Below are 54,325 nucleotides of genomic sequence, written 5' to 3' on the forward strand. Positions count from 1 at the left end.
GCTGCCCAGGCGGCGAACTCGCCGCACAAGCCGTACAGCTACCTGCCCGGCCCCGCCGAAGGACGCGAACGGTGCCGAGAGTGCGAGCAGGTGTGGCCGTGCCCGCAGGCGCCCACGAAGACGGCGATGAAGAAGGCAGCACGGCAGGCAGCTCGCGCGGTGCTGCCCAACGCCACCGAGACCCGGATCGTGGTCACCGGCAACTACCGCGCCTGGCGGCACTTCATCGGCATGCGCGCCACCGAGCACGCCGACGTCGAGATCCGCGAGCTGGCCGTGGAGTGCCTGCGCCAACTCCAGCGGGTCGCCCCGAACGTGTTCACCGACTTCGTCGTCACCCGGCTGCCCGACGGCAGCGAGGTGGCGACGAGCCCACACACGGAGGAGTCATGAACGCCATCACCGTCGGCTACACCACAGCCCGCAACACCCCCCACTACCCGTCCACCACCAAACCGCACCACTCCGCCTGCGGACGACGCCTCACCATCACCACCGAACGGACGATCGCCCGCACCAGCATCTGCCAAATCTGCCGCGCCACCGTCGGCGAACCCGTCACCATTGTCCCCGCCACCGGCATCTGCACCAGCTGCGGCGACCACGTAACCCTCAACGACGACGCTGCCATCGAACCCCACCAGGCCCTGCACCCGCGGACCAGCCGGTGGATTGCCTGCGACGGCAGCAACCAGCCGGCAGAGCATCGCCGGCAGCCCCGCTACCAGATGGCGGTGGCCGCCTGATGCTGCTCTCCGACCGCGACCTGCACGCAGCCATCGGCGACGGCTGTCTCAGGCTCGACCCGTTCGAGCCCGAGCTGATCCAGCCGGCCAGCATCGACGTCCGCCTCGACCGGCACTTCCGCACCTTCAACAACCACGAGTACACGCACATCAACCCGGCCGTCGCCCAAAACAACCTGACCAGCGAAGTTGAGGTACCGAACGAGGAAGCGTTCGTGCTTCACCCCGGCGAGTTCGTACTTGCCTCCACCCTCGAAACCATCACCCTGTCCACCGGCCTCGCCGGGCGCCTCGAAGGCAAGTCGTCGCTGGGACGTCTCGGGCTCATGACCCACTCGACCGCCGGATGGATCGACCCCGGCTTCACCGGCCACATCACCCTCGAGCTGTCCAACGTCGCCACCCTGCCAATCCTGCTCTGGCCGGGCATGCGCATCGGACAGCTCTGCGTCTTCCGCCTGTCGTCGCCGGCCGAGCACCCATACGGATCCGCCACGGCCGGCTCCCGCTATCAGGGCCAGCGCGGGCCGACCGCATCCCGATCCTGGCTCAACTGGCGCGTCTGGCCCACCGGAGGCCCGTCATGAGCGGCTGGACCCTGCGCGTCCTTTGGCCGGTAGAGGACCCCGACCTGTACGGCGACGACGCCATCCGACTCGCCGAAGACGACCTGCCCTACGTCGCCGCCCGCACCGGCGCCGTCGTCACCGGTGAGCCCGTCTTCGAGGTCATCGACTGCGACGCTGACCGACCCTGGCCCGGCACTCCGACCGCGGTCCGCTGCATCGTCGCCGCCGAACCCGTGCCGGCCCGCGCCGCCCTGCCGAGGGCAGCCTGATGACAGAACCAGAACAGAACCGGGGTGACGTACCACGCGCTTACTGCGACGGCCGTCCCGCCCACGTCGCCTCCTCTGACGTCCTCACCGAGACGAAACAAGCCGCCCCGTGGCAGCACTGGGCCGCCCAACAGGCCGAGCAGGGGTTCACGAGCGGGCCAAATCTGTTCGGTCGCCGCCTTAGCGTCAGCCCGCACCGCGCCGCACGGATCATCGCCGCCGCGAACACCGCCGACCACGGCCGCAACGCCCAGCTCACCGCCTAACCACCAATCAGGAGGACACCCACCATGCCACTGCCCACCATGACCGGCACCGGCCCTGCCTAGCCAATGCCGCGTGTAACCCGCCCTGCAGCCGAGCGCTTCTGGGAGAAGGTCGACAAGAACGGACCGCAGCCAGCAGCGTTCCGGCACCGCGGCGTGTGCTGGATCTGGACCGCAGGGCTGATCAGCGCGGGGTACGGGCTCTTTCATGTGACCAAAGAGAAGCCTGCCCTTGCTCACCGGTACGCCTACGAAACGTTCAAGGGGCCGATACCTGCTGGGCTGCACATCGATCACCTCTGCCGAAATCGACGGTGCGTCAACCCTGGCCACCTAGAGGCGGTAACTCCTGGCGAGAACACCCGCCGGGGACTGTCGGTCTCCACGTTCAACCGGCTCAAGACGCACTGCCCGGCCGGGCATCCGTATGACTTCAAGAACACCTACGTCAGCCGAAAAGGGTCACGAATCTGCCGGGCCTGCGCTCGGGAGCGTGACCGACAGCCACACCGCAACGCCGCATACCGGCGTGCACTCAAGCGAAAGGAAGGAGCCTGATGGCTGGAGAACCCCTGATCACGATCATCGGCAACGCGACCGGAGACGCCGAGTTGCGTTTCACTCCATCCGGTGCCGCAGTCGCCACGTTCAACGTTGCCGTCACCCCGCGAGTCAAGAAGGGCGACCAGTGGACCGACGGCGACACCACGTTCTTCCGCTGCTCCGTGTGGCGGGAGATGGCCGAGCAGGTGGCGGAGACCGTCACCAAAGGCATGCGGCTGATCGTCCACGGGCGGTTCAAAACCCGGCAGTGGGAGAAGGACGGCCAGACCCGCACCTCGGTCGAAATCGACGTGGACGAGGTCGGCCCGTCGCTGCGGTACGCGACCGCGAAGGTCCAGAAGATGGCGCGCTCGTCCGGCAGCGGCGGCTTCGGGAACAGCGGCAGCGGCCAGGCCGATGACCCGTGGGCAACGTCGGCGCCGTCCGGGCCGACCCGCGGCTCCTTCAACGATGACGAGGCCCCGTTCTAGTGCGCGCATGGGTCGAGGTGCCCGCCTCAACGAAGGACGGCCCTGTACAGGTGCTACTGGACGCCGACGACTACCTGCGGCTAGGTGCGCGAAGGCTGTCGGTTGGCTCGCACGGCTACGCCCAGATGTTTGACCAGAAGCGCATGCAGGTGGTCCACCGATGGGTGCTCGGCCTGAAGGCAGGCGACCGGATGATCGGCGACCACCGCAACGGAAACCGTCTCGACAACCGACGCAGCAACCTGCGAGTCGTCAACCCAAGCGGATCAAGCCAGAACGTCGCAGGTCGCGGCAAATCCCGGTTCCGCGGCGTTCACCCCACCCCCTACGGGCGGTGGACCGCACGCGTGAAGTTCCGAGGCAAGAACTACATCCTCGGCACCTTCGCGACCGAAGAGGCTGCCGCCAAGGCCGCTGACACCAAACGCCGCGAGTTGATGCCGTTCTACGTGCCGCCGGAAGAGCGTGCCGCATAGAAACCGGCCGCCTGACCCAAGGAGCCCACTATGGCCGACCAGACCACCGCCGCCACGGAGGCTGCAACCACAGACGCAGACCCCACCAACGTCCGCCAGCTCCGTAATACACTCGCCGACTGCGTGGTCAAGGCCACCGAGTACGGCGAGCAGGACGGCGGATTCGTCGCCACCTACCTTCTGCCCACGGGTCCGATTCACCGCGCCATGACGCTGCTCCAGGAACACCACGGCATCACCGTCCGCCCCGGATACGACGGACGCGACACCGCCAGCCTCGGTTCCATGCCGCCCCACGCGCAGGTGACTCCCGAACGGGTTGCCCAACTGTTCCATGAGACGTACGAGCGGCTGGCGCCCGAGTACGGCTACCGCACTCGGGAAGCCAGCGCCAAGCCGTGGGCCGAGGTGCCGGAGCAGAACCGGGCGCTGATGGTCGCGACGTGCGCAGAGGTGCTGGCCACCCTAGGCACCGCCGGCCCAGCCCGCGCCCAGGGCGGGGTGCTCGCCGAGATTGCCGCCGAACGCGCCCGCCAGGACGCGAAGTGGGGGCCGCAGAACCACCCCGACGGCACCGGCGACTACCCCGAACAGATCGACGCCGACACCGCCAAGATGGCCTGCCAGAACGCGGCCGAAGGCGGCTACCTCGACTGGCTTCACATCCTGCGCGAAGAAGTGGCCGAAGCGTTCGCCGCGACCGGGCCGGAACTGCGTACCGAGCTGGTCCAGGTCGCCGCGGTCGCCGTGGCATGGGTGGAGGCAATCGACCGGCGGATGGCCGACCAGACGCCGCAGCAGACCTGACCTGCACAGACGCGCGGCCGAGACGCTAACCCTCTCCGTCGTGCAGCATCCCCGGCGCGGCCCCTTCCAGGGTCGCGCCGAACCCGTTCCACCGACCGAATCGAGGACCAACGATGAAGGTCAAGCCCACACCCACCCGCCCCCGGCTCGGCCCCAACGACCGGCAGGACTGCCCCTCCGACGGCTGCCGCGTCTGGCACGCAGCCCACGGCATCTGGCACACGTGCGGCAAAGACGAGCCGGTCAGGCAGCGGGCCGACGGCGTCACACCCCGGCGGGCCGCATGAGCGTGGTCCGGGCATGCGGAAACGGCCAACGTCGCGGGGGCGCCGGCCGTGGACGAACGCAGCTACTCGGCGGAAGCCGCCTGGGCGCGCTTCGGAGGCTCGCGGCCCGTCTTGTCCTCCACGCCGTGAGCACGGGCGATACGCCGCACATGCTCCGGGGTGTAGCCAGCCTTGGCCCCGACGTGGGAGAGCTTTTCGCCGCGGCGGACAGCCTCAGCCACCTCCTTGGCCAACTCTTCCCGACGCCGCTTCACAGTCGCCTCAGCCCGGTCAAGGGCTGCTTTGGCGCGCACTACGGGATCGGTCACGTCCCAAGTGTCGCAGATGACGGTGTCGCGATCGACACCTCTCACCTTCATGGAACATCCGGATCGCGATCTCAACATTGGCACATCCATGTGCCATACTCTACCGCAGTGGCCACGCCCCCAACACGGCGGACGGCAGGAGCGACCAACGCCTGCCCTGCCACAAACCCGCCCCTCATCACCGCAGGAGCGCGTACATGACACACCGCATCACCAGAGCCGCGGCCGAACTCCCCGGCAAGCCCCACGCGCTCTACCGCTTCTACGACCGCACCGACGTTCTCCTGTACGTCGGTATCACCATGGACCTCCCCGGCCGCATGAGAACCCACAAACGGGAGAAGCCCTGGTGGTCCGACGTCGACCACATCGCGGTCGAGCACTACACCACCCGAAACGCGGCGCTCGAAGCCGAAGCTGAGGCAATCCGGGCCGAGAAGCCGATTCACAACGACAAGCACAACGAATGGGTGACCGCTCCCGCCTCCGTAGACGACTTCGCCAACAGGATCCTGCGATACATCAGCGGAGGCAATCAGGAGGTATACGACAGCCTTGTCCGGCACGCAGTCGACGTCTCGGACTACGACAACGCGGAAGAAGTCCCTCTGACGGAGGTCGCTCTCCAGGCAGTCGGACAGCTGGACTGGGAACGCCACGTCCTGACGCGGAGTGTCCACGATGTCTTGGACGTGGTTCCCGACCCCCTCGTGGACCGCATCCTGGAAGAAAAGCCCATCGAGAACAACTCATTCACGCGCCTGAACGCCGCGCTCAACACCGTGGCCAATGAGTTCGCGAAGCTGCTTCTCGACAGCCTGCCTGAAGCTCAGCGGATGGACTGGCTGCAAGGCGCGGCTCACCTCATCCCTCCGGACGCCTTCGACGGAGAGGGCGGGGACAGGGTCCGAACCCACCTTGCTGCCCGAAATGCGCGCTACTGGCGCCTTGAGGGCCGCATGCACCCAGACCTCTGCAAGGCGACGGGCCCTAACGGCGTTCCCTGTCCGGAGCTTTCCACTCATCACGTCTGGCTCGCCGAGTGCTTCCGCTGTGGTTCCGGCGAGCCATGCCGCGGTCACAACGCCTGGTGCCAAGAGCACTTCAACAACGCCCTGCACGGCACCTTGCAGCGCGCAGATGGAAGTCGGTACCTCGTCGAACGCCACGAGCCAATCAGTCGCGAGCCCATTCCGTTCTGACGCCACTCACCCCTTCACGACCAGATCTAGGAGCGCCGATGACGACCAGATGGGAGGTGGAGAGCGCCGTGAACGAGTCCGAGATCGAGCCAACGGGCCGGCACATCCTGCTGTTCCTCCTCACCAAGTCAACGGCCGGCACCGCCGAGATTCCGCCGAAGTACGTGCCCACGTACGTCGACATGCACGCCGGTACCGGCTACTCCCGCTCGACGCTCATTGAGTGGATGAAGGCGCTTACCGATGCCGGCTGGGTTGAGCGCACCCAGGCAGAGGGTGAAGTTCGCAAGGGGCTCACCCTCTGTATCGGCGCCTCGGTCGCGCCTCGCGCTCCCCGCAAGCGTGCCGGCAAGGCCAAGACCGCGTCTCAAGCCCCGTCGGTGAACACAGTGAGCACCGCCGATACCGCGTACCGCCGGGCGGTATCTGATGAGGGGCGAGAAGAGGGGTGCAGCGCTGCCAGAGACCGCCAGGCGGTACGTGAAGGCAGTGCAGAAGTACCGCCAGGCGGTACGCAAGGAACCGAGCCGCGTACCGCCTGGCGGTCGGACGCAGACCGCCAGGCGGTACGCCAGCGACCGCCAGGCGGTACGAACGCCGACCCCCCTCATAAGGAAGAAGTTCTTAACCAGTTAACCGTTAACCCCGCGGCCGTCGCCGTCGTCGCTGAGACCGAGGCTCCCGCCCCGTCGACCACCCGAGGGGATGGGTTCGACAACTTCGACCTGTCGACCGTCGACCCGTCGCTGATCAACCAGCGCCCTCCGGCTACCGCCGAAGCAGCCACCGGCCAAAGCCGAACCAGCGACCGGTGGACGACGAACACCGAGTCGATGCCGACGACCCCCACAGCAGCAGCCCAGCCCGGCCGGCAAGGCGGCCTGTTCTCCACCCGCTTGGTGAAGCTCTCCGAGCGCGAGGAAATCGCCCTTGCATGGCTGCGTGGCCGCCCCGACGAGTACCCGAACGCCACCGAGGCTGACGCCCGCGCCGTTGCCAAGCTGTTCCAGCAGCAGTACCCCGGCAAGCCCCTCGGCTACATGCGCGCCGTTGCCGAACGAGACGGCGGCGGCTTCGGACACTTCATCCAGCGGGTCCGCGACCAGCGATCCAAGGACGTCGAGAAGCAGATCAAAGAGCTGGAGAAGGTCGAGCCCGCGTGCGAGCACGGCACCCTTGCAGGCCGTGCCCCCCACCCGACGCACGGCACCCCGCTCTGCGCCGCCTGCCGCCGCGGCCTACCCGCAACGACCGCTGAGGCCACCACGCATCCGGTTGTCGCCGCCGTCCTTCGGGTCTACGGGGCCGTCTACAACGACACCCACCGGCTCAAGCTCATCGCTCCCGAACTTGTTGAAGCCGCCCAGGAAATCGAGGCCCTTCACGCCGCCGGAGCCACCACCGACCAGCTCACCGAACTTGCACACGCCGCCGGCACCCGCGGCATCACTCTCGTAGAAGCAGCAAAGGGACGCTGATGCACACCAACACCACCCCAGCCCAAGCCGCAGACCGTGCACCGGTCTTCGACCTCGCCGCCGAACGGGTCATCCTCGGCGCGCTCATGGCAGCCGTCGCCCCGGACAAACCGACCGGCGAACCAACCGTCTTCGACCGGGTCGCCGAGGCCATCGAACCGGAGACGTTTTACAACCCGCGCCACAGCGAGCTGTACCGCATCATCGTCGAACTCCACGGCAAGGGCCACCCAATCGAGCCAGTCGCGCTCGCCGGCTACCTCGCCGACGAAGGTGAACTTGCCCGCCTCGCCCCCGGCACCTTCCTGACCGACTGCTACGCCCTCGGCCTGGCCTCGGCCGGCAGCCTCAACCACTACGTGAACCGAGTCGCAGACCTCGCCCAACGACGCACAATCGAAGCGGGCGGCGTCCAGCTCGCCCAGGCGGCCACCACCCCAGGCCGCAGCATCGACGACCTCACCGCCCTCGCCGAATCCCTGATCGCGAAGGCCGCGCCGCGGCGGCGTTCGCTGGAGTTGGCGGAACTCGGCTCCCTGATTAACCCGGCCCTCGACGACATCGAGCACCGCGCCAAGCGCAAGGCCGGCATCCCGACCGGCTACACCGACCTCGACCGGCTCATTGGCGGCATGCAGCCCAAGCAGATGATCACGGTGGCCGGGGCGACCGGCATGGGCAAGTCCATCACCCTCGTCGACATCGCCCGCCACGTTGCCATCAAGCAGCGGCTCAAGGTCGCATTCTTCTCACTGGAGATGCGAACCAAGGACATCTTCGACCGGATCTTGTCCGCCGAAACCGGCGTCCTGCACACGCGGATCCGCGACGGGCTACTCGACGACAACGACTGGCAGCGGGTGACCCGCCAGATCGGGCCGATGGCCAACGCCCCCCTCTACCTGTCGGACAAGTCGCCGATGCGGGTCGCCGACATGGCCCGCATCTGCCGCAAGATGCAGCGCACGCTCGGCCTCGACCTGGTCGTCATCGACCACATGCACCTCGTCAAGCCCAGCAACGACCGGATCGTCGAACTGCCGGCCGTTATTGCGAACGTCAGCCCCGACATCAAGCGCGAGATCGCGATGGCCCTCGACGTTCCGACGCTCGTTGCCGCCCAGTTCAACCGCAACCCGTCGAATCGGCTCAGCAAGATTCCGGAGTTGGGCGACCTCAAGGGCTCGTCGGCAATCGAGCAGGACAGCGACGTCGTGATCCTGGCGCACCGCGAGGACTACTACGACAAGGACTCGCCCCGCTGCGGCGAAGCCGACTTCGTGGTTGCCAAGTGCCGCATCGGCGAGCGCGGGATTGTCACCGTCGCGGCCCAGCTCCACCTGTCCCGGTTCGTCGACATGGCCATCAACTGAGGAGGGACCCCGTGACCACGTTCGAGAACGGCGTCCCGACCTACGCCGACAACTGCCCGAAGTGCAGCAAAGGCCCCTACCGGCCCGCCCTGCTACTGGAAAACGCCAAGGGAAACGGGGTCGTCGGCGCCTACATGTGCGTCTGCGGCCACCGCTGGCGGACGTGGCGCGCCTGGTGGAACGGCGAGCGGCATGCGACCGACGGTAGGGCGGCAGCGTGATGGAGGCGTGCGCGGTGTGGCTGGCGGATGACTACCTGCTCCGTCACGGCTACACGATCACGACCCGTCCGGACGGCCGCCGTACCGCCACCTGCGACGGGCTCACGTACCTGCTCGGCCCGGTGTGCGGTCACGGCCCAGACGTGTGCCCGCCCCACCGCGCCACCCACCCCAAGCCCACCACCCGAGCTGCCTGACCGCCGAGGAGGCACCGTGACCACCACCCAACCCGCCACCACCGCTTCCCCGGCCCGCGCGCTTCCGGTCGCGGTCGCCTGGACCGCCGGATTCGTGGCCTGCATCGTCGGCGCCAACCTGGCCACCGACCACTTCGGCCTCGTCCACGTCGGCCCGCTCGCCGTAACCGCCGGCACGTTCGCCGTCGGCCTATCCTTCGTTGCCCGCGACGGGCTGCACGAGGCCGTCAACCGCCGGATCGTTCTTGCCGCGATCGTGGTCGGTGCCGCTGTCTCGGGGCTGATGTCGCCGGCCCAGCTCGCCATCGCAAGCGGCCTGACCTTCCTCGTTTCTGAGTCGGTCGACATGGCCGTCTACACCCCGCTCCGCCGTCGCTCCCGTCTCGGCGCCTGGATCGCCTCCAACGTCGTGGCCGCCCCGGTCGACAGCGTTCTGTTCTTGTGGTTGGCCGGCTTTCCCCTTGCCGGCTGGTGGGGGCAGACGATCGTCAAAGCCGTCGTCGGCATCCTCACGCCGCTGCTGCTGCTGGGGGTGAGCCGTGCGGTACTACGCCACCGCGTCCACCGAGCGGGTGCGTGACGCGATGCGCGCCGACTACCTCGGCCAGATCATCACCCCCGCCGCCGGCAACAGGCTGGAGCCCTGGGTCGACTGGATCGCCGACAACGGCATCTACTCCAACGCCTACCCCGGCGACGCCGGCTACCTGTCCTGGCTTGCCTCCCACTCGGAGATGCGCGCCCGCTGCCGGTTCGCGGTCGCGCCGGACGTTGTTGCCGACCACACGCGCACCCTCGAACGGTCCTGGCCCCTGCTGCGCCCCATTCGGCAGATCGTCGGCCGGGTCGCCATCTGCGCCCAGAACGGTGCCACCCCCGACGACATGCCGTGGGACTACCTCGACGCGATCTTCCTGGCCGGCATCGTCGAGTGCGCCCCCTGCTCGTACGTTCCCGAACTGGCCGAACTACCCGCAGCCACCTGCCCGCACTGCTCTGGCCCGCTGGCCGAATGGAAGATCGGCGAAGCTGCCGCAGCCGTCACCGCCGAAGCCAAGCGCCGCGGCAAGTGGGTCCACATGGGCCGCGTCAACTCCGCCGACCGCATCGCCCGCGCCCGCCAGATGGGCGTCGACAGCGGCGACGGCACCTACCTCGCCTACGGCCCCGACATCAACCTGATCCGACTGTTGGAGTGGCTGAACCCCGGCGACTTCCGCTTCATGCGCGCCGAATCCTCCGCCCGCCTCCGGCCTGCCCGCAGTGCGCAGGGTGGCCTGTTCGAACTCCCGGATCCCCACACTAGCCAGCCCGCGGCACGGCGGATGGAGGCGGCGTGAGGCACCGAAACTGGCGTCCCGCCGGCACAACCGCGCACCTGACCACCGTTGGCCAGATCCCCGAGGTTGGCCAGGTCATCGGCATGGTTCACAGCCGCGAAGCGTGGCGGGTGCTTGCCGTCACCGAAATTCACCAGGCGAACTGGGATCCGGCAACCCTGCAGGAATGGGAACGCGTCGGACGTCCCGACCCCGAAACGTGGAGCAAGCGCGAGCGGTCCGTGATTGTTGAGCCGCCGCGGAACCCGGCACCGAACGGCCGGGACCGGCGCGGCATGCGGATCTGCCCGTGGTGGAACACGGACCACTGGTGGCCACTCCCCGACCCGTACCCGGCCTGCATCGACTGCGGCCTACTGTGGCCGTGCCCCTGCGACGACCGGAACAAGGAAGCCGCCAAGGCCATGGCCGAGGTTGACCGGCTCGCCGCGGTCCTGCCCGGCTGCTGCTGGGCGTGCGGCGAGCCGATTGCCGGACGGCAGCGGTCGATTGAGTTCGTCGGCGAGAACCTGCTACTGCCCGGCGCCAGCCCGGCCGTCTTCCACACCGCCCACTCCCGCAAGGCAGTTCGGCCGGACATGCCGAAGACGTGCCGGGAGCAGGCCGAGGACTACGAAACCCACTGGGTTGCCGCGGAGCCCGGCCGCACGCGGCGGCTGACGTGCGCCGGACGGATGTTCCGCCACTTCACCTTCTCGGAGTGCACCGCCGGCGCCGACTGCCCCGGTGAGGACGCCTTCCACCAGGAGCGGAGTTACTGCACCACCACCCGGTACACCGCGACAGGCAGGGACGTCCGTCCGGCAACGAACTGCGGCGAACGGATGTGCCGCGGCCAGGCCCAAGCCCCGATCGACGCGAAGGCGGCGTCGTGACCGCGCCGACCGACGACCGGATCGACGTCACCGACCGCCGGTACGCCGCCACCTCCGCATGGACGTACCGCTGCCCGCGCGGGCACGAGATCACGCTCAACGTCGCCGGCCACGACGAGCCCGCCCACCACGTCCAGTGGTTCCGCAACCAGCACGCCAACTGCGCCCCGGCCACGCCCGAAGCGCAGCAGCCGTGATTCGCCGCCTGCTCGTGGCCGTCCCCGCACTCGCGGTGGGGACGGCCGCTGCCCACACCGTCCAGCCCGCCCTGCTCCCGGCACCCACCCGTCCGCCGGCACGATGCCGGGCACCCGGCTGCGGCAAGCCCGTCCACTTCGACAACCTGGTCGACGGCTACGGCCCGGAGTGCGCCCGCCAGCGCGGGCTGACCGTCACCACCCCACGGATCCGCTGCGACGAGCAGACCGGACCCGACCTGTTCGACTCCGCACGAGAGGACCAGTCGTGACCGCAGAACCCACCGCGCAGCCCGCCCAGATCGCCCAGGATGGCCCGACAGCGCCCACGAGTAGTCCCGGAGGGCGCCAACCCGGCACAGGCCATCTCAGGCCGCCGGACGAGCGCCCCGAATGGCGGGCATGCCGGCAACTCCAGCACCGCGAAACCGTCGGCATCCAGCAAGCCACCGCGCGACGCCTCCCTGACGAAGTGCTCTATGCCCGATGCAGCCACCCCGACTGGGAGTACACCGTCACCGAGGGGCCCCGCAAAGCTTGGGACGACTCCGACCGGCCACCCGAAGGCGACGGCTGGGTCAAGAACGTCCACGTCGGCGACGATGGCTGGGAACGCTTCGACTACCACGAAGAGGTGTGGTGGATGCGGCCCAAGCCGGCCGGCACATGACCGACCTTGAGCGTGCCGTCCGTCGGGCTGCGATCGTCGCCAAGGTGCGCCGAATCCACCGGCGGCGGGCGCTCTCACGGCCAATACCGGGCTGGTGGATTCGATGACGGACGGTCACACGTCCAAGATCAATCTTAGAAGTGTCCACCGGGCCGATACCGAACCACCAGTCGACTATGCCACCATTAAACACACAATGACCACAAAGGAGCAGATCACAGTGAGTGACAGTTCTCCGAGCAACGCAAGCCTCGACGGCGCGGCACAGCACACCTGGCAGCCCGACAGCAGCGGCAGACCCGACGACTTCGTCCACGACTACGACATCCACAACGGCCCACGGTGCACCGTCTGCGGCTTCTGGTTCTGCGAGAGCTGCTACCCCGAAGGCTGGCAACGATCATGTCCTGGCCCCGCCCCGAGCGGCATGGAGTACGACTGGGTTGGCGACAGCACCAGCCGGTTACCAGAGGAGGTTCCCGAACCATGGCGGCCAACTTGGAGGCCCGAGGCGTGAGCAGCGACCCGAACAACCTCGTGACCTTCCTGCGCGCCCAGCAACAGCGAACTCGGCGAACGCGATGCGTCGGCGGTGGCCGCACGACAGAGCTGTCCGATCGGCGACCGCCACGGGTACGCCGTGCCCTATGCCGGGTTGGTCTGCACTTCACGACCTGGTCAATGGAGGCCTACGGCTACCGTTGTCCCTGCGGGCGACAGTTTCTTTGGGACGAACAGATTCGGAAGACGCCATGAGCCTGCTCGACCGCCTCGACGCCGCCATCGACGGCCGCTGCGCCTGCGAATGTGGACGGCAACTCGACCCCAACGGCCCCTCCGCCTACTTCGCCGGGCAGGAATGCCAGACCCGCTGGAACGCGGCACAGGCCACGAACCCCGGCGACGTCCACCTCCGGAGCGACGCCGCACCCTACCCGCCTGGCCCCATGCGTTGGCGGCCCGACCTCGTCAACGCCGCCGACGACGCCGATCTGATCGAATTCGACACCATCCGGTCCGGGTACACCGGCCCCTACACCGCCCAGGTCTTCGGACGCCGTAGCCAGCCCACCACTTGGCACCTACGCCTGAACGACGGCCACCGGTTTGTCGGCGACGACCTTGCCGACGTCCACATCGAGAACGGGCTGATCAGCGAAGACCTTGCTGCCCGGATCATGGACCTGTGGCGCCGCCTCGAACGCGACCTCCGCAACCCCCGGCACGCCGTACCCGACGACCCGTGGCCCGAACTTTGGTCTGGGCAGCGATACACCATGGCGGACGCCGCCCGGGAAGCGGTAGAAATTCGGCTGCTTGGCCTCTGTCGGCCCAGCAGCCCACCCCGAGACGCACGCCAGCCGGCCCGGATGCCGCTCGATCAAATCCCCTGGCGGCGCTGCCCCACCTGCCAGCGGCGAGGCGTCCCCATCCCTGGTCGAATCCCGGCACCACTACGGCTCTCGTGGACCCCGGAACCCGTCAGCGAACAACCCGAGCCGACCCCGTGTCAGATATGTCCGCACTGCCGCAACCCGTACCCCGGCCCGCCCCTCACCCTTGCATTTGAACGCGACGTCCCGCTCTACGCGCTCCGGATACGCATGACCTGCGCCCACGACGGCAACCGGTACGGCCACGACCGACTCATCGGCGACGACGAACTGGAGTCGGAGCCCAACGCCCTCGAAAGGTTGCAGCAGCACCTTGAGGAATGCGAACGCGGCATCCTCGCCCAGCTCGGCATCAGCCTGCCCGACGAGGTCACGGCAACCGCCCGCCAGCCGCAACCCGCCCCCTGGGTAGGCAACAACCTGCACCGACTCACCGGCGTACCCGTCATCATCGACACTGATCTGCCGGCCGACGCCGTCGAGATCCGCGACCGCGACACCGACCGGCCCCGCATCCACGTCGGACGCAACGACTTCACCCCAACCCCCGAGGTGGAGACGTTCCTCCGCGAACGCCACGAACAGATGGAACGCCGCGCCGGTCGGCTTCTCCAGCAGTGGCGAGCCAACGAACTGCTTGCCGCCCAGATGGTCCCGCCCACCGCCCCCGCATGGATCCGCGTCACGGGCGCCTAAATGGCGAGTGGACCGGCAACCCCCTGCCGGCCCACCATCCCCCACACGCGAACTGGCCTCCCAGCCCTCCGCGATCACCGCCACGATAGCGCCCACCACCAGGGACGGGAGATCGACGGATGATCAGAAACGAATGCCCGGTCAGTTGCCTGTGCCACCTGAACGCCTACAACCCATGCAGCGTCCCGGGCGGCTGCGGCTCCGAAGGGTGCAGGCAAACCGCCACATCGGACCGTCGCGCGTGCATCCTTTGCCCCGCCTTCCGCGCCGACGACGAACCCCGCGCCGCCCGTCGCCCTCCGGTCTGCGACGCCTGCCGCTGGCGCCTCCACCACACCATCCGCGACATTGCCAACCTCCACGCCAGACTGGCGAACCCGGAGCCGCCGATCGTCGACCGGCACCGGTACCAGACCACCAACCCCGACGGGACACCCGGCCGCATTCGCTGGGCTGATCCTGTAGCCCGACTCGGTGGCGTCGCCCCCATCAACTCCCGCAGCAGCCAACCCCACGTCACCGGCAGCCGCGAACGCCCACTTCCCACGCCCGTCGACCGCATCGACCTCGGCGCACCAGCCCGCCCCGGCAGCATCGGCATCGCCACCCGCGGCCACTGGGCGGCACGAGGCGGCGACCCCGACCAGGTCGGCGTCCTCAGCGTCGCCACGGTGCTCGACTCGTGGGTACGCGACTGGCGGGAGAGCATGTGGCCCGACGTCCACCTGCCCGACGCCCGCGTCGACCAGCTCGCCGACTGGCTGCTGGCCGGCTTCGACGATGAGCAGCCCGGCGTCCGGATCGACCAGGCATGCGACCAGCACCCCGCCATCGACGAAATGGCCACCGAACTCCGGGCGCTCCGCCAAGCCCTACGCCGCGCCCTCGGCGAAACCGACCCCCAACCCACGCCTGTTACCGGCGTTGCCTGCGCCACCTGCGCAAACCGCGCCCTCTGGCGACAGCCCGGCGACACCTACGCCGCCGAATGCGCCACCTGCGGCACCCTCTACACCGACACCGAACTCGCCGACCACATCAACGAACTCGCCGGACAAGAACGCCGACGCCGCACCCCCGAACAAGTCGCCGAACTACTCCGACACAACTGACCCGGCGTGTCGAATTGACCCCAGATAGCGGACCCCCCACAGATCGCGTTACAGTGCGTGCCAGCAGACGCAATGTCTCCAAAGCGCCCCGAGGCCACCCGCCCGGGGCGCTTCGCCGTCTCCAGGGGGTGCACATGCGACCCAACCTCGACGCCGGCCTCACCCGCGAACTCGCCGCCGTCGCCGTCGCCGTCCCCGCCACCACCATCTCCATGTGGGCCCTCCGCGGCTGGACCGAACCCGACGGCACCGAACGCCGCCTCACCGTCGTCGGCAAAGACGAACGCGGCCGGCGCCTCTACCGGTACGGCGACCTCCTCGATGCTGAACGCGCCACCGGCAGCAACCCCAACTCCCGGCGCGGCACAACCCGCAGCAGCCGTCCGGCCGCGATCATGGAGGCAGCGTGACCCGCGACCCGGCCCAGCCCGCCACCGGCAGCCGCCAATGGCTCGAAGCCATCAACGCCGGCCGCCACGACGCCACCGTCGGCATCGTCCGCTACTTCGCCTACGACCACCTGCCAGTTCCGCTCCGCAGCGTCTCCGCCGCCTGCGCCCACCTCGCACTCGACATGATCGAACGGCTTCCCGACGGCCCCGAACTGACCACCGGCCTCAGGAAGCTGTTGAAGGCGAAGGACTGCTTCGTGCGCACTGCCCTCGACGCTCCCGACGCCAACGCCTGACCCACCCCGACGCACCCCCGGCCCGGAGCCAAAGCCAGGCCGGAAGGCGGCACCCGTAACCCAAGCGCGGAGGTGACCGTGTGCCCCCGCGTATCCCAGACGACAAACGCGCCGCCATCCTCGCCGACATCCGCGAGAACAAGCTAGGCGCACGACAGATCGCCAAAAAGCACGGCGTCGCCGTCTCCACCGTCTCCAAGTTCGCAGCCGATGCGAACGTTGCGAACGCGTTCGAACGCACGCAGACGGAAAACGCGACACGAGCCAGGGCGGCAGACCTTCGAGCAGCGCGGGCCGAACTCGCCGAACAACTGATCGACGACGCACAACGGCTCCGCGAGCGAGCGTGGTCCACCTACTCGTACTACGAGCGAAGCAACGAAGGTCCGGAACTCGTCACCCTCAACCTTCCTCCACTCGCCGAGGTTCGCCAGGCGTACACGTCGATCGGGATCGCGCTCGACAAGCACATGGCGCTCAAGAAGTTCGACGACAACCGCGGCGAGGAGCACGCCAAGTCCGTCCTCGGCGAACTCGCGCTCGGGCTGGGGATCGCGTATCGGCAAATGGGCGACACCAGCACGCAACCGCCTAGCGACGATGGATCTTGACCGTGTGACGCGGGCGCTGTCGCCGAAGCAGATCCAGTCAATCGTGGAGGCGCAGCAGACACCGCAGATCGCGCTGTGGACTGGCGCGGTGTCGTCCGGGAAGACAATCTCTTCGCTGATCGCGTTCCTGATCGCGCTGTCCGTAGCCCCGTCGCAAGGTCTGGTGGTTGCGATCGGGCGAACGCTGCAGACGATCGAACGGAACCTGATCGACCCGTTGCAGGCGCCGGAGCTGTTCGGGTTTCTTGCCGGGCAGGTGCACCACACGCCCGGCTCGACAACGGCGATCATCCTCGGTCGAACCGTTCACCTAGTCGGCGCATCCGACGCACGCGCCGAGGCCCGGATCCGTGGGGCAACGGTCGCGCTCGCCTACGTAGACGAGGCGACCCTGGTTCCGCACTCGTTCTGGATGATGCTGCTGTCCCGGCTGCGCGTACCGAACGCAAAGGTGTTCGCAACGACGAACCCCGACGGTTCCTCGCACTGGCTGCGCAAGGAGTTCATGCTCCGCGCCAGCGAGGTCGGGATGCGGTACTGGCACTTCACCCTCGACGACAACCCGTCGCTGGACCCCGACTATGTCGAGCGGTTGAAGGCCCAGTACGTAGGGCTGTGGTACGACCGGTTCATCAAGGGGCTGTGGCGTCTCGCCGAAGGCTCGATCTACGACATGTGGGATGCCGACCGGTACATCGTCGACATCATCCCGCCGATCTGGCGGTGGGTTGCCGCCGGCGTCGACTACGGCACCTCGAACCCGTTCGTGGCGCTGCTGGTAGGAATGGACGCCTCCCAGACGCTGTACGTGGCGAGCGAGTGGCGGTACGAGTCGAAGCTTGCCCGCCGCAGCCTGACCGACTCCGAATACTCGGCGCGGGTGCGGGCCTGGCTGGACGGCTACCACCAGCCCGGACTGGCCGCGGTCGGCGTACGCCCGGAGATGATCGCCGTCGACCCGTCGGCGGCGTCGTTCATGCAGCAACTCTTCCGCGACGGCATGTCACCGCAGCCGGCCGAGAACGCGGTCGCCGACGGCATCCGGACGGTGTCGAGCCTGATGGCGGCCGGGAAGCTGAAGGTGCACCGCTCCTGCAAGGGCCTGCTCGACGAACTGCCCGGCTATTCGTGGGACGACGCGAAGGCACAGCGGGGCATCGACGCACCAATCAAGGTCGACGACCACTCATGCGACGCGCTGCGGTATGCGGTCGCGACCAGCGAAAGCGTGTGGCGGCGCCCGAACACCGCCGACCAGATCCGGCACCGAATCCGGGATGACGGGATCGACTTCGCGACCGTAGCCATGTGATCCGGGGGTGTGCCGTGGCCCGCACCTCCGCCCCAACCCGGCTGATCGGCCAGGTATCCGAGTGGACCGGCGTCGACGCCGTCTTCGACCCGCTGGAGCATGTGCCGCCTCTGCTGTGGCCGCAGTCGGTGCGCGTCTACGGCGAGATGCGCCGCGATCCGCGGCTGGCGGCAATCCTGACCGGGTACACGCTGCAGTTGCGGCGGGCGACGTGGCAGGTTGATGGCACCGGCTGCCGGCCCGAGGTGGTTCAGCACGTCGCCGATGACCTCGGGCTGCCGATGATGGACGCCGAAGACCCCGGTGTCGGCCGCTACCACGGGGTGTCGTGGTCCGAGCATCTGCGCGCGGCACTGCTGATGCTGCCGTTCGGGCACATGGGCTTCGAGATGGAAGCCGCCATCGTTGACGGCCGCGCCCGGCTGACGACCCTCGCCGAGCGGCTGCCGGTCACGATCGACAACATCCACGTCGACACGAAGACCGGCCGCCTGCTTGGTGTCGACCAGCAGCTGACGTCCCCGCACGGCGGCACGCCGCAGATCCGGGCGGACCGGCTGGCGTGGTACTGCCACGAGCGTGAAGGCGCCACGTGGACCGGCACGTCCCTGCTGCGTCCCGCCTACGGCCCTTGGCTGCTCAAACATGAGCTGATGCGGGTGCACGCCCAAGCGAACCGCCGCTGGGGCATGGGCGTCCCCGTCATGGAGGCAAAGCCCGGCACGCAACCAACCGTCGCCCAGATGCAGGAAGCGATGACCCTCGCCGCCGCCGCCCGTGGCGGCGACCAGGCTGGCGCCGCTGTACCGCCCGGCTTCGAGCTGAAAATCGTCGGCATGTCCGGCTCCGTACCGGACACCCTCGCGTACATCAAGTGGCTCGACCAGCAGATGTCGCAGATGGCGCTCATGAACCATCTGGACCTCGGCACCAGCGAGTCCGGGTCACGGGCCCTCGGCACCGCCTTCATCGACTCGTGGACGCTGGCGCTTGGCTCCATCGCCGACGAAATCGCCGACGTCGCCACACGGCAGATCGCGGCTCGGATCGTCGAATGGAACTGGGGCGACCAGGAGCCGGTGCCGCGGGTGGTCGCGTCGGGAATCGGGTCGAAGCGTGAGGTGACCGCTGAGTCGCTGCAGCTACTGCTGTCGTCCGGGGCGCTGTCCGGTGACCCTGCGCTCGAGGAGTGGGTGCGACGTGAGTGGCGGCTGCCGGAGCGCGAAAGCGCAGCGCCGGCCCGGACGGCGACCCGCGGTGCTCCCGGCCAGCCGACCGGCGGTGAGCCTGAGCGGGTCGCGGCGGCCGAGCCGGCGATGGTCGAGCCGGACTACGAGCAGATCCGTGACCAGCACGACCAGGCCGTCCGCGAGATGGCCGCCCAGTGGGAGGAGCAGTCCGGGCCGCTGGTCGAAGCGTTGGCCGCGGCGACGGCGGCTGAGGTTGCCGCCGGGACGCTGGTTGGTCTCGGCATGTTGGCTGTCTCCCCCGCCCTGGTGGCTGCTCTTGCGGGTGGGCTGGCGATTGGCCTGTCGGGGGTGGCTGCGGCTGCCGCGACGGGGGCGGCAGCCGAGCTTGCCGCCGGCGGTGTAACGGTCCGGGCCGAACTGGGTGCGGACCGGCGGCAGCGGGTCCGGGCGCTGGCGGAGGCAACGGCCGGTCTGATCGTGGGTGGCTACTCGTCGGCTGCGGGTCGGACGGCGCTGCGCCTGTCGGGGCCGGACGCAACCGCAGAGGCAGTCGCCGAGGCGGTGCGCGCCGACCTGACCGAACTGAGCCGCGCGAAGGACGGCGGCCTCGTTGCTGGGCAGCTTCGCTCGGCAGCGTCCGCCGCCCAGGGCGAAGGACGTCTTGCCGCGCTTGAGCAGGCGCCCGACGGCACTCGGTTCCGGGCAACGGAACGCCTCGACGCCAACTCGTGCGGCCCTTGCCGCAAGGCAGACGGCGCTGAGTACGCGACGTTGGCCGCCGGCTTGACCGACTACCCGCTCGGGCTTAAGAACCGGCACTGCCAAGGGCGAGACCGGTGCCGAGGCTTCCTGGTCCCACTGCTGCCGATCATGCGGAGGTGAGCCTTGATGGCACCCACCGACAGTCCCGCCGAGGGTAGCCACGACTGGATCGAAGCGCAGGTCGCAGGCCGCCACTACAGCGTGACCACTATCGCGCACCACTTCGCTTACTCCTACCTCAAGCCCAACCTGCGGCTGATCGGGGCAGGTTTCGCCGCGGTCGCGTTCGACATGATCAGTCGCCTGCCGGACGGCCCTCAACTGACCGAAGGTCTCTGCAACCTCGTCGGAGTCCGCGACCACTTCATTCGCGCGGCGATGGAAGCCGAGCGGCAAGGGGGCGACGATGGCTGACCTCGCCCGCCGCGACGGAATTGAGCTGATCCGGACCGGGTCGTGGGAGACCATGACCGGCACCTGGAACCCGACCCCGGCCGACATTGCCGCGGCGATCGCAGCTCAGGACTGCCCGGCGATTCGGAAGCCGGTCATCAAGCTCGGCCACGTCGACAAGCGGTTCGACGGCGAACCCGCCCTCGGCTGGTTCGAGAACCTACGCTCGCCCGACGGCGGTCACACCCTCGTCGGCGACCAGGTGACGCTGCCGTGGCTTGCCGCTGTGCAGGCCGCCGCGTACCCGTCTCGGAGCATCGAGGGGCACTACAACCACCGCTGCGGCGCCGGCCATGTCCATCCGTTCGTACTTACGGCGGTGGCGCTGCTCGGGGTCACGCCGCCTGCGGTGCGGACGCTGCGGAACCTCAACGACCTGCCCGGTCATCTCGGTGTCGCGGCGGGCGTGCCCGAGGGCGCCGAACCGGTGCAGGTGACCATCATGGCCGCCGAGGTGCACACCGGGGCGATGGTTGCCCTGATCCCCACCGAGGCCGACGCCGAACGGCTCGCGGTCGATGGCGGCGAACCGGCCGAACAGCTCCACGTCACGCTCGCCTACCTCGGCGACGCCGTCAACCTGGCCCCAGCGGACCGGCAGGACATCATCGACACCGTCTCCACTGCGGTGAACGGGATGCCGGTCGTGGAGGCCGAGGTTTTCGCGCTGTCGGCGTTCAACCCTGGCGACGTGTCGGAGCGCAAGACGTGCATTGTTGCCGGCCTGTCCGGTGACCTGCTCGACGCTGTTCACACGCTGATCGGCGACAGCCTGCAGCACCTGGCGCTGCCGTCACAGCATGCCCCGTGGCACGCGCATATGACCCTGCAGTACACCGACGACCTGTCCCGGCTCGCCGCCCTCGTCGACCGCGTCGGCCCCGTCCGGTTCGACCGGCTGAGGATCGCGCTTGCAGGCCAGCACATCGACATCCCGCTCATCGGCGGCCCCGAGCCCGACGAGGCCGAAGAGCCGGGCGAGGAACTGGTCGCCGCTGCGGACGGGGACGGCAACAACCTCAAGCGGTACTGGCTCGGCAAAGGCCTGTCCCGGTGGGCGACGAAGCGGCATCCGTGGACCACCCTCTACCGCCTTATCCGCAAGCACGTCGGCGCGGCCCGCGCGAAGCGCATCGCCAGTCAGTGGTTCCACGACCACTTCGGCTACTGGCCCGGCGACCGACGGCATCGCAAGGTCCGGGCCGCGGCCCAGGAAGGCGAACTGATGACCCAGCCCACGCCGCCGGCCGACGAGCCGCAGACGCCTCAGCCGGTCGAGCCCGTGCCCGAGCCGCTGGCCGACCCCGCCCAGCCCTCAGAACCGCAGGGCGACCCCATACTCCCGGCCGCCGAGCCGGAGCCCGCACCACAACCCGAACCGGAGGAGGACACCTTGTCCACCCTGAACGCCGACGTGCGCTCACGGCTCGGCCTGGCCGAAGACGCCGACGACACCGCCATCCTGGCGGCACTCGACGCCCTCAAGACCAAGGCCGACACCCCGCCCCAGCCCGACCCCCAGCAGGTCGCCGCCGCAGCCAAGGCCGAAGAGGAAGCCAACGAACTCCGCAAGGAGGTCAAGGTCCTCGCCTCCCAGGTCCAGACGATGTCGCAGAAGCTCGCCGACGCGGAGAAGGCCAAGGCCGACACCATCAAGGCCAGCGTCCTCGACGAGGCCGAGAAGCAGGGCAAGTTCAAGCCCGCCGACCGCGCCCAGTGGGAGACCGACTACGACGAGGCCCCGGCCGCGATTACCCGCGTCCTCGCCTCGATCGCCCCCGGCACCGCCGTTCCGGTCGCCGCGTCCGGCTACACCGGCGAGGCCGAGCCGACCCAGGACACCGACGCCGAATTCGAGGCGATGATGGCCCGCCTCGACGGCCCGACCGCCGTGAAGGAGTCCTGACCATGGGCGCCTACGAAGCCAAGTACGTGTGGGCCGACCAGATCGGCGGCACCGCCTCCGCCGCCATCACCGGCGGCCAGGTCCTCGCCGTGTCCGGCAACGGAACTGTCGGTCCTGCGGGTGCCGCGTCCGCCGCTGTTATCGGTGTCGCCGCGTTCGACGCCGCATCCGGCACCCGCGTCTCCTACTACCCGCGCGGCAAGGTCCACGTGTCGACCGCCGACGGTGCGATCACCGCCGGCGACCGCGTCGACTCCGCCGCCGCCGGCGCGGTCGCATCCGGAACCGCCGGAGTCAACAACATCGGCATCGCCCTGACGACCGCCGCCGACGAGGCGCTGGTCGAGTGGATGGAGATCTGATCCTCCACCCGGTAGCCCGCCAGCCCTGACGCTGGCGGGCACCCTCCGCACACACCCCTGAGCTTCTTCGAGGCCCCACGCCCAGCGTGCCGGGCCTCTTCGTCGTGCCCGCTCGCCGGGCCCACCCTGAAAAGGACACCACCGTGCCCGGTGCATACCCCCCGGCAGCCCCGACGCTGTCCGGTGACCTGCTCACCATCCACCGACTGCTGCAGTCCCCGACCTACCTGCGGCGCCGCCTGCGGACGATCGCCGACCTGCGGTTCGTCGCCGACCAGATCCTCACCAACCGCTACCGCACCTCCGGTGGCGCGGTCGCGTTCGAACAGTCCGAGCCGATCATGAACACACGGGCGGTCGAAGCCGTCCCGCCCGGCTCCGAGTACCCGCGTGACAGCCCGGCCGACGGCACCGCCGCCCTCGCCGCCGTGTCGAAGTGGGGACAGGCGGTCACGCTGACCGACGAGAAGCTGAAGCGATCCGTGTACATGGGGCAGGAACTGAACCGCGCCCTGCTGAAGACCGCGAACACCGTCATCTCGAAGGTCGACAAGCTGACCACCGCCGCCGTGTCGTCGGCCGTCACCAACACCTCCGCCGCTGCCGCCGCCTGGAACGCCGCCTCCCCGGCCCTGTTCCGCGACGTCGAGGTCGCCGCTGCGAAGATCGTCGACCTGAACCAGGGCTACCGGCCGGACGCCATCCTGATGTCGACGACGAAGTACGCGATGCTGGTCACCGACCCGGCCATCGCTGCCCTGCGCCGCCGGGAGACGTCCGACAACCCGATCTACGGCGGGGAAATCGACCGGCTCGGCAAGTACCGGATCATCTCCACCGCGGTCGCGAACCTCCCCAGCGACGACGTGTGGGTGTTCGACTCCGACCAGCTCGGCGGCATGGCCGACGAAGCCGAGGTCGACCCCGGCTACGCGACGATGGACAACGGCCTGCAGTACAAGACGCGCCGGATCGAGGAGCGGGACGCCTGGGACATCTGGGCGCGCCGGATCACGGTCCCGATCGTGCAGGAGCCGGGTGCGGGCATCCGGATCACCGGCACCGGCGCGCTCGGCTGATTGGAGGCGTGACGATGGCTACCTATCAGGTGGTGGGCGAGTGCGCCTACGTGACCGTGGCCGGTGCGACGGGTGCGATGCGGACCCTGGTGATGAAGGGTGCGATCGTGCCGGAGTCGGCGCCGGAGCTGAGGCATCTGCTGGCGTCCGGGCTGGTTGCGCGGGCGGACGGCGAGACCGGCGGTGTGAACGCCGACGGCGTGCCGGCTGCGCTCGTTGACGACGGCAAGAAGCCGGGTAAGGCGACCGCCGAGCAGTCGAAGCAGTCGCAGTCCGGTGCCGCGAAGGCGGAGGAGCAGGCGAAGGCCGACGCCGAGCAGGCCGAGCGTCGCAAGGCCGCCCAGGAGAAGCTGGCGGACCTCGGCGGCAAGGCACCCGACGGGCGTGCGTCCCACGACGTCCTGGTCGAGTACTTGGTCAGCCAGGGCGGCAGCTACGACGACCTCGTCAAGTCCGACAAGGCGGCGCTCGTCGAGTTGGTCAAGTCGCGCCAGAGCTGATCCGGGAACGCCGGGCCCCGGCCATGGGGTCCGGCGCCGCCTGCGGAGGTGAACGATGCCGGTCGCGTCGAGCGACATCCTGCTCAAGCTGTCGGCGCCGCCTGCCTCCGCAGGTAACACCGCAGCGGGTGTGGTTGGGCAGTCGCTGGGCAAGTACGCCGCTACCACAGAGGTGCCGGACGGTGGCCTTCACGGCCTGTTCCCGAAGGTCACCGGCAGCCAAAACGCGGCGAGCCAGGTCGACTACGCCTGCGTCTTTGTCCACAACGCGCACGCCACCGACCCGCTGTCGGGTGCGGTCGTGTACCTGCCCACGCAGGTGTCCGGCGGCACCACCGTCGCGGTCGGCGTCGATCCGACCGCCGCATCCGCGATCGGATCGAGCACGGCGCAGGCGGTCACCATCTCCACCCCGACGACCGCGCCCGCCGGCGTGACCTTCTCAGCGCCGACCGACGCAAGCAGCGGCCTGGCGCTCGGCGATCTGCCATCCGGGCAGTGCCGGGCCATCTGGATCCGCCGCGCCGCTGCTAACACGAGCGCCCTCGTTGGGGACGGGGTCACGATCGCCGTCACCGGCGACAACCTCTAACCGTCGAGGGGGTCACGGTGCCGGCTCCTACGGTTGTCACGCTCGCCACGGTCGCATCCGGCACCGGCTCCACCTCCGCCACTGTCACCACACCGCCCGAGGTCGTCGAGGGCGACATCCTGGTCGCAGTCGCCTCCACGCACGGCGCATCGCCGCTGGTGCAGCCAGACGGCTGGACGATCCGTGAGCAGGACTACACGGTCGGCGACCTGCCGGTCATCCCTGGCTACGGCGCCATGTCGTGGCGGCGGGCGACCGCGTCCGAGCCGGCCACCTACGTGTGGTTGGGCGGCACCTCTTCAACCACCGCAGCGCTTGTCGTGGTGCGCGGCTGCGCTGAGGACGGCGACCCGTTCGACACCAGCGCCCGGAAGGTCAACAACACGACGCCTGTCGGCGCGCCCGGTCCTGAGATCGTCACGACCGTTGCCGACACCCTGATCGTCGGCGCGGCGGCAACGATCGACAACCGCACCTACTCCAACTGGTCGACGACCGACCCCGGCGCACTAGCCGAGCAGTTCGAGATCCTGAACACCGTCGGCGACGACACTGGCGTGGCGCTCGCGACCGCGCCGAAGACCAGCGTCGGCGCGACCGGTCTGTTGACGTGGAACTCCACCTTCTCGTCGAACGTCGCCTTCCTCGGTGCACTGAGGCCGGCCGGCTCGTCCTCAACGACCGTGACGCGGGCCGTCGCCACCACCTGGGATGTCGCCGCGACCGTCACCAAGAGCGTGGCAACGACCTGGGATGTCGACGAGCCCGGCCCGCCGCCGGCCGGCGGTATCGCCGTGGTGCGGGTGCGGCAGTCTGCGGCATGGCGAACCGTGTCGGGCGGCCAGCCGACCGTGACGGCGCCGGACGCGCCCCGCGACCTAGCGGTGGTTGCCTCGTCCGGGCAGCTCGCGGCAGCATGGCAGCCTCCGTACGACGACCGTGGCGCCCCAGTTACCGGCTACACCGTGACGGTCACCCCGGACGATGCGCCGCCGCTCCAACTCGGCGCCGGTGCCCGCAGTGCGACCCTGACCGGCCTGAACAACGGCGTCGTCTACACGCTCACGGTCGCCGCGCGAAACACGGCCGGCCCGAGCCAGCCCGCCGAGCAGATCGCGGCCCCGGCTGGCCCGTGGGTGATCGGCTCTGTCGGACCGCTTGTCGGCGCACCGGACTGGTGGGGTGGCAACAACGGCGTCAACAACGGCCGCGGCGCCTACGGCATGACCGAGCCACCAACCGGTGTAACCAGCGGTGCCGACCTCGGCCCGGACTACTGCGGTGTGCTGCCGGTGCTTACAGCCCAGGGTCGCGGCTACGACCACCTGACCAAGCCAGCCGTCGGGACGCTCATCGACGCCAAGGGACTGCCATCGGGAGCGGTAACGGTCGACGCCACCACCGGGTCGACGTCGGTAACCGTCACCCGCCCCGGTGCCGTTCTTCAGTACCTTGACATTGTTGGCCAGGTATTCGTGCGGGCGCCGAACGTCACGATCCGGTACTGCCGGATCAATGGCCGCCTCGTCACCGGCTCCGGCAAGTACCTCGTGTCGACGCAGGATGCCAATCCCGGCTTGGTGATCAGCTACTGCGAACTGATCTGCGGCCAGGCGATGTCGGCGGCGCTGCCACCGTACGGCGGTTACACGGCCCGATACTGCGACCTGTGGGGCATTTCGAACGACGCGTTCAAGGTCGGCTCAAACGCGTTGGTTGAGTACAACTGGGTGCACGGGTTGGAGAAGGCGCCCGGCGCGCACGCCGACCCGGTGCAGTGGACCGCCGGCAACAACATCGCGGTGGTCTTCAACCGGCTCGACTGCTTCACCGGACCGGAAAACGCGCCGTCTCCCGAGGTGCAGGACTTCGCGAACGGGACGTTGCAGGTCGGCAAAATGACCGGCAACGGGTCCTGGTTCCTGATGACCGACAACTACTGCAACGGCGCCAACTACGTCATCCGGGTCGGCAACGTCTCTCCCCAGACGACAGCCAAGGGTGTCTTCACAACCGAACACGCCTACTGGTACCGCAACCGGTTCGGTCGACAGTTCATTGCCGGCCCGGTCTACAACTCGATCCAAGCCGACGCCGACCAGGTCTTCGACGACACCAACGTGTGGCACGAAAGCGGACAGACGTATCGAAGGACTAGCCAGGGCTGGTTCTACAGCCACGTCGTAACGGCTGGCGAACCGGTGAACGACTGGACCCCGGTGTCGATGGGGGCGTACCCGTGATCGCCGTCCGCGGTATCACCTCAACCGCGTCGCCCGGCTCGGCGTCGACCGCATCGGGGACGATCCCGGCTGGTACGCAGCCCGGCGACCTGCTGGTCGCTACGGTCCAGATCGCCGCATCCGGCGGCATCCTGGCCCCGCCCGCCGGGTGGACGGTCATCACTGCCCTGAACACGACGTCGAACTCGTCGTCTTCGGTGCGCGCCGCCCAGCGTCGGGCCGAAGCCGGGGACGCCGGGGCCGCGGTTGAGATTGGACTCGGCGTCTCCGCGCGCTGGGTGCTCAACATCTTCGCCTACTACGACGACAGCGGCCTGCCGGCCAGTGTCGGCCAGGTCGTGCCGTCGGCGTCCGGGTCGCAGACGGCATCGCCAGCCACTCCGGCGGTTACCCCACTCGGCGTGCCGGCGTACGCGGTCGCGGTCATCGGCGGCACCGTCGCAGCGTCCGGGGTCCAGCCGACGCTGACGGCGGCGTCCGGCTGGACGATGCAAGGCCAGGCCGTATCCACCTCCGTGTCGCTGAAGAACGCGGTCCAGGGTGTTGCGACCAAGGCACTTGCCTCACCCGGCGAGGAACCGGCCGCCGTTCACAGCCTGTCCGAGTCCACAATCGCGGTCGCCGCGGCCACCATCGTTCTGTCGTCGGTGAACGTGCCGCCGGTTGCGAACGCAGGCCCGGACCAGTCAGTGCCGCCTGGTGCGACTGTCATCCTTGACGGCTCCGGCTCAACGGATCCGGATGGGACGCTCGTCGGCTACCTGTGGGAGCAGGTGTCCGGCACTCCGGTCGAGTTGGACGACCCGACTGCGACGCAGCCAACGTTTGGCGCCCCGGCCTCAGTCGACGGCGCTGTGCTGGTCTTCTCGTTGACGGTCACCGACGACCGCGGCGACTCCGACCCCGACACGGTCACCATCTCGGTAGCCGCAACCGGGAGCGCCAAGGTGTGGGTTGCTGGCGCCTGGCAGACCCATCCGATCCAGCTGCGCGTGAGCGACGGCTGGTCTTGACCGAAGGGGTGCCGGTGGCTGGTGACGTAACGGTCGGGGACGCGGAGCGGCCGTCGAAGCTGGTGCAGCCCGCAGACGAAACAACAGTGGTGACGCTCTCCGTCCTCAAGCCGGATGGCAGCAGCGAGGCCGTACCGCTCACTGCCGAACCGCTGGAGCCAGCCGAGGACGGCACCGGCGAGCAGCAGCAACGCTGGACCGCCACCGACCCGGTCCTCTACGACCAGCCGGCACGGTGGCTGCTCCGGTGGACGATCAGCGGCGAGGGCGCCGACTACGACGTGCAGACGGTGTACGTGGTGCCGAACCCGCTTGCGAACGGTCCGACATGGCTGCCGGGCCGAAGCCGGGTGGCGAACTATGTGCCGGCCCGCACCTTGCAGCGGGACTCCAACACACATCAGTTGACCTTCGATAGCACCACCGTGCCGACCGGGGCGATGGTCGACCGACTCATCGCCGACGGTGCTGCCCGCATCGCGTCTCGAACCGGGCCGATCCACTCGTCACTACATGATGCGGCGTCGGTCGTGGTCGCGCTCTGGGCCGCGGCTGCGGTTGAGCGGGGCTGGCCGGACGATCAGCAGACCGAGCTGACGCTGCAACGGGCCAACGACCTGCTGCGGCTTGCCGACACGCAACTCGACGAGCTGGTGGCAGCCAACGACGCCGCGAACGGCGGCAACCCGGTCGACCCCGGGCAGGCCAACGCGCTGCTGCCGCGCTGGAGTTTCCCGCCGCCTGTGCCGTGGGGTGACTCCTACCTCTGAGGAGGTGCCGATGGCCCAGTTCCGTGTGCGCGTGAACGTCGACCAGGCGGGCGTCCGCCGGATGATGATGCAGCCCTGGATGCAGCGGGAGATGGATCGGCGGGGCCAGCGGGTTGCTGCCGTGGCCCGGTCGATCGCCCCGGTGCGGACGGGCCGGTATCGGGCCAGCATCCGCGTCAGGTCCGGGGTTCGGGCGTCGGGCGCCTACTCCGAGGTTGTTGCCACCGCACCGTACTCGTACTTCTTGGAGGTCGGCACCCGGCATATGGCGGCGCAGCGGATCCTGTCCCGCGCTCTGCACGCCGCCGGCGGCTGACATGGGCTACCCACTGCTGCACATCATGGCCCGAAACTGGCTCCGAACCGACCTGAACATGGGCATCCCGGCGAAGAGCCGGATCCGGGTCGAGAACAAGCTGCCCAGCAACAGCCAATACACCTACCGACTGGTCGTGGTGCAGACAGCCGTCAGCTCGCCCGGCGACACCACCCTGACCCTCGACGTCGTCGACCTGAACATCGACTGCTACGCCGGCACCGACGAAATGGCCGCCGGCCTGGCCGAGATGGTCCGGTCTGCGCTGCGGCTTCGGTTCGTTCGGCATATCGATCCAGTGTCGGGCGCCTTCATCAAGTCGGTCGAGACGCTTGCCCGGCCAGCGTGGGCGCCGTGGGATGACGCCTCCGCTATCGAGCGGTGGACGGCCGCCTACCGGCTAACGGTCCACGCAACTCCCTGATCTCCGCCGCCTGCCGGCGCCCTTTCCCCCGTGTCCTTACCCGGCGACCGCCGGGCCATCACCATGCCTTCAAGGAGTGACCCATGGCGGTCGACATCAGCCTGATCCGCGCCTACCAGAACGGTCTCGTGGCGGTCACCGCCTACGGCGACACCTCCATCACCCTGCCCACCGACGCCACCACGGCGCTCGGCGCTGACTTCTCCGAGGTCGGCGCCATCAGCGGCGACGGCATCACCGAGGCGACGTCCCAGGACTTCAACGACATCTTCATGTGGCAGGGCAACGCACTCGCTGCTTCGCTGCCGGGCGAATACGTCAAGACGTTCCAGTTCGCCGCGATGGAGACGAACCAGGTGACGCTCGGCGTGCAGTACTCCGGATCGACGATCACGCAGACGGCGACCGGGGTGACGGTCGCGGAACGGCCACCCGCCCGGGATCTGCGTGCCTGGGTGCTGCATGGCGTCGATGGCGCCCGGCTGCAGCGGGTTGTGGTCCCGTTCGGGCAGGTCTCGGAGCGCGGCGACGTCGTGTGGTCCTCGCAGGACGTGACGGTTTACCAGTGGACGGTCAAGTGCTTCGTCGACTCGTCCGGGAACGTCGCCTACCGCTACTACGTGGATCCGGCCCTGGCGCTCGACGAGGGCTGATAGACCCGCCGGCCTGCGTGCTGTGCGGGTCCGCAGGCCGGCGTTCTACCCGCATCCACCCGCACATTCCGCACAAGGAGACCCGCACATGACGAAAGTTGAGATCGTGGAGCAGTGCATCCCGCTGCCCCCACACGCGCAAGGTGATCGGCAGGTCGCGGATCGGCTCGACAACCTCGGCCTGCTGCCCAAGGTTGGCGAGGCGGTCGCCGGCTACGAGGTACGGATCAACGGGACGCCGCTGCCGGTGGCTGTGGTCGGGTACGAGGTTGGCCCGTCCGAGGCTGGGACCATCGTCACGCTGGTGGTGCCAGCCGACGAGGTGGCGATTCGCAAGGCGTCCGCTGCCGACGAGAAGATCAGCCGGACATGGCAGCCGGGGAGCCGCGACCCGCGCGCCGACATCCCCGGCTGGACGCCGGAGGTGGTGCTGACGCATGCACCGCCCGGGGCCGCCCTGCAGCGGAACCTGGAGATGTTGCGGAAGGTGCGAGGAAGGGATCTCCGTGGCTGACAAGCAGACGCCCCAGGCGGCCGTCATCGAGGTCGTCGAGAAGCGCAGCAGACGGCAGGGCGGCGACGGCTTCGCGGGGGTCATCGTGCCAAACGAGATCCGGCTCAACGGGCAGACGCTACTCGCGCCGAAGGACCCCCCGGTCCGGCTGCATGAGGTCACCCTCGACGACCAAAGCCTCGTACTGGCCACCCTGACCCTGTTCGTACGCCGCCTCACCGTCGACATCGAGGAACCGGAGGCCACCGATGAGTGACGTCGCCTTCGACTTCGACGCCTGGTACGGCGAAACCCGCCGCGAACCGTTCACCTTCACCTGGGCCGGCGAGAAGTGGAGCCTGCCACACTTCTCCGAGATTGACTGGCGTGTCATCGATGTTGCCGCCGAACTCGAAGCCCTTGCCAGCGCGGACGAGAACGCCGAGATTCCCGTCGACCTCATCCTCAAGTTCTTCCAGCACGGCTTCCGCCTCGACCCCGAGCAGGCCGCCCGCTGGGAGCAGGTGCCGCAGCCGATCCAACTGATCATGAACATCTTCGACCAGTGGCAGAAGCACGCGGGCGCCGATCTGGGGGAACTCTTGGCCTCTTCCGACTCCTCCGCGAGCACGGAGAGGCCATTGAAGCTGACCTCTCGCGCTACCACCAGATCCGTCTCCCGCGCGCGCTCTACGGGCGGCCGGAAGAGAGGCTGACGCCTCGAGAGCTGCTGGCCCGGATTCGGCATCTTCCGGCCGACTCGGCGCTCGGGATCGCCGTGCTCGGGCCTGACGCCCACCTGCGGCCAGGTGACCACCTTCTTGCCCACGTCGCCAACCTCATCGCCGCCGGCAACTGGCAGCGAGGCGGTGGCAAGGGGCAAAGGCCGAAGCCGATCAAGCTCGGCGGCGGCAAGTCGCAGAGGGCAAAGAAGGTCGACGGCGACGACATAGCCCGGCGGCTGGCGAACCTCGGATTGATCCCCGGCGCTCCTGCCGCCTGACGATGGCCGGGGGAGGTCGCCTTGACCTCCCCCAACGTCGGCACTGTCGCGGTCACCGTCGTGGCCTCGGCCCGCGACTTCGCCCGGTCGCTGCGGCAGGCGGTCACCCGCGAGTTCCAGCGGGCGGCTGGGGCGATGAGCAAGGCCATCACCAGCTCGCTCAAGCTCACTGGGCTCGCGGCTGCCGCTGGTATCGGGGCGACCGCCATCGCCGGCCTCGCGTCGTCGATCGCGTCTGCGCTGCCGGTCATCGCCGCGCTCGGCACGACTGTCGCAACCGCTGCCGGCTCTCTGATCGCACTGCCCGGTGTCGCGGCCATTGCTGCGGCTGCGGTTGGCACGATCCGGCTCGGCCTGTCCGGCATGTCGGAGAGCTTCAAGGCGATCGACGCGGACGCCAAGACCTTCAACGCGACGCTGAAGGGCCTGAGCAAGAACGGCAAGTCAGTTGCCCGGCAGCTCAGGTCGTACAAGCGCGTTTTCGACGGCTTGGGCCTGCGCCTGCAGAACATTCTGTTGCGCAACATCTCGACCACGATGCGGGTGCTGGTCACGCGCTTCCTGCCGCCGCTCACGGCCGGCATGGAGGGACTGGCGGCAGTCCTCAACGCCGGCGTCAACCGGGCGCTGCGCGGCCTGGCGACCGCCGCCAATGCGCTGACCCTCCGGTCCGTTTTCACCTCGGCAACCGCGACGGTGTCGAACCTCAACCGGGCGCTTCAACCGGTTCTGCAGGCCATGCTCGACCTGGTTCGGGTTGGCGCCGCGGTCACCGCCGAGTTCAGCGCGGGCGTGGCCGGGGCTATCACCTCGGTTGCCGAGCGCATCTCCGAACTGGCACGTAACGGCGAGATGGCGCAGATGTTCCGCGACGGTGTTGCCGCTGCCCAGCAGCTCTTTGCCCTGGGCGGCGACATCATCGGCATCATCGGCGGCATCTTCCGGGCCGCCGGAAGCGCGGACGGTGCCGGGATCTTTGGTTTCTTCGACCGCCTCAACCGCACGGTCAATAGCGCGCTCGGCCAGGGCGCCATCAAGAGCGTCTTTGAAGAGCTGGGCAGGATCGGCGAGGCGCTGACCCCGGTTCTGCTGACCCTGCTCCGGGCGCTGACGCCGCTGGCCAAGGCCATCTCCGACGTAGCAATCGCCTTCGCGCCCGGCCTTGACCAGATCGTCGCCGCGCTCGCGGCTGGGATCAGCGCCCTCGCCCCGGCCGTGGTCGCACTCGCCCCGGCCCTGACTGCCGTGGCCGGCGCCATCGAGCCGTTCGCCGCCGTGCTTGCACAACTGATCGACGGGTTCACACCCGGCCTGATCATCCTGATCGACGGACTGTCGGCCGCGCTACGCGAACTGGCCTACGGCACCGCTGGTGCCCGCCAAGGCATGAGCAGCGCTGGCAAGGGTGCCGAAGGCATGGGCAGCCTGTTCGAGGCTGCCGGCCAGATCGGCGCCGCACTCGGCGAGGTACTTGCCGCCGTGGCCCCGACGCTGCGGACTCTCGGATCGATCCTCGCTTCCCTGATTACCGGGGCAGCGCCGGGCTTCGTTGTGTTGCTTGACGCCATCTCGCTCGCCCTGTTCCACCTTGAACCAGTTGTGCCGTTGGTGGCCGGCGCGTTTGCTGCCCTGGCCAAGGCTGTTGCTCCACTGGTGGCCACGCTCGGCGTGGCGCTGGCGGGAGGGCTCACCACGGTGTCTGTGGTGCTGACCCAGCTATCTACGGTCCTTGAGCCGCTGATCAAGCAGTTTGCGATTGCGTTCACGTCAGCCCTGAGTGCGCTGCTGCCAACGATGCTTGAACTCGGTACGCGCGCCCTGCCTGCACTGGCCCAGGCTGGCCTAGCGCTGGCGCAGGCATTCGAGCCGCTGGCCCCGATCTTGGTGCAGATCGTCGAGGAGATGATCCGGCAACTGTTGCCGCACCTGCCGCAGATCACTGCGGCATTCATCGCGATGATCCCAAGCCTGACCCAGCTTGGGGTGCTGTTCGCCCAGTACCTGCTTGTCGCGTTCGAGGCACTACGCCCCTACCTACCGTTGATCATCTCGGCGTTCGTACAGTTGACGCCGACGATTCTTGAGCTGGTGGCAGCACTTCTGCCGCTCCTACCGATGCTTGTCACGCTCGCGATCGTCTTCTTGCAGGTGTTCGTCGAGTCGGGGCAACTGCACCGCATGATGACGCTGCTAGTCATCGCGCTAACGATCGCAATCGGAGTTATTCGGGCGATCACCGCCGTTCTGAACGTTCTGACTGCGCCGTTCCGGGCGGTCAGTGGGGCAGCAGACACCTTCGGCACCACCGTGCAGCGATCGGCGTCGAACGCGCTTAGCGCGATCCGGGGGCTGCCGGGCCAGATCAGCGGCGCGCTCGGCAACATGGGCAACCTGCTGTATCAGGCGGGCCGGAACGTCGTGCAGGGGCTGATCAACGGCATCCGGTCGATGTTCGGCTCATTGGGAACCGTGGCCTCGAGTATGGCCGGAACGATCCGCAACTACCTGCCGTTCAGCCCGGCCAAGACAGGCCCCCTGTCCGGCCGTGGTAACCCGTACTACAGCGGGCAGTCGATTGCCGAACTGCTGGCCGGCGGCATGGACTCGCAGACGCCGATCGTCGCCGCGGCGGCCGGTCGCCTCGCAGCCCAGGTCGCATTCCCGGCGTCGGCGTACTCGGCGGCCCCGTCCGCGCCAACAGCAAGTCACTCCGAGTATCACCTGCACAACGGCAACGCCACGCTTGAACAACTGCGGGCGCTTCAGGAGCGGCAGGCCACTCTCGCCAGGATCGGGAGGGCCCGGTAGATGCCGCTCCTTGCAGGGTCCGTTGTCGCTCCGCCGCCGGATCCGATCGTTGTCCAGCCCGGCCACGATGCTGGCCGCGCTCGGGCAACGTGGATCGCACCGGACGGAAGTGTGTGGCCGCTGGATGTCCCGGAGCGCGGCTGGTTCACACCCAATCAGGTGTCCGGGCTCGGCGCGGCGCCGATCGGAATCGTGTCGGATCCGCACCCGCGCGGCGGCGTCCGGGTTCGGCACATTCAGCCGCAGGCGCGGGTCATCAACTGGCCGCTTGTTATCCGAGGGACGACTGCCGACGGGTTTCAGGCGTTGTGGCGGTCACTAGCCCGCGCTTTTACCCAGACGCGCCGGCGTGGCCCCGGTCGGCTTCAGATCGCCCGCCCCGATGGCAGTGTGCGCGAGATCCGCGCCTACTACCAGGCCGGCTGGGATGGTGAGCCGGGCCGCGGCTGGATCGACGACACTGTCGTCATCTCCCTGCTGTGCGAGGACCCGTACTGGCGGTCGACCGCCCCGGTCCGGATCCGATACGAGCACGGATCTCCGGTCTCCTACCTGGAGCCGGTCCACCTCACCGTGTCGCCGGCATCGGTTCTTGGCACCACAACCGCAGTCAACTCCGGCGACGTTGAGGCCTGGCCGGAGTGGACGATCACCGGTCCGGCCTCAGCTATTACCGCCACAAACGTCAGCAGCGGCGAATCATTCACCCTTGACCCTAACTGGGATGGCGACGGCGACTTACTTTCCGGGCAGACGGTCACCATCACAACTGATCCGCCCGCCGTACGTGGTCCAGCCGGGGACGGGGATATCTGGACTGGCGCCCTCAACTGGCCCGGCGCGGTGCTGTGGGGCCTGCAGCCCGGCACCAGCAACATCCAGTTCGCGGTGAGCGGATCCGCTGCCGGCACGTCGATCGAGCTGGCGTTTGACCTGCGATTCGAGACCCCCTGATGGCGATCACACTGCTTGTCACCGACCGAAACCTCAACGTCGTAGGTGATCCGATCATCGGCTGGACTGACCTTGACGTCACGCTCCGCTTCAATGAGCCCGCGAGCGGCAACTTCAGCGCGCCGGCCTATCTGCCGCTCATGCAGCAGATCCGGGGTGGCGGCTACCGGATTATTGTCATCCGCGATGGCCAGGTCTTCTGTGCGGGGCCGATAGAGAAACGCGGCCCGGAGAAGTGGTCGGTCGACGGGCAGGACTCCAATCCTGGCACCATCACCGTCTCTTTCTCGGATGATCTGGCGCTTGCCGTCGCTCGGGCGACCTACCCGGATCCGTCGCAGCCGGCTACAGCCCAGACCTCGGTGGCCCGCTGGACTGCCTCCGGGAGTGCGGAGACGATCCTCCGTTCCCTGTTCAACCTCAATGCCGGGCCGGGTGCTCTTGCCGCCCGTCGCGTGCCGAAGCTCGTACTTGGACCGGTGGCCGGCGTTGGGTCGAACATCGTGCTGGGCACCCGCTTCGAACCGCTTGGCGATGCCGCCCGAACTGCCGCACTAGCTGGCGGCGGGCTCGGGTTCCGCACACAGCAGGTTGGCCAGCAGGTCGAGTTGCAGGTGTATGGCCCTACGGATCGCTCCCGAAGCGTGCGGTTCAGCCGCGGTCTGGGCAACCTGCGCGAGTACGAGTACGACGAAACGGCAGCCACCGTTACCGCAGCGATCGTCGGCGGCAAGGACGAGGGCACAAGCCGCGTCATCGTCGAACGACTGAACGCGGCTGCAATCGCTGACGGCTGGCGCCTTGAAGCGTTCAAGGACCAGCGACAGTCCGACGACGACGCGGGCGACACCACCGAGCTTGACCAAGCTGGGGACGAAGCCCTCGCAGAGGGCGCGCAGACCGCGCGACTGTCCGCCGTGACGATCGATGTCCCGACACAGCGGTACGGCGTCCACTACGGGCTCGGCGACATCGTGTCGATCGAACTGACCTCGGGCGTCGAGGTCACTGACGTTGTTCGCGCCGTCCAACTCAAGGCAACACCGGAAACCGGTGAGCTTGTTAGCGCCCTGATCGGCAGCCAAGAGGCGTCGTCGGATCCGCTGTGGCTGACCTACACCCGCGACATTGCGCGCCGGCTCGCCCGATTGGAGGCCCGCTGACGTGGCCGAGTCTTCATATCCAGATCCGTCGGTAACCCAGCTTCAGCATGAACGGCTGTTGGGTCGGCTCGGCCCGTCCGGGCTGCTCGGCTCGCCCGCCGACCTGCCGCTCGTCTATGCGGATGGGACCGGCACCCGCACGACGAAGATCCGCGCAAACCGGCAGGCACTTGTCGAAGGCTACGGCTGGGAGAACGACGGCGTCGAGGTCACCAAAACCCACGCCGCGAACTCGTCCGGCCAGACCCGCATCGACGTGGTAGTTCTACGTCTCAGCCGGTCAACGTGGGACGTCACCTCACAGATTGTGCAAGGCACGCCGGGTGCCGGGCCGCCGGCGGTCACGATGCAGACGGGCTCGTCCGGGGTGTGGGAACTGCCGGTTGCCGATGTGGCGGTTGCCTCCGGGGCGACCACCTTTGCAGGCAGCGTTGTGACACCTCGCGCCTGGTACGTCGGCGATGACGGGCAAATCATCTGCACTTCCACAACCCGACCGCCGCACTCCCCTGGACGGCAGATCACCGAAACAAACACTGGTCAGGTCCTCGTCTCAGTGGGCTCACAGTGGCTGATACTCAGGGAGGACACAGGCTGGGTGCCGCTGACACCAGCCGCCGGCTGGGGCGCCCGCCTACTGCAGGTACGGCGCCTGAACGGGCAGGTCACCTTGTGGTGCAACGTTCGACGGACCGGATCAACGCTGGCGGCGAACACGACATCGATCATCACGACGCTGCCAACAGGGTTCCGGCCAGCGGTTGGCGGCGAGGTGATCGAGATTCCGGCGATTACGCCCAGCGCCCCCGGCTACACGTTCCGGGTCTCTGTCAACGCTGCCGGGCAGGTGCGTGTCGACAGCCCGCACGGCGGGCTCGGCCCTACCTCGCATCTCGGCGCCCGCGACTCGTGGCCGGTCTAGGGAGGCGACGGTGGCACGACAGTTGTTTGGTGGCGGCCCCGCCGACTGGACGTTCAACGCCGTAGACGGGGTTGCCGGCGTTGATGACCTGGCCCAACTCGCGGGCGGCCAGGTCATCACCTTTTGGAATCTTGAGATCGGCGGCACCCAGTACGAGGATCTGACCGACTCTGCCGGCACCCCGATCACGTCTGTGACGTCGTCGACCGGCGCGGACGGACGATCGGTGGGCCAGATTCCGCCGTTGTACGGCCCGGACGGCGTGGACCGGATGTGGGCCCAGGCCGGCACTGGACCGCGGGTGCTGATGTCGGCGGTTGGCGGCGGTGGCGGCTCGGTCGACCCGGAACAGCTCGAAGACCTGGTGTCGCGCGAGTTGTACGACGACAAAGGCGTTCTGTTGGTCGGCTCGTCGTTCGGGGTGCCGACCCCGGTCGACTCAGGCGCCAACGGTCAGGTGTTGACCGCTGACAGCGCCGAGGCGACCGGGGTGAAGTGGGCGACGCCGACCGCAGCGACGGGCAACGTCTTGTACTGGACCGGTGACGACTACGCGCCGACAGCGCTCAAAGGTGCAGTCGACGTGCCCCGCGTCTTTTTGGGCCCCGTTGATCCAGACACCGTGGACGGGGTCGTGATGCCCGCCTCCGACTGGATGGTGTCGTGGATTGGTTCGTCCTGACCGGTCAGGAGATGGTGGCGGAGCAGTTGACGACGCCCTCGGACTCGCCTTCGTCGACGAGATTGCCGTCCACCCAAAGCTTGCAACTGATGGTTCCGATTGCGGTCGCGGTGACCCCCGCGAGCCCTGCAGAGCCTTCGAGTTGCACCTCTTTGCTCCACGGCGTTGCGGCTTCGGATTCGACGGCTGAGTCACCGAGGGTGGACCAGTTGATGTAGGCGGTTCCTGCTTCTGAGGTGACCTCAAACCGAACGTCGTGCGGCTTGGTTGCTTCCTCGACGGTACGGAGGCCGATGAAGTAGGCCACGCCGATACCGCCGCAGCAGAGGACGGCGATGACGGCGGCGACAATGCCGATGATCAGCCAGGGGCCGCGATTCTTCGGGGCCAGCGGTGGTGGTGGCGGGTAGGGCATGGACATCGGGGCAGTCTCCGCCACCCGCTCCCTTCAGCTTCGCTCTGTGTCACCCATCTGACACGCGAAGGAGCCGATCGGCGCGCTCGATCCGTTCCACGTGGCGGCACACCACTGATCGCCTCGCTCCCGCCGGGCGGACGCTCGAGACGGGCTCACATCACGTCCTGGAGGTAGACCGTGCCTACGTATGCGCAGCTCGCCGCGGAGGCGGTCTGGGGACGCGAGATTGTGACACCGGCGGTCCGGTGGCTTGGTGACGCGCTCTGTGCTCACTTCAAGCGGCCCCGAACAGCAGCCGGCACCAAGGGCGACAATCTGCACCTGTCCGGGTCGCACCGGTCCCAGGAGTGGCTACTCAAGAGCAGGTTCGCCACGAATCGGCGGTACACCGTTGAGGACGACCTCAACGACGAGCAGTTGCGGTGGATTGCCGGCTTCGACTTCACCCCGGCCAGTAAGGCCGAGATGTTGACGATCTGCCAGCGGCTCGACAAGGCGGTCCGTGCCGGCCTGGTGGAGGAGATTGCCGCCTGGTACGGCAACCTCGATGGGGATCAGCGGGTCGACGGCTACGACAACGTCCGCAACGTTGCCGCGACCTCGGATTCGTCGCATTTGTGGCACCTGCACATCACCTTCAAGCGCAGGTACGCCGGCGACATGGCCGTGATGCGCAAGGTATTCGCCATCCTCACCGGCGCCCCGATTCCGGGTCAGCCGGCCCCATCCCCTAGCCCGGCACCAACCGTGCGCCGTGCCGCCTGGGCTGCAGCAGCAGAGGAGACCGCAATGAAGGACTGGTACTTCACCAAGGGCGCGAAGACCGCGACCGTCTACGTTGGCAACGGCATGGTGGCCAGAGCCTTGCCGAACCCCGCTTCGTGGGAGGCGATGAAGGCGAAGGTGGCTGCCGCGAAGGGCGTCGCCGTCAAGGACATCCCGCTCGAGGAGTATCCCGACGACGCCACCGCCCGTGGTGTCGCGGGCACTGTCCTCTGACGCTTCACCTGACCGCAACGGGGGTAATCGATGATCGGACGCCTCGCTGCGGAGGCGGCAGAGAACGCGCCGAACGTGATCGGACTGCTGCTGCAGTGGGGCGTGCCCGGCCTTGTCGTGGCGCTGATGCTGCTCGGCTGGCTGGTGCCGAAGCCGTCCCACGAGCAGATGCGTACCGACCGCGACGCGTGGAAGGACGCGTATGAGAGGGAGCGGGATGCCCACCAAGCAACCCGAGACGCCTTCGTTGATGCTTCGCGGTCGGCGGGTGCCGCTGTGGAGACGGCCCGGACAGCGACGGGCCTACTGGATCGGCTCGGCCACCCCAGTAATCCGGGGGCGATGACATGAGGTGGTGGCGGTGGATGCGGAAGCTGTTGCCGTTTGGGGACCGCCGCCCCACCGATGACGCCTTGTCGGCGGTTGCTCAGGCGGAGCAGAGCGGTCTGCGCGCGGAACGGGATCGGGAGATGGCGGCCCAGCTGCGCCGGGAGGCGGAGATCGAGGAGCGGAAGATTCGCGGCCACAACGTGGCGAACAGCTATGACGAGTGGCTGCAAAATCTGGTGCAAGGAAGAGGCTGATGCTGACCTACTACCAGGCAGCCGTGCTGGTGTTGTTGCTGATCGGCCTGGTCGCTGCCGGCTTGTTCCTGGGCACTCATCGGCCGAGGCGGTGGCGGCGGCTGGCGGCGTGGGACGCCAGCGCGTGGGTGCTAATCGTGTTCCTGTTCTACCTGCGTCAGGTCATTTTGATCATCTTGCGGTGGCCGGGAACGGCGACACCAGGTGTGTCCGATGCGATTGTGTCGATCGGCTTCCTGGTGCTGCTGGATGCGGCATTGATCCTGAGGATCGCTTCGTACCGCGGCTTCGTGGAGCGGGCTCAGGCCCTGGAGCGGTCGGTGGAGCCGGGCCCGAAGTAAGGCGGCGACGCGCCGATGTCATGTGGTGGAGCCTCTTGAAGGTCGCCGCACTCGACTCCACCGACATCCGCCCGGCATAGCCATGTGTGGTGGCCGCCGCCCGCGTTGCATAGGCATCCGCGGTAGCCGAGCAGCATCCTGCCGGGTAGTAACGGGTGTCCCTTGGTGCAGTGGCTGGGTCGCCCCGGCCCGTAGGCGAGTTTCCCGTCTTCGATGACGGCCTGGAGTGCCAGCCGGCCGCAGGGGCAGCAGGGCACGACCTGCATCACGGGCTGGATGCGGCCGTGGTCGAAGCACACCCAGTCGCCGACCTGGATGTTCTCGGCGCGCCAGTCGACTCCCACCCTCGCACCGTATCGCACACACGTACCAACCATGGCCGCCACCTGCGGCAACATCCCTGGAGGAATCGTTGGAAACCACCCTACCCGTCTACGGGTTCACCGCCGATCTCGGCGGCCTGCTCTCGCTCGCGATCACGATCGTGCTGCCGATCCTCGTCGGCCTCGTCACCCGCCAGTCGACGTCCGGCGCCGTCAAGGCCGTGCTGCTGCTGGCCCTGGCTGCGGTCAAGACCGTGCTCGAAGCCTGGCTACAGGCCACGAACACCGGCGTCGCCTTCGAGGCGGTTCCGGTGATCTACACGACGGCGATCAACTTCGGCATCGCGGTCGCGATCCACCTGGGCTTGTTCCGGCCGACGGGTGTCGCTGACGCGGCGCAGTCAGTGGTCGTGACCGACAAGCCGTCCGAGCGGCCGGCAGCCTGACATGGCTGCTCTCGTCGCCCTGCTGTACGCGGTTGCTGTGATCCTGGCAGCGCTCGCCGCGTTCGGTGTCGGCGGTCGGGTCTCGCTTGGCTGGCTCGGTCTCGCTGTTCTCTCGCTCGCCCTGGCGCTGCCTCAATGGCAGGCGGTCACGTAGACCCTCCCAGGGATAGGCGCGGCCTTCTCGCTCCCCAGCGGATCGCCTGCGCCCGAATGCCCCCTCCCCCTGAGCTTCGGCTCGGCGGGGAGGGGGCGTCTCGCTGCGTCTGGATGGCAGCTATCCGTCGGCCAAAAGCTTCTGCCAGGCGGCGCGATCACCGTCGTATCCCTTGGCTGCTCGAAGTCGACGGGCCGTGCCTGGATGAAGCACCTGCTGTCCGGTCGGGGGCGGCGTCTTTGTGCCGAAGCCGCCGAACCTCGACAGATCACGTTTGGTCGGGTAGACAGTCCGCCACTGCTCCTCCGGCTGCTGGATTAGCTCAGGACGTGTTCGCCGCCGAACCCACACATCCTGAAGGTGAGAAGCGGCGGCCTCGACGAGCCTGCCTAGCTCATTAAGCACCCCGGCGATGGTGTCGCCGGCATGCTCCGGCAGCATGACGTCCTCGAACTTGTCGCTGATCGCGAATGCCTCGACGTCGGTGAACTGCGGATCTCGTGGCAGGTGCAAGGTGAACTCAAGGTCGGCTCGACGGCTCGGCCGGTAGAGGTTCTGCATCTCGAACCGGCGCGCCCTGTGAACCAGCGTGTTCCGCATGTCCGTGGTCCAGGTCAGCCAACCATGGGGCCCGCCTGCTGCCGCTGCCGCGATGGCTGCGAGAGCCTTGACCTGCACTTCGTGTGCTTCCGTACCGTCGGGGGCGAGCAGCCTGCGACGGTCTCGGTCATCTCCGCTGGCTGCCGTCATCAGCTGCGACCAGCTGGACCTAACCAAGTCGGTACGCAGGCCGAGCACTCCGATGCCGGCACCCCCGACTGCGTCCAGGATGCCGCCGACCGAGTAGAAGAACCCTTCAAGGGATGTTCCGATCCGCTGCTCGCGACGCCAGTCCACGCTGCCTCTAGAGGCGAAGGCCGCTGCCCCCTTGTGTGCATTTTGTCGCATCCAGATCGTCTCAGCGCGCCAGGCCTCGATGAACTCGGCCTCCCGGTGGGCAGCTGCCGCCAATCCAGTCTTCAGCCGGCTTGCGATCTGAAGCAGGTAGTCAGACGTGAAGATCACGCGAGCATGGCTGAGGTACTGGTGCCACCAGCGGAAACCGCCGCGGACCTCGTCGAGATCCTGGTACATCAGAAAGTGCAGCTTCTTGGCTGCGGCCGTTGCTGCGGGTGTGCGGGTGCGGGGATCGGGCATGCCGTAGATGGTCGTAGGGCGGCAGGGTTTAGGTCCATCGCGTTTGCGGCACTTGATGTCAGCCGATCTACGCCGCCCGTAGCTCGTCCGGGTCGATCCCCTGCCCCACCAGCCACTCCCCCAGCCCGGCAACCGTCCGAGGCCACGCCAGCGGCGACGATGCGATCTGCCTGCCCAGGCACAGCCAGACGGTGACGGCGCCGCCGGGTCGGATCTCTATCCGCCACTGATCGCCGTGTCCGTCGGGCGGGGTCAGCAGGACGATCACATGCCGACGCTACGACCGCAGCGCTTCGGCCCTCAGGTGATCGGTGAACTACGCCAGCGCGCCATTTGGTCAAGATCCTTCATGGGCAAGCCTTTGACTAGCGCACGCGACCCAGAGAGCATAGATGTAGCCCGATGCTTCGGGGTCATGTAGGTCGCCCAAGACAGGAGTGAAGTGAAAAGATCGAAAGCACTAAGCGCGCTTGCCGCCATCGCAGCTACCGCCGCCGTGGGACTTGCCCCCTCGCCCGCATACGCCAACCCGACCACCCCCTTCAATCTTTACTCCGGGCTTGTCGGGGGCGAGGTCAGAGGCACCTTAACCTGGTATAACCGCTCGGTTGGAATTCAGGGAGAAGTCTGCGATTCTGCCGGGCCCGACTACACCCAGGTGCAGTTTGCCTTCTATCAGGGCGGAACTCCTCTTGCCGATGACGGCTATCCTCCTCAGACCCGTGCCGTAACCGCCGGCTGCAAGCCCTTCAACTTCACGCAAAGTGGTCCTTCCGGGGGCATCACCGACATCCGCTTGAAGCTCTTTAGCGCAAGCAACTCATCCCCCACATACTGGATTTACCGCCCGAGTTAGGCAGCAGGCCTTCGACTGGGTCGGCCCTTGTGGCGGTCATCGCTCACCCTTGCCTCAGGTCGAGCCGCGCTCGAATCTGACGCTCTTGCCTCAGTTGGGGACAGTCGACTGGGTCTTGACGGGCGCACGACGCGCATCCGATAGCCGGCTGGCCGGCGTTGGACTCATGCTGCGCAATCAGCACCTCGGCGGTCCACGCCAGCCATGCCCGGTCAATCACGGCGGTCACATCGACCTCCGGTGCCAGCGCGGCTTGCGGGGCTGCTCGGCCGGCTCAGGTGCGGGGTTCGGCCCCGCGCTCTCGAGGCGAGATGTGTGGGTGCCTGATTGACACGGGTAGACGGTTGCCGGGCCAACCCAATCGACATGCCCACCAGGTCGCTGGTACCACTTCCCAACCAATGCCGCCTCCCCGCGGTGTGCGGGTGCGGCGACAACTCTGGGGAGGAGTGCCGCCGCACCCGGCTCGATGTGGGTGCGGCGGCCGGCGACCTAGGGACCACGCTGGGGTGTGATTCCCGGTGCAGCAGCCTTGCCGCACCCACACCCCGAACCTAAGCCCAGCACGATCCACATAGGGGTACACGGTGTACCCGGTGACAGGATGTACCCCTACACCTCAACGCCGCAGCGGCCAGCGAGCGCGACCACATCGGACCGGATCGCCGCCGGAGCCTCGGACACCAGACGCGTCAGGATGTCGTGGGCGGGCGGCGAGAACCGTACCGTCTCCGGGCTGACCGCCTCTGCCTTGCCAAGCAGGTGCAGTGTTGCCTCGGCCGCCCCTTCCAGGTCAGCGGACCGGGCCAGCTCGACGTAGTGGCGCCCCTTCCGCTCCGTTGACGGGATGGTCTCCGGGTCAAGGCCATGAGCGCGGCGGCCAGCCTCCTCCGGGTCGCCGAGGTCGACGGCGAGCATGACCGCGTACACGTCAAGCAGCGGCCTCGAAACGCGGGTACGGACACCGACGTAGTCGGCGGGCAGGGCGCGGTGCACGACGTCACGAGCGCTCTCCCACTCGGACCACGCCGACTGGTCGCCAGACCGGGCGCGAGTCAGCGCCGAGCACAGGTGCAGGTCGGCAAGCATCTCGGCCCACTCCGGCGGCCCGTCCGCGACGCGCGGCTCGACCAGGCCGCGGGCTTCGGTGAGCCGTTCGAGGGCTTCGTCGCTGCGGCCGGTCGCGCGGAGGACGTGGGCGGCGTACCAGATGGCTTGGGCGATTGCGAGGGGGTCGTCGGCGTCGAGGGCGGATGACATGGCCCGGTCGACGGTCATCCAGACGAGTTCGCGGTCGCCGTGGTGGGCGAGGTACGCCTGGGCGAGGTGGTACGTCTGGGCGAGCAGCGCGAGGGACTGGCGGCGGTCGTCGCCTTGATGCAGCCTGACGGCCCGCTGCGCCTGTTCGAGCAGGCCGGGCAGCAGGGCGCCGGTCTCGGTCCGCTGCATCCGCGACGTGTGCCAGGTCCGCCATGCCGCATCAACGGCACCCGCAAGGTAGTCGGGGCTATCCGGCTCGCCGGTGAAGTTGATCTGCCATGCGGTGAGCGCCTTGCGGACATCGACCACGCCAGGGTGGGCGGGCCGGCTGCCGAGAGTCAGGACGACGCTGGGACCGTACAGTTCGCCGAGGTCGTCGACAGCGAGCGCGGGCCCGATCTTCTGGGCGGCGGACAGGGTCAACCTGCGGCGCCCGGACTCGATGAACTTGATCGTGCTCGGCGACAGGCCGGTGAGTGTGGCAAGGCGCTCGCGGGAGAGGCCGCGGGCACGTCGTAGGCGTTCGACGCGCTGGCCGGGGGTGGGGTCGTCGCTCATGGGCCACCTCAAGGGGATGGGGTACAACATGTACCCCCACCAACGTTACCGGATGAGACATTGATGAACACTGTCGGATTCCATGCGAAAGGGGCCAGCCGAAGCCAGCCCCGAGATACTTCTTGCTACAGCGGGCGTCCCGCCTGGTTCAGCCAGTCCGATGCGCGCGCCTCCACCGCCTCACCCTCGAGACCTCGCTGCCACGCTCGGATCTTCCACCCTTCCGCGCGGCCGTAGTACGGCTTGGCCCGCAGTATCAGCCGGGCCAGGATTTCCTCGGCTACGGCCTGCCCGCCGGCTCGTCGCCAGTCGTCCTGTACGCCGCTGATCCGCGCCGTGCCGCCCGGATCGACAGCCTCCCACTGCCAGCGGATCACCGCCGTCGCCTCGCCTTCCGTCGTAGCCACCGCAGGAGGGACCGCCAGCACCATCGGGCAGCCCGCCCGCCTGCGGCCTTGCACTGCCGCCAACACCACACCACGACCCGCCTGGGCATCGGCCCCTGCGGCACTGTCGGGATCGTGACGAGCCGGCGCTGCCATCCGATCTGGGGCTGCCAGCCCGGCTCCCGCGCCTGCCGGTAGCGGATCGCGTCCCAGGGCAGGATCCGGTTCGGGTTGTCGCGGTTGTGGTCGACGTTGAACCAGGGCCGCTGCGGGCGCCCGCCAGTCACGCCCGGCACGGTGACGCCATGCCGGATGTAGTGCTTCTCCAGCCCCTTGCGGTGCGCCTCCGTCCAGACACCCTGGCCGGCGAGGACCACTCGCACAATCCGGTCGGCGAACGGCTGTAGGGCGTGCTGCGCCAACCGGGCCTCGAGGTCCGTGGTCTCACCGACGTAGCCGACACCGATCTCGCCGGTCAGGTCGTGGCGGGTGATGAGCGCGTATACGCACCCCCAACGGGCGCCGACGGCATTCGACGCGGAAGCCCGAGGCGCGCGACGTCGGAAAGCAGATGCCGTCACCTGACCGTTTCCAGGTCCACGATGATCGCCGCCGGCACAAACACGTCGACCCGGCGCGCCCCACTGTCGGTGAACTGGTGGTTGACCCGCACCACCGTGCCGCGCAGGCGTCCACGCAGGTTGTCCTCGACGGTGACGATGTCACCGCGTGCCGGCACCGCCCCGGTCCTGGTCTCGCCCACAGGCTGCCCGTCGAGGCGTATCAGCAGGGTCACCATGGTCTTGTCCTTGTCTCCTATCCGTGGTGGCGTGGCGTGTAGTAGCGGCCCCGTCGGTCGCTGCCAGTCCGGACGACCAACCCGTCGGCGATGGCCTTCTTCAGGGCGTCGTAGATGGTGGTGCGGGTCTTCCACAGGGTGCCTTCGGCGCGCATGATCGCCATGACTTCGGAGGCGGTTGCGCCTTGGTCGCCGGCCTCGTCGATGATCTGGACCATGCGCGCAGACCTGTCGACGTTCTCAGGGTCGGCGGTGTCGTAGTCGCTCTCGGGGGCGGTCGACGACTCGTACTCGGCGACGATCTTCGCCCATTCCTCGTCCACGGACGGCGGCTTCGGCGTCTTCTCGCTGCTGCGGGGGAAGAAGCGGGCGCCTCCGGTCGTCGGGATGGCCGAGGTCGGAGCCACCGAGGTTGCCGCCGGAGTCGGTGCAGGCGGGGTCTCGTCGAGGGTGGGGATGTCGTCGCTGTACAGGTGTCCGGCCCGCTCTTCCGACCAGCGGTCGAAGTAGCCAGCGTCACCACCGAGCTTGCGGACGGCGGCGTCAACGGCGACCTGGCCGCGCTGGTCGAGTGGGGCCGGGAAGTCGGCGTGGAGTTCGGCGGCGCGGGTGACCGTGCGCTGCTCGTCGTCGTCGCCCATGTAGAAGCTCTTGCCGGGGGTGATTCGGCCGCCGTCGCCGTCCTGGATGAGGACAGCGCCGCGGGTGGCCTGGTCCTTGAGCTTTGCCAGCAGTCTCGCCGCAACCGAGTTGCCTTCAAACACGCTGCGGGCGTCTTGAGGGTTGGTGACGCCGAGCCCGATCCGCAACTCACACTGGGACTTGAGGTCGCCGTTGCCGGTCATCGTCACCGTCGACCGTTGGGTGGCGAGGATGAAGTCGACGGCTTCGGAGCGGCCGAGCTGGATGCAGCCGGTCAGGATCCCGGCCAGCACCGCGGACGTCTCCCCTTCGCCGTCGCGGACGGACTTGGGGCCGGATCGGGCGCCGACAACGGCGGCGACCTCGTCGGCGATGACGATGACGGCCGGCAGCTCCCGCGTCGGCTTGATCTTTGACCCGCCGGCGCCGGTCTGGCCGCGCTGGTCGATGAGGCCGCGGGCACCGGCGAGCATCCGGTGGGCTTCGATGCGGTCGGTGGCGACCCAGTCGAGAACGGGCCGTTTGACCTTGCCTTCGAGCCATGGCCGGAGCCAGGGCTTGACGGCACGGCCGCCCTTGAGGTCGATCATCCACAGGGTTACGTCGGTGCAGCGGCTGAGTTGGTGGATGATGACGTTGAGCAGGTTCGTTTTGCCGCGGCCTCGGACGCCGACGATGAGGGCGGCGATCTCGCGGAGTTTGAGGTAGATGGTCTCGCCGTCGGCGTACTTTCCGATCGGGAACGCGTTGTTGATCGACAGCGGGGTGTGCTCGTCGGGCATGTCGATCCGCTGCGACAGCACGTCTTCGACGTCTACGTGGATCCATACCTCGCGGGCCAGGGCGCGGCCCTGGTCGGTGGTGGCGCGCTCAAAGGTGACGGCACCGGTCGGCAGGCTGGCACTGATTTCGATGTTCTCGGCGTACGTGGCCAGCCTGGCGTAGGTGAGCTTGCCGTTCTCCGGCAGTCGCATCAGCAGCGAGAAACCCGACCTGGTCTCGATCCGCTCCCGGAAGGTAAGGCCGGGGGCGCCGGCCTTGGCCAGCAGCTTCTCCCACTTTGCTGCCTCTGGGTCCTTAGGCGGCTCGGCGGGCGCGGCGGTGATCTGGGCGGGAATCGGCTTGGCCCGGACGGCACGGTAGTGCTGCTCCCATTCGAGCTGGGCGGACCGGACGGCCGGGTAGGCGCAGAAGGCGAGGAGGGCACCGGCTGCGGCGGACAGGCCGGTCATCTGGCTGTATGGGGAGGTCAGCATCGCCGCCGACAGCCATACACCGGCCCCGGCGCCGGCCGAGATCAGGAAACCGCGGGCGGCCTCGCTAAACCGGTCGCCGGCAGCGCTGACCAGTCCGGCCATGCCTCCGATCGCTGGCAGGGCAACGGCTGCGGCACCGCGGAGGAGCCAGTGCTGGCTGTCGAGGGCTTCGGTGGCGTGCAGGAGTTGCCCGGCGGCGTACACGGCCCCGGACCCGAACAGGGGGTGCAGCCATGCCCGGTTGCGCCAGGGCCGGCCGAGCCACGTCAACGGCTGCACCTGCTGCTGGGCAGTCCGGCTGCTGGTCTTCTTGGTCGTCTTCACGACTACACCCCCGGCGTTCACAGGACGTTGAGCTGCTGCTCGTTGGGTCGCGGGTTCTCGTGGCGCTCGATGTCGGCGGCGTTGCCGGTGCGCCAGGCGTTGTAGACCTCGCCGCCGGCCTGGGCCATGAGGGCAAAGCCACCCGCGAGGTCGGACAGGTAGTCGACGGCGGTCTCGACCGGGGTTTCGTCGCGGAACCGCTCGGACAGGCCCTGAACGACGTCGCCCATCTCGTTGAGCATCTCCTCCCATGAGGAGAAGAAGCTCTCGTACTCCTCGAAGGCGCCTTCGTCAGGCGGCTGCCAGTTGCCGATCGCCTCTCGGAAGGCGTCTACGACGGCTTCGTGCGCGGGGTTCATGCGGGCTCCTCTGCTGCTGTTGTTGGCGTTGCTGCGTGGGGTGGGTACGGCTGGGGCATGAAGCGCGGGCCCGATCTGGGCCGGTGGGTGCATGACGTAGGGGCGGCGGCGTCCGGGTCGGGCGACCGGTGGTGCCTGGTCTTTGGGGTCGTCGACGATTTCGCCGTCGATGACGTCGTCGTAGTCCGGTGGCTGCTTGGGTGTGGGCTGGGGTGCGCCGAGCCAGGCCGGCACCCGCAGGGCGGCAGTTCGGACGGTCCGCCACAGCTTGAGGAGGGCCAGCCAGAGAGCGGACGTCCACTGCCGGCTTCGGAGTCGCTGGATGAAGGCACGGCGGCCGGTGGTGATCCGCCGCCACGATGCAGTGAACGGGCGGCTGACCCATGACCGGACCCGGCGAGCGCCACGGGCGGCAGACTGGCGGGCATTTGCGCGCCGGCCTGCCCACCGCTGACGGCGGGCTTCAGTGCGGGCGTCGGCCTTCGCCCACCGGTCCGCACGACGCTGCTTCGCGGCGTTGATGCGGGCGCGGCGCTTTGCTTCGGCGCGGTCGCCGCGCTGCTTCCGCCACGCCTTCCACTGGCCAAATCCTTCCGAGCGGGCGCCACTGGCGCGGGAAGCTGCGGTCTTGTGGCGTTGCGGGGTGAGCTTCTTGCCAAGCCGGCCAAGGACGCTCGAGTTGCGTGCGCCGCGACTGCCAGCGGAGGACGGCCGTCCTCCTGCGGCACGGTGCCGGCCGTTGCCGGTGCCCGTCGAGCCGGCCAGCCCCCGCTTGGCCGGCCCCGCCTTCCCTGCGCCCTTCCCGCCGAACAGGCCGCCGCCCTTGGGCTGCTTGCGACCGTGGCCGGCAGATCTGGCGCCCGCGGTTGCGGCACGACGGCTCCGACCGGTTCCGCCCGTCGATCCCGCCCGGCCACCGCCTGCCTTGCCGGCCGCCCGTCGACCGCCAGCGGCACCAGCAGACCGGTTCGCCGCCGCGCCGTTGCGGGTCCGGCTCGCGGTACCGGCCGCGTTCGGCCGCCACTGGCCCGTCTGCACCCGGCGCCGCAGGTCCGAGCCCGCGACCGCCACCACCGGGGCGGCAACCGCCGCCACACCGGCCGCGACCGCAACCCCGGCCAACCCGAAAGCACTGAAGACGCCGAGACCGGCGATGACGGCACCCAGCCCTACCCCGCCCGCGATCATCCCGACCGGCCGCTGCCCTTCCGGCTCGTCGACCGCCGGCAGCGGAGCATCCCAGCCGCCGGTGGACAGCTCGGATTCGGGGGTGGGGTCGTCGTCGGGCAGCGTCCACGGCTGCCGGTCACCGGTCTCCTCGACAGCCTCGGGGGCGTCGTCGTCTTCGCCGGTTTCGGCGTGGGTTGGGTTGGTGGCGGTGTCCATTGGTCCTCCTCCCGTTGTCGGTTGTCGGTGTCGGTTGTCGGCCGACATCGGGCTTGCTGGTGGCTGTTTTCGCAGGTCGTGGGCTTGCGGGTTGGTGTTGTCGGGTGCCGACATCGGACATCCGACATCCGTCGGGTCAGGTGGCGAGGCCGGTCAGGAGGCCAACGATGGCGGCTGCGGCGAGCGTGGCGAGGTAGCTGACGACGGCCGTCCGGACCTTCACCGCGACTCCTTGAACGCGTGCTCCGGCGGGCGCTCGTGGTAGCTGCGCTGCGCCATGTAGAAGGTCATGAGCAGCAGCAGCGCCACACCGCCGGCCCCGGCAAGGTGGTAGGTGTAGTCGCTGTCGATCGTGAGCGCGCCTGCGGCGATGGGGGCGAGCAGGATGACGGCGATTCCGGAGGCGAGGACGGGCTTCGTCCATGGGTTCCGGACGATGACGACGCCATGCGTGGTGGTGGCCTGGTCGGTGTCGGTGTCCGTGGTGGGTCGGTCGATGGTGACGGTCATGTCAGGCTCCGATCTGGGCGCCAACTGTCGGGCGCTCCTCTGCGGGGTCGGCGTTCTCGCGCCGACCGGTCTGGATCGTGCGCGCGGCCCCGTGCACAAGCCGCTGGATTCGGCGGGCGGTCTCCTTGCCCTTGAGGCCGGTGGCCGCCATAACTTCTCCAGCCGAGACCGGCTGCCGCCGAGACGGACTCGCCCAGTAGTCCGGACTCCCCTCAGGGAACCGGTCTTGGACCATGCGGACGTATTCGTCGTCGGTGGGCTTGCCTGCAAGGTGGAGACCGCCGCGAGAGACCGACGCGGTCTTGGGCTTCGTGGTCTCGGTCTGGGGGGCAGCTTCGATCGCGGGGGCGTTCTCAACTGCCGGGAGTTGCGGCACCGACTTGCCGGTCTCGGCCTGGACCCGAATAACGGTCTCGGGACGGGGGCGGGCGGCGGTCTCGGCGGTGGGTGTGGTCTTGGACTGCGGTGCGGGTGGCCAGACGGCTGGTCTCCCGGCGGCCACGTACAGGCGCCGGTCTTTGATGGCCTCGGTCGGGGACTCGATCCGGAACCGGACTGCGTGCCGGAGGGCGGTTGCGGTCTCGATGGGGGTGAGGGCCCAGGCGAGGGCGGCGAACTTGGGCGCCTGCCGGTCTACCCGGCCGGCGGCGACCAACTCCTTTCGACGTTGCCAGCGGGCGGTCCGAGACCAGATGTAGACGCCGAGGGCGGACATGACCGCGACACCGAAGGCGGGTAGGGCGTCGGTGCCGAGGTCGGTGCGACCTGCGGCTTTGGCTTCGTGGTCGGCATGCCAGTAGATGAGGCCGGAGATCAGGGCGAGGTAGATGCCGATACCGATCCGGATGGCGATCGTGGAGTCTCCGGCGACCAGGGTCTTCTCGTATAGGCGGCCGAGTTTCCAGACGCCTCCCTCGAGTGCGCAGGTTGCGGCGAGGGCGATGACGGGGTGGGCGTTGAGGGGCTGGTCGGTGAATGCGTCGATGGTGTAGACGCCGGAGACCACGAGGGGGGCGGCGAGGGGGAGGGAGCCGAAGAGGCGGTCTACCCAGATGCCTAGCCAGCGGAGCCAGACCGGCATGGGTGCGAGGTCGGTTTCGGTCTCGGTCTGGGCGGAAGCCTGGGTGGTGTCGGTCTGGTCTCGGCGGGTGGCGGCTTCGAGGGCGGCGGCGCGGGTTTCGGCAGTCTCGGCTGCTTTGGCTGCGTTGGTGGCGGCGCGGCGGTCTCGCCACTGCCGGTACCGGCTGGGCTTGGTCTCGGTCGTGGGGGTGGTCTCGCGGGTCCGGGTGGGCTTGGCAGTCGGGGTGGGGGTCTCGGTCTCGGTGGTGGCCGAGGGGAGAGCGGGGCGCAGTGTCCAGTCACGGCGGTTCCGGTCTCCGGTCTCGGCCGTGGTGGTCTCTCGGCGCATGCCGGTCTCGGTCTCGGTCATGTCGTACATCATGCCATGATCATGTAAGGATTGCGAGACTAGTAAGACTTGTGAGGCTTTGTGCCTGCTCATGGCCGTACGGTCCTCGCGTCGACTTTCGCCATCTGCGACCATGGGGCCACTCGCGAGATCTGCGAGGGCTGCGAGGGCTGCGAGAAAGGTGAGGATGTGGCGGACGGGCAGGGCTGGCTAATCGTCAGCAAGGCGGCCGAGATGCTTGGCGGCGTCGATCCACAGACGGTCCGCCGGTACATCGCCGACGATCTGCTGCATGCCGTCCGCCTGCCGAAGGGCCACCGCCGCGTTGACCCAGCCTCGGTCCGCGAACTGCTTGAGGCGAGCGCCATGGCGCCCGGCCCAGACCGGGAGAAGGCATTCGAGGAGCTGCGCGCCCGGAACTCGGTCAAGAACGGTGGCGGCTCTCCCGCCGAGTAGATCCTCATGGCGCCTCCCCTGGGCTGACGTGGTCTTGCTTCCACGCTTGCCGGGTAGGCCATCCCATGGAACGCCATCGACTCCCCATCCGCTGGGCATCCGCTCGTCGTTGCTGTGCTGCTGCCCATAGGCTGATCACCCGATGCCGATCCGTCGGGGACCGGGAGGCAGCACGATGGGCGACGCACCCAACCGACTCAGGGCGCTGCGCGAGCAGGCTGGCCTGACACAGCAGGACGTGGCCGACCGGATCAGCGCGCTTGACAGCCGGCGTGTCCCGACGGCGAGCACGGTGTCGCGTTGGGAGCGCGGGGAGGTCGCGCCCGGTCTCCCCTATCGCCGTCTGCTTGCGGAGGTTCTTGGCGTGACGATCGAGGCGCTGGAGATCAGCGCTCCCCTGTCCCGTCCGTTGGTCGACGAGTTCGCCGCGGAGGTGGATGTGCGGGTGGCTGAGTCGCAGGACCGGTGGCGGCGTACCCGGCAGGCGCTCAATGTCAGCAGGCACCAGCTCGCCCAGGCCGCGGCGGCCTTGTACCCCGACGCCCGGCTCGGCTCGACAGGCCTGATCACTGGTCCGGGCTGGTTACCGGATGCGCCCGTCGACCTGGCAACGATCCGGCTCGTCGAGGATCCGCACGCCGCCCCACCGGTCATGGACGGCACCGAGTCGGAGACCGGCTTGGTGCGCCCGCAGCAGACGCTGGTGCGGCAGTACAGCCGGTACACGCACGCAATCCGTGATCTGGCCCGGCCGAGGCTGTTTGAGAACCGCCTGTCGTGGCGGCTGCTCGACGTTGACTGGTCGAACGGCGGCCGGCTTGGCTTCGGTGACACGACGTACTTCGAGGCGACGGACGTGTTCGAGTCGCTGGCGCACGAGCTCGCGTACGTCGGTCTTGATGAGGGCGGGTCGTTGGTCCGGCCGCGGCTGGCGCTGCGGGATCTGCCGTACCGCCGGCGGATCGGTAGCCCGTTCGACCTGTCGCGGCGCCCGGTGTTGGGTGCGATCTCGACGTTGACGGTCCGCCGGAGCCCGGACGGGTCTGCCGAATTCCTACTGCATCGCAGGGATCCCAGGTCGGTTACGGCGGCGGGCGGGATGTTGCAGGTGATCCCGTCGGGGATCTTCCAGCCGTCGAGTCCGATGCCGGCGGCCAGGTTGGCGGACTTTGACCTGTGGCGGAACGTGCAGCGGGAGTTCTTCGAGGAGTTGGCGGGGCTGCCGGAGGCGGGTGGCGACGGCAGGC

The 54,325-nt window shown here is 68.5% G+C and carries 70 protein-coding genes (2 of these 70 running past the window's edge); 58 read left to right on the plus strand and 12 right to left on the minus strand.

Annotated features, from left to right (window positions below; genetic code table 11):
• From thyX to QCD66_RS26780, 10 genes are all read left to right on the plus strand, one after another.
• Positions 1 to 393 carry the final stretch of an FAD-dependent thymidylate synthase gene (thyX, locus tag QCD66_RS26735; RefSeq protein WP_375733307.1) on the plus strand. Its footprint begins 450 nt before the window's first position, so the window shows 393 of its 843 coding nt (coding positions 451-843); its start codon lies beyond the left edge, outside the window; it ends in the stop codon at positions 391 to 393.
• On the plus strand, positions 390 to 746 hold the full coding sequence (locus QCD66_RS26740) for a hypothetical protein (protein ID WP_375733308.1): 357 nt from the start codon (positions 390 to 392) through the stop codon (positions 744 to 746). The genes thyX and QCD66_RS26740 overlap by 4 nt, the downstream gene beginning before the upstream one ends.
• A complete protein-coding gene (dcd, locus tag QCD66_RS26745) occupies positions 746 to 1,333 on the plus strand; it encodes a dCTP deaminase (RefSeq protein ID WP_375733309.1) in 588 nt (195 codons plus the stop codon). The genes QCD66_RS26740 and dcd overlap by 1 nt, the downstream gene beginning before the upstream one ends.
• Positions 1,330 to 1,584 carry a hypothetical protein gene (locus QCD66_RS26750; RefSeq protein WP_375733310.1) on the plus strand — a complete coding sequence of 85 codons (255 nt, stop codon included), beginning with the start codon at positions 1,330 to 1,332 and terminating at the stop codon, positions 1,582 to 1,584. The genes dcd and QCD66_RS26750 overlap by 4 nt, the downstream gene beginning before the upstream one ends.
• Complete coding sequence (locus tag QCD66_RS26755) at positions 1,584 to 1,850, plus strand: hypothetical protein (RefSeq protein ID WP_375733311.1); 267 nt, start codon at positions 1,584 to 1,586, stop codon at positions 1,848 to 1,850. The genes QCD66_RS26750 and QCD66_RS26755 overlap by 1 nt, the downstream gene beginning before the upstream one ends.
• A 66-nt stretch (positions 1,851 to 1,916) precedes the next feature.
• Complete coding sequence (locus QCD66_RS26760; RefSeq protein ID WP_375733312.1) at positions 1,917 to 2,408, plus strand: HNH endonuclease signature motif containing protein; 492 nt, start codon at positions 1,917 to 1,919, stop codon at positions 2,406 to 2,408.
• The gene (ssb, locus tag QCD66_RS26765) at positions 2,408 to 2,884 is read left to right on the plus strand and encodes a single-stranded DNA-binding protein (protein ID WP_375733313.1); all 477 of its coding nucleotides are present in this window, start codon (positions 2,408 to 2,410) and stop codon (positions 2,882 to 2,884) included. Before QCD66_RS26760 ends, ssb begins: the two co-directional genes overlap by 1 nt.
• On the plus strand, positions 2,884 to 3,360 hold the full coding sequence (locus tag QCD66_RS26770; protein ID WP_407566839.1) for an HNH endonuclease: 477 nt from the start codon (positions 2,884 to 2,886) through the stop codon (positions 3,358 to 3,360). Before ssb ends, QCD66_RS26770 begins: the two co-directional genes overlap by 1 nt.
• A gap of 30 nt (positions 3,361 to 3,390) precedes the next feature.
• Entirely contained in the window at positions 3,391 to 4,167 is a 777-nt protein-coding gene (locus QCD66_RS26775; protein ID WP_375733315.1) for a hypothetical protein, read from the plus strand.
• Positions 4,168 to 4,280: 113 nt separating this feature from the next.
• Positions 4,281 to 4,454, plus strand: coding sequence for a hypothetical protein (locus QCD66_RS26780; protein ID WP_375733316.1), 174 nt, complete (start codon positions 4,281 to 4,283; stop codon positions 4,452 to 4,454).
• A 62-nt stretch (positions 4,455 to 4,516) separates the two neighbouring features.
• On the opposite strand, the gene QCD66_RS26785 is transcribed toward QCD66_RS26780, so the two are convergent.
• The gene (locus QCD66_RS26785; protein WP_375733317.1) at positions 4,517 to 4,852 is read right to left on the minus strand and encodes a hypothetical protein; all 336 of its coding nucleotides are present in this window, start codon (positions 4,850 to 4,852) and stop codon (positions 4,517 to 4,519) included.
• A 107-nt stretch (positions 4,853 to 4,959) separates the two neighbouring features.
• Between QCD66_RS26785 and QCD66_RS26790 the strand changes: the two genes are divergently transcribed.
• The 39 genes from QCD66_RS26790 (at position 4,960) to QCD66_RS26980 (ending at position 38,416) form a co-directional block, all read left to right on the plus strand.
• Positions 4,960 to 5,964 (plus strand): GIY-YIG nuclease family protein, encoded by a 1,005-nt coding sequence (locus QCD66_RS26790; RefSeq protein ID WP_375733318.1) that lies wholly within the window; start codon positions 4,960 to 4,962, stop codon positions 5,962 to 5,964.
• A gap of 68 nt (positions 5,965 to 6,032) precedes the next feature.
• Entirely contained in the window at positions 6,033 to 7,442 is a 1,410-nt protein-coding gene (locus tag QCD66_RS26795) for a hypothetical protein (RefSeq protein ID WP_407566840.1), read from the plus strand.
• Entirely contained in the window at positions 7,442 to 8,815 is a 1,374-nt protein-coding gene (locus QCD66_RS26800; RefSeq protein WP_375733321.1) for a replicative DNA helicase, read from the plus strand. Before QCD66_RS26795 ends, QCD66_RS26800 begins: the two co-directional genes overlap by 1 nt.
• Before the next feature lie 11 nt (positions 8,816 to 8,826).
• Positions 8,827 to 9,036: a hypothetical protein gene (locus QCD66_RS26805; RefSeq protein ID WP_375733322.1), complete on the plus strand. Its 210-nt coding sequence runs from the start codon at positions 8,827 to 8,829 to the stop codon at positions 9,034 to 9,036.
• Positions 9,037 to 9,050: 14 nt separating this feature from the next.
• On the plus strand, positions 9,051 to 9,233 hold the full coding sequence (locus tag QCD66_RS26810; protein WP_375733323.1) for a hypothetical protein: 183 nt from the start codon (positions 9,051 to 9,053) through the stop codon (positions 9,231 to 9,233).
• 16 nt (positions 9,234 to 9,249) lie between these two features.
• Positions 9,250 to 9,813: a VUT family protein gene (locus QCD66_RS26815; protein WP_375733324.1), complete on the plus strand. Its 564-nt coding sequence runs from the start codon at positions 9,250 to 9,252 to the stop codon at positions 9,811 to 9,813.
• Positions 9,773 to 10,573 carry a hypothetical protein gene (locus QCD66_RS26820; RefSeq protein WP_375733325.1) on the plus strand — a complete coding sequence of 267 codons (801 nt, stop codon included), beginning with the start codon at positions 9,773 to 9,775 and terminating at the stop codon, positions 10,571 to 10,573. Before QCD66_RS26815 ends, QCD66_RS26820 begins: the two co-directional genes overlap by 41 nt.
• Positions 10,574 to 10,977: 404 nt before the next feature.
• Complete coding sequence (locus tag QCD66_RS26825) at positions 10,978 to 11,448, plus strand: hypothetical protein (protein ID WP_407566841.1); 471 nt, start codon at positions 10,978 to 10,980, stop codon at positions 11,446 to 11,448.
• Positions 11,445 to 11,645, plus strand: a complete 201-nt coding sequence (locus tag QCD66_RS26830; protein ID WP_375733327.1) for a hypothetical protein — start codon at positions 11,445 to 11,447, stop codon at positions 11,643 to 11,645. The genes QCD66_RS26825 and QCD66_RS26830 overlap by 4 nt, the downstream gene beginning before the upstream one ends.
• Positions 11,642 to 11,917, plus strand: coding sequence for a hypothetical protein (locus tag QCD66_RS26835; protein ID WP_375733328.1), 276 nt, complete (start codon positions 11,642 to 11,644; stop codon positions 11,915 to 11,917). Before QCD66_RS26830 ends, QCD66_RS26835 begins: the two co-directional genes overlap by 4 nt.
• Positions 11,914 to 12,315 carry a hypothetical protein gene (locus QCD66_RS26840; protein WP_375733329.1) on the plus strand — a complete coding sequence of 134 codons (402 nt, stop codon included), beginning with the start codon at positions 11,914 to 11,916 and terminating at the stop codon, positions 12,313 to 12,315. Before QCD66_RS26835 ends, QCD66_RS26840 begins: the two co-directional genes overlap by 4 nt.
• Before the next feature lie 752 nt (positions 12,316 to 13,067).
• Positions 13,068 to 14,405, plus strand: coding sequence for a hypothetical protein (locus QCD66_RS26845; RefSeq protein WP_375733330.1), 1,338 nt, complete (start codon positions 13,068 to 13,070; stop codon positions 14,403 to 14,405).
• A 119-nt stretch (positions 14,406 to 14,524) separates the two neighbouring features.
• Positions 14,525 to 15,517, plus strand: a complete 993-nt coding sequence (locus tag QCD66_RS26850) for a hypothetical protein (protein ID WP_375733331.1) — start codon at positions 14,525 to 14,527, stop codon at positions 15,515 to 15,517.
• Between the two features lie 134 nt (positions 15,518 to 15,651).
• On the plus strand, positions 15,652 to 15,927 hold the full coding sequence (locus tag QCD66_RS26855) for a hypothetical protein (protein ID WP_375733332.1): 276 nt from the start codon (positions 15,652 to 15,654) through the stop codon (positions 15,925 to 15,927).
• A complete protein-coding gene (locus QCD66_RS26860) occupies positions 15,924 to 16,205 on the plus strand; it encodes a hypothetical protein (protein ID WP_375733333.1) in 282 nt (93 codons plus the stop codon). The genes QCD66_RS26855 and QCD66_RS26860 overlap by 4 nt, the downstream gene beginning before the upstream one ends.
• Positions 16,206 to 16,285: 80 nt before the next feature.
• Positions 16,286 to 16,816, plus strand: coding sequence for a hypothetical protein (locus tag QCD66_RS26865; RefSeq protein WP_375733334.1), 531 nt, complete (start codon positions 16,286 to 16,288; stop codon positions 16,814 to 16,816).
• Complete coding sequence (locus tag QCD66_RS26870) at positions 16,806 to 18,128, plus strand: PBSX family phage terminase large subunit (protein WP_375733335.1); 1,323 nt, start codon at positions 16,806 to 16,808, stop codon at positions 18,126 to 18,128. The genes QCD66_RS26865 and QCD66_RS26870 overlap by 11 nt, the downstream gene beginning before the upstream one ends.
• Before the next feature lie 14 nt (positions 18,129 to 18,142).
• Positions 18,143 to 20,200: a DUF935 family protein gene (locus QCD66_RS26875; protein ID WP_375733336.1), complete on the plus strand. Its 2,058-nt coding sequence runs from the start codon at positions 18,143 to 18,145 to the stop codon at positions 20,198 to 20,200.
• Between the two features lie 6 nt (positions 20,201 to 20,206).
• Positions 20,207 to 20,494, plus strand: coding sequence for a hypothetical protein (locus tag QCD66_RS26880; RefSeq protein ID WP_375733337.1), 288 nt, complete (start codon positions 20,207 to 20,209; stop codon positions 20,492 to 20,494).
• On the plus strand, positions 20,487 to 22,439 hold the full coding sequence (locus QCD66_RS26885) for a 2'-5' RNA ligase family protein (RefSeq protein WP_375733338.1): 1,953 nt from the start codon (positions 20,487 to 20,489) through the stop codon (positions 22,437 to 22,439). Before QCD66_RS26880 ends, QCD66_RS26885 begins: the two co-directional genes overlap by 8 nt.
• A 2-nt stretch (positions 22,440 to 22,441) precedes the next feature.
• Positions 22,442 to 22,801, plus strand: a complete 360-nt coding sequence (locus QCD66_RS26890) for a capsid cement protein (protein WP_375733339.1) — start codon at positions 22,442 to 22,444, stop codon at positions 22,799 to 22,801.
• Positions 22,802 to 22,944: 143 nt separating this feature from the next.
• Positions 22,945 to 23,880 (plus strand): hypothetical protein, encoded by a 936-nt coding sequence (locus QCD66_RS26895; protein WP_375733340.1) that lies wholly within the window; start codon positions 22,945 to 22,947, stop codon positions 23,878 to 23,880.
• Positions 23,881 to 23,894: 14 nt separating this feature from the next.
• Entirely contained in the window at positions 23,895 to 24,380 is a 486-nt protein-coding gene (locus QCD66_RS26900) for a hypothetical protein (RefSeq protein WP_375733341.1), read from the plus strand.
• Between the two features lie 55 nt (positions 24,381 to 24,435).
• Positions 24,436 to 24,972 carry a hypothetical protein gene (locus QCD66_RS26905; RefSeq protein WP_375733342.1) on the plus strand — a complete coding sequence of 179 codons (537 nt, stop codon included), beginning with the start codon at positions 24,436 to 24,438 and terminating at the stop codon, positions 24,970 to 24,972.
• A gap of 17 nt (positions 24,973 to 24,989) precedes the next feature.
• Positions 24,990 to 27,215 carry a fibronectin type III domain-containing protein gene (locus tag QCD66_RS26910; RefSeq protein ID WP_407566842.1) on the plus strand — a complete coding sequence of 742 codons (2,226 nt, stop codon included), beginning with the start codon at positions 24,990 to 24,992 and terminating at the stop codon, positions 27,213 to 27,215.
• Positions 27,212 to 28,228 carry a PKD domain-containing protein gene (locus tag QCD66_RS26915; protein WP_375733344.1) on the plus strand — a complete coding sequence of 339 codons (1,017 nt, stop codon included), beginning with the start codon at positions 27,212 to 27,214 and terminating at the stop codon, positions 28,226 to 28,228. The genes QCD66_RS26910 and QCD66_RS26915 overlap by 4 nt, the downstream gene beginning before the upstream one ends.
• Before the next feature lie 14 nt (positions 28,229 to 28,242).
• Positions 28,243 to 28,998 (plus strand): hypothetical protein, encoded by a 756-nt coding sequence (locus QCD66_RS26920; RefSeq protein ID WP_375733345.1) that lies wholly within the window; start codon positions 28,243 to 28,245, stop codon positions 28,996 to 28,998.
• 10 nt (positions 28,999 to 29,008) lie between these two features.
• Positions 29,009 to 29,314, plus strand: a complete 306-nt coding sequence (locus QCD66_RS26925) for an HK97 gp10 family phage protein (protein WP_375733346.1) — start codon at positions 29,009 to 29,011, stop codon at positions 29,312 to 29,314.
• Positions 29,315 to 29,372: 58 nt separating this feature from the next.
• A complete protein-coding gene (locus QCD66_RS26930) occupies positions 29,373 to 29,738 on the plus strand; it encodes a hypothetical protein (protein ID WP_407566843.1) in 366 nt (121 codons plus the stop codon).
• A gap of 83 nt (positions 29,739 to 29,821) precedes the next feature.
• Positions 29,822 to 30,391: a hypothetical protein gene (locus QCD66_RS26935; RefSeq protein WP_375733348.1), complete on the plus strand. Its 570-nt coding sequence runs from the start codon at positions 29,822 to 29,824 to the stop codon at positions 30,389 to 30,391.
• A gap of 88 nt (positions 30,392 to 30,479) precedes the next feature.
• Positions 30,480 to 30,905: a hypothetical protein gene (locus tag QCD66_RS26940; protein ID WP_375733349.1), complete on the plus strand. Its 426-nt coding sequence runs from the start codon at positions 30,480 to 30,482 to the stop codon at positions 30,903 to 30,905.
• Positions 30,898 to 31,161 (plus strand): hypothetical protein, encoded by a 264-nt coding sequence (locus QCD66_RS26945; RefSeq protein WP_375733350.1) that lies wholly within the window; start codon positions 30,898 to 30,900, stop codon positions 31,159 to 31,161. Before QCD66_RS26940 ends, QCD66_RS26945 begins: the two co-directional genes overlap by 8 nt.
• Positions 31,154 to 31,600, plus strand: coding sequence for a hypothetical protein (locus QCD66_RS26950; protein ID WP_375733351.1), 447 nt, complete (start codon positions 31,154 to 31,156; stop codon positions 31,598 to 31,600). The genes QCD66_RS26945 and QCD66_RS26950 overlap by 8 nt, the downstream gene beginning before the upstream one ends.
• 62 nt (positions 31,601 to 31,662) lie before the next feature.
• Positions 31,663 to 31,887 (plus strand): hypothetical protein, encoded by a 225-nt coding sequence (locus QCD66_RS26955; protein WP_375733352.1) that lies wholly within the window; start codon positions 31,663 to 31,665, stop codon positions 31,885 to 31,887.
• Positions 31,888 to 31,908: 21 nt separating this feature from the next.
• Positions 31,909 to 34,695 (plus strand): hypothetical protein, encoded by a 2,787-nt coding sequence (locus QCD66_RS26960; RefSeq protein ID WP_375733353.1) that lies wholly within the window; start codon positions 31,909 to 31,911, stop codon positions 34,693 to 34,695.
• 111 nt (positions 34,696 to 34,806) lie between these two features.
• The gene (locus QCD66_RS26965) at positions 34,807 to 35,649 is read left to right on the plus strand and encodes a hypothetical protein (protein WP_375733354.1); all 843 of its coding nucleotides are present in this window, start codon (positions 34,807 to 34,809) and stop codon (positions 35,647 to 35,649) included.
• Positions 35,649 to 36,812: a siphovirus ReqiPepy6 Gp37-like family protein gene (locus QCD66_RS26970; RefSeq protein ID WP_375733355.1), complete on the plus strand. Its 1,164-nt coding sequence runs from the start codon at positions 35,649 to 35,651 to the stop codon at positions 36,810 to 36,812. Before QCD66_RS26965 ends, QCD66_RS26970 begins: the two co-directional genes overlap by 1 nt.
• 1 nt (position 36,813) lies before the next feature.
• Positions 36,814 to 37,734, plus strand: coding sequence for a hypothetical protein (locus QCD66_RS26975; protein WP_375733356.1), 921 nt, complete (start codon positions 36,814 to 36,816; stop codon positions 37,732 to 37,734).
• A gap of 10 nt (positions 37,735 to 37,744) precedes the next feature.
• A complete protein-coding gene (locus tag QCD66_RS26980) occupies positions 37,745 to 38,416 on the plus strand; it encodes a hypothetical protein (protein ID WP_375733357.1) in 672 nt (223 codons plus the stop codon).
• Between the two features lie 4 nt (positions 38,417 to 38,420).
• Here the strand turns inward: QCD66_RS26980 and QCD66_RS26985 are convergent, their stop codons facing one another.
• The gene (locus QCD66_RS26985) at positions 38,421 to 38,837 is read right to left on the minus strand and encodes an MmpS family transport accessory protein (RefSeq protein ID WP_375733358.1); all 417 of its coding nucleotides are present in this window, start codon (positions 38,835 to 38,837) and stop codon (positions 38,421 to 38,423) included.
• A 174-nt stretch (positions 38,838 to 39,011) separates the two neighbouring features.
• Between QCD66_RS26985 and QCD66_RS26990 the strand changes: the two genes are divergently transcribed.
• The 6 genes from QCD66_RS26990 to QCD66_RS27015 all read left to right on the plus strand — a co-directional run bounded on the left by QCD66_RS26990 (position 39,012) and on the right by QCD66_RS27015 (position 41,681).
• Entirely contained in the window at positions 39,012 to 39,833 is an 822-nt protein-coding gene (locus QCD66_RS26990) for a hypothetical protein (protein WP_375733359.1), read from the plus strand.
• A gap of 30 nt (positions 39,834 to 39,863) precedes the next feature.
• Entirely contained in the window at positions 39,864 to 40,184 is a 321-nt protein-coding gene (locus tag QCD66_RS26995; RefSeq protein ID WP_375733360.1) for a hypothetical protein, read from the plus strand.
• A gap of 14 nt (positions 40,185 to 40,198) precedes the next feature.
• On the plus strand, positions 40,199 to 40,417 hold the full coding sequence (locus QCD66_RS27000) for a hypothetical protein (protein WP_375733361.1): 219 nt from the start codon (positions 40,199 to 40,201) through the stop codon (positions 40,415 to 40,417).
• Entirely contained in the window at positions 40,417 to 40,758 is a 342-nt protein-coding gene (locus QCD66_RS27005) for a hypothetical protein (protein WP_375733362.1), read from the plus strand. Before QCD66_RS27000 ends, QCD66_RS27005 begins: the two co-directional genes overlap by 1 nt.
• Before the next feature lie 412 nt (positions 40,759 to 41,170).
• A complete protein-coding gene (locus tag QCD66_RS27010; protein ID WP_375733363.1) occupies positions 41,171 to 41,527 on the plus strand; it encodes a hypothetical protein in 357 nt (118 codons plus the stop codon).
• 1 nt (position 41,528) lies between these two features.
• On the plus strand, positions 41,529 to 41,681 hold the full coding sequence (locus QCD66_RS27015) for a hypothetical protein (protein WP_375733364.1): 153 nt from the start codon (positions 41,529 to 41,531) through the stop codon (positions 41,679 to 41,681).
• Between the two features lie 120 nt (positions 41,682 to 41,801).
• Here QCD66_RS27015 and QCD66_RS27020 read toward each other — a convergent pair whose 3' ends face one another.
• Both QCD66_RS27020 and QCD66_RS27025 read right to left on the minus strand, forming a co-directional pair.
• On the minus strand, positions 41,802 to 42,878 hold the full coding sequence (locus QCD66_RS27020; protein ID WP_375733365.1) for a hypothetical protein: 1,077 nt from the start codon (positions 42,876 to 42,878) through the stop codon (positions 41,802 to 41,804).
• Positions 42,879 to 42,945: 67 nt separating this feature from the next.
• A complete protein-coding gene (locus tag QCD66_RS27025) occupies positions 42,946 to 43,146 on the minus strand; it encodes a hypothetical protein (RefSeq protein ID WP_375733366.1) in 201 nt (66 codons plus the stop codon).
• Between the two features lie 174 nt (positions 43,147 to 43,320).
• On the opposite strand from QCD66_RS27025, the gene QCD66_RS27030 reads away from it, so the two are divergent.
• Positions 43,321 to 43,734 carry a hypothetical protein gene (locus QCD66_RS27030; protein WP_375733367.1) on the plus strand — a complete coding sequence of 138 codons (414 nt, stop codon included), beginning with the start codon at positions 43,321 to 43,323 and terminating at the stop codon, positions 43,732 to 43,734.
• A 612-nt stretch (positions 43,735 to 44,346) separates the two neighbouring features.
• Here the strand turns inward: QCD66_RS27030 and QCD66_RS27035 are convergent.
• From QCD66_RS27035 to QCD66_RS27070, 8 genes are all read right to left on the minus strand, one after another.
• Entirely contained in the window at positions 44,347 to 45,552 is a 1,206-nt protein-coding gene (locus QCD66_RS27035) for a helix-turn-helix domain-containing protein (RefSeq protein WP_375733368.1), read from the minus strand.
• A 125-nt stretch (positions 45,553 to 45,677) separates the two neighbouring features.
• Entirely contained in the window at positions 45,678 to 45,929 is a 252-nt protein-coding gene (locus QCD66_RS27040; protein ID WP_375733369.1) for a hypothetical protein, read from the minus strand.
• Positions 45,926 to 46,519: a hypothetical protein gene (locus QCD66_RS27045; protein WP_375733370.1), complete on the minus strand. Its 594-nt coding sequence runs from the start codon at positions 46,517 to 46,519 to the stop codon at positions 45,926 to 45,928. Before QCD66_RS27045 ends, QCD66_RS27040 begins: the two co-directional genes overlap by 4 nt.
• On the minus strand, positions 46,516 to 46,737 hold the full coding sequence (locus QCD66_RS27050) for a hypothetical protein (RefSeq protein WP_375733371.1): 222 nt from the start codon (positions 46,735 to 46,737) through the stop codon (positions 46,516 to 46,518). The genes QCD66_RS27045 and QCD66_RS27050 overlap by 4 nt, the downstream gene beginning before the upstream one ends.
• Before the next feature lie 17 nt (positions 46,738 to 46,754).
• Entirely contained in the window at positions 46,755 to 48,959 is a 2,205-nt protein-coding gene (locus QCD66_RS27055) for a hypothetical protein (RefSeq protein WP_375733372.1), read from the minus strand.
• A 17-nt stretch (positions 48,960 to 48,976) separates the two neighbouring features.
• Positions 48,977 to 50,704 carry a hypothetical protein gene (locus tag QCD66_RS27060; protein ID WP_375733373.1) on the minus strand — a complete coding sequence of 576 codons (1,728 nt, stop codon included), beginning with the start codon at positions 50,702 to 50,704 and terminating at the stop codon, positions 48,977 to 48,979.
• Positions 50,705 to 50,923: 219 nt separating this feature from the next.
• On the minus strand, positions 50,924 to 51,214 hold the full coding sequence (locus tag QCD66_RS27065) for a hypothetical protein (protein WP_375733374.1): 291 nt from the start codon (positions 51,212 to 51,214) through the stop codon (positions 50,924 to 50,926).
• A gap of 1 nt (position 51,215) precedes the next feature.
• Positions 51,216 to 52,643, minus strand: a complete 1,428-nt coding sequence (locus QCD66_RS27070; protein WP_407566844.1) for a hypothetical protein — start codon at positions 52,641 to 52,643, stop codon at positions 51,216 to 51,218.
• Between the two features lie 168 nt (positions 52,644 to 52,811).
• On the opposite strand from QCD66_RS27070, the gene QCD66_RS27075 reads away from it, so the two are divergent.
• On the plus strand, positions 52,812 to 53,078 hold the full coding sequence (locus QCD66_RS27075; protein WP_375733376.1) for a helix-turn-helix domain-containing protein: 267 nt from the start codon (positions 52,812 to 52,814) through the stop codon (positions 53,076 to 53,078).
• Positions 53,079 to 53,253: 175 nt separating this feature from the next.
• Positions 53,254 to 54,325, plus strand: partial view of a helix-turn-helix transcriptional regulator gene (locus QCD66_RS27080; RefSeq protein ID WP_375733378.1) — the 5' portion only. It continues 323 nt past the right edge of the window; 1,072 of the gene's 1,395 nt are visible here — the first part of the coding sequence; its start codon is at positions 53,254 to 53,256; its stop codon lies off the right edge, out of view.

The organism is Polymorphospora sp. A560 (assembly GCF_045781765.1).
Lineage (GTDB): Bacteria > Actinomycetota > Actinomycetes > Mycobacteriales > Micromonosporaceae > Polymorphospora > Polymorphospora lycopeni.

Coding starts and splice junctions, on each gene's coding strand:
- QCD66_RS26985 (WP_375733358.1), bottom strand. CDS start 38,837: ATGTCCATGCCCTACCCGCCACCACCACCGCTGGCCCCGAAGAATCGC.
- QCD66_RS27050 (WP_375733371.1), bottom strand. CDS start 46,737: ATGGTGACCCTGCTGATACGCCTCGACGGGCAGCCTGTGGGCGAGACC.
- QCD66_RS27005 (WP_375733362.1), top strand. CDS start 40,417: ATGCTGACCTACTACCAGGCAGCCGTGCTGGTGTTGTTGCTGATCGGC.
- QCD66_RS26890 (WP_375733339.1), top strand. CDS start 22,442: ATGGGCGCCTACGAAGCCAAGTACGTGTGGGCCGACCAGATCGGCGGC.
- QCD66_RS26775 (WP_375733315.1), top strand. CDS start 3,391: ATGGCCGACCAGACCACCGCCGCCACGGAGGCTGCAACCACAGACGCA.
- QCD66_RS26750 (WP_375733310.1), top strand. CDS start 1,330: ATGAGCGGCTGGACCCTGCGCGTCCTTTGGCCGGTAGAGGACCCCGAC.
- QCD66_RS26755 (WP_375733311.1), top strand. CDS start 1,584: ATGACAGAACCAGAACAGAACCGGGGTGACGTACCACGCGCTTACTGC.
- QCD66_RS26905 (WP_375733342.1), top strand. CDS start 24,436: ATGCCGGTCGCGTCGAGCGACATCCTGCTCAAGCTGTCGGCGCCGCCT.
- QCD66_RS26740 (WP_375733308.1), top strand. CDS start 390: ATGAACGCCATCACCGTCGGCTACACCACAGCCCGCAACACCCCCCAC.
- QCD66_RS26930 (WP_407566843.1), top strand. CDS start 29,373: ATGGGCATCCCGGCGAAGAGCCGGATCCGGGTCGAGAACAAGCTGCCC.
- QCD66_RS27065 (WP_375733374.1), bottom strand. CDS start 51,214: ATGACCGTCACCATCGACCGACCCACCACGGACACCGACACCGACCAG.
- QCD66_RS26825 (WP_407566841.1), top strand. CDS start 10,978: ATGGCCGAGGTTGACCGGCTCGCCGCGGTCCTGCCCGGCTGCTGCTGG.
- QCD66_RS27000 (WP_375733361.1), top strand. CDS start 40,199: ATGCGGAAGCTGTTGCCGTTTGGGGACCGCCGCCCCACCGATGACGCC.
- QCD66_RS26935 (WP_375733348.1), top strand. CDS start 29,822: ATGGCGGTCGACATCAGCCTGATCCGCGCCTACCAGAACGGTCTCGTG.
- QCD66_RS26995 (WP_375733360.1), top strand. CDS start 39,864: ATGATCGGACGCCTCGCTGCGGAGGCGGCAGAGAACGCGCCGAACGTG.
- QCD66_RS26925 (WP_375733346.1), top strand. CDS start 29,009: ATGGCCCAGTTCCGTGTGCGCGTGAACGTCGACCAGGCGGGCGTCCGC.
- ssb (WP_375733313.1), top strand. CDS start 2,408: ATGGCTGGAGAACCCCTGATCACGATCATCGGCAACGCGACCGGAGAC.
- QCD66_RS26855 (WP_375733332.1), top strand. CDS start 15,652: ATGCGACCCAACCTCGACGCCGGCCTCACCCGCGAACTCGCCGCCGTC.
- QCD66_RS27070 (WP_407566844.1), bottom strand. CDS start 52,643: ATGACCGAGACCGAGACCGGCATGCGCCGAGAGACCACCACGGCCGAG.
- QCD66_RS26970 (WP_375733355.1), top strand. CDS start 35,649: ATGGCGATCACACTGCTTGTCACCGACCGAAACCTCAACGTCGTAGGT.
- QCD66_RS26885 (WP_375733338.1), top strand. CDS start 20,487: ATGGCTGACCTCGCCCGCCGCGACGGAATTGAGCTGATCCGGACCGGG.
- QCD66_RS27015 (WP_375733364.1), top strand. CDS start 41,529: ATGGCTGCTCTCGTCGCCCTGCTGTACGCGGTTGCTGTGATCCTGGCA.
- QCD66_RS26880 (WP_375733337.1), top strand. CDS start 20,207: ATGGCACCCACCGACAGTCCCGCCGAGGGTAGCCACGACTGGATCGAA.
- QCD66_RS26785 (WP_375733317.1), bottom strand. CDS start 4,852: ATGGATGTGCCAATGTTGAGATCGCGATCCGGATGTTCCATGAAGGTG.
- QCD66_RS26900 (WP_375733341.1), top strand. CDS start 23,895: ATGGCTACCTATCAGGTGGTGGGCGAGTGCGCCTACGTGACCGTGGCC.
- QCD66_RS27020 (WP_375733365.1), bottom strand. CDS start 42,878: ATGCCCGATCCCCGCACCCGCACACCCGCAGCAACGGCCGCAGCCAAG.
- QCD66_RS26800 (WP_375733321.1), top strand. CDS start 7,442: ATGCACACCAACACCACCCCAGCCCAAGCCGCAGACCGTGCACCGGTC.
- QCD66_RS26870 (WP_375733335.1), top strand. CDS start 16,806: ATGGATCTTGACCGTGTGACGCGGGCGCTGTCGCCGAAGCAGATCCAG.
- QCD66_RS26950 (WP_375733351.1), top strand. CDS start 31,154: ATGAGTGACGTCGCCTTCGACTTCGACGCCTGGTACGGCGAAACCCGC.
- QCD66_RS27060 (WP_375733373.1), bottom strand. CDS start 50,704: ATGGACACCGCCACCAACCCAACCCACGCCGAAACCGGCGAAGACGAC.
- QCD66_RS26850 (WP_375733331.1), top strand. CDS start 14,525: ATGATCAGAAACGAATGCCCGGTCAGTTGCCTGTGCCACCTGAACGCC.
- QCD66_RS26780 (WP_375733316.1), top strand. CDS start 4,281: ATGAAGGTCAAGCCCACACCCACCCGCCCCCGGCTCGGCCCCAACGAC.
- QCD66_RS26760 (WP_375733312.1), top strand. CDS start 1,917: ATGCCGCGTGTAACCCGCCCTGCAGCCGAGCGCTTCTGGGAGAAGGTC.
- QCD66_RS26790 (WP_375733318.1), top strand. CDS start 4,960: ATGACACACCGCATCACCAGAGCCGCGGCCGAACTCCCCGGCAAGCCC.
- QCD66_RS26845 (WP_375733330.1), top strand. CDS start 13,068: ATGAGCCTGCTCGACCGCCTCGACGCCGCCATCGACGGCCGCTGCGCC.
- QCD66_RS26940 (WP_375733349.1), top strand. CDS start 30,480: ATGACGAAAGTTGAGATCGTGGAGCAGTGCATCCCGCTGCCCCCACAC.
- QCD66_RS27035 (WP_375733368.1), bottom strand. CDS start 45,552: ATGAGCGACGACCCCACCCCCGGCCAGCGCGTCGAACGCCTACGACGT.
- dcd (WP_375733309.1), top strand. CDS start 746: ATGCTGCTCTCCGACCGCGACCTGCACGCAGCCATCGGCGACGGCTGT.